The 55,821-nt window shown below is 67.2% G+C and carries 61 protein-coding genes, 4 tRNA genes and 1 pseudogene (1 of these 66 only partly in view); 37 read left to right on the top strand and 29 right to left on the bottom strand.

All coding sequences use genetic code 11. The features are described from left to right. A protein-coding gene (locus RMCN_RS26090) for a type IV toxin-antitoxin system AbiEi family antitoxin domain-containing protein (protein WP_067395446.1) crosses the window boundary here: on the bottom strand, positions 1-711 show its 5' portion. The gene continues 204 nt to the left of window position 1, outside the view; only the first 711 of its 915 coding nucleotides appear in the window; it begins with the start codon at positions 709-711; the stop codon falls past the left edge of the window. A gap of 99 nt (positions 712-810) precedes the next feature. Further along, positions 811-1,428 carry a hypothetical protein gene (locus RMCN_RS26085; RefSeq protein WP_067395443.1) on the bottom strand — a complete coding sequence of 206 codons (618 nt, stop codon included), beginning with the start codon at positions 1,426-1,428 and terminating at the stop codon, positions 811-813. 31 nt (positions 1,429-1,459) lie between these two features. Between RMCN_RS26085 and RMCN_RS26080 the strand changes: the two genes are divergently transcribed. The 6 genes from RMCN_RS26080 to RMCN_RS26055 all read left to right on the top strand — a co-directional run bounded on the left by RMCN_RS26080 (position 1,460) and on the right by RMCN_RS26055 (position 8,007). Further along, complete coding sequence (locus tag RMCN_RS26080; protein ID WP_067395440.1) at positions 1,460-2,359, top strand: phosphoribosylaminoimidazolesuccinocarboxamide synthase; 900 nt, start codon at positions 1,460-1,462, stop codon at positions 2,357-2,359. After that, entirely contained in the window at positions 2,356-4,461 is a 2,106-nt protein-coding gene (locus tag RMCN_RS26075; RefSeq protein WP_067395438.1) for a S9 family peptidase, read from the top strand. Before RMCN_RS26080 ends, RMCN_RS26075 begins: the two co-directional genes overlap by 4 nt. A 45-nt stretch (positions 4,462-4,506) precedes the next feature. After that, positions 4,507-5,064: a TetR/AcrR family transcriptional regulator gene (locus RMCN_RS26070; protein WP_067395435.1), complete on the top strand. Its 558-nt coding sequence runs from the start codon at positions 4,507-4,509 to the stop codon at positions 5,062-5,064. Between the two features lie 9 nt (positions 5,065-5,073). Beyond that, a complete protein-coding gene (locus RMCN_RS26065; RefSeq protein WP_067395432.1) occupies positions 5,074-5,571 on the top strand; it encodes a glutathione peroxidase in 498 nt (165 codons plus the stop codon). A 69-nt stretch (positions 5,572-5,640) separates the two neighbouring features. Then, positions 5,641-6,345, top strand: a complete 705-nt coding sequence (locus RMCN_RS26060; protein WP_067395429.1) for a DUF2334 domain-containing protein — start codon at positions 5,641-5,643, stop codon at positions 6,343-6,345. A 24-nt stretch (positions 6,346-6,369) separates the two neighbouring features. Beyond that, a complete protein-coding gene (locus tag RMCN_RS26055; RefSeq protein WP_067395506.1) occupies positions 6,370-8,007 on the top strand; it encodes an FAD-binding dehydrogenase in 1,638 nt (545 codons plus the stop codon). Position 8,008: 1 nt separating this feature from the next. Here the strand turns inward: RMCN_RS26055 and RMCN_RS26050 are convergent, their stop codons facing one another. Next, positions 8,009-8,662, bottom strand: coding sequence for an MBL fold metallo-hydrolase (locus RMCN_RS26050; RefSeq protein WP_064348051.1), 654 nt, complete (start codon positions 8,660-8,662; stop codon positions 8,009-8,011). A 46-nt stretch (positions 8,663-8,708) separates the two neighbouring features. Here RMCN_RS26050 and RMCN_RS26045 point away from each other — a divergent pair, with 46 nt between their 5' ends. From RMCN_RS26045 to purQ, 3 genes are read left to right on the top strand one after another with little or no spacing between them, the layout of a single operon-like run. Then, positions 8,709-9,386 carry an ATPase gene (locus RMCN_RS26045; RefSeq protein ID WP_067395427.1) on the top strand — a complete coding sequence of 226 codons (678 nt, stop codon included), beginning with the start codon at positions 8,709-8,711 and terminating at the stop codon, positions 9,384-9,386. A gap of 35 nt (positions 9,387-9,421) precedes the next feature. Then, positions 9,422-9,673, top strand: a complete 252-nt coding sequence (purS, locus tag RMCN_RS26040) for a phosphoribosylformylglycinamidine synthase subunit PurS (RefSeq protein WP_067395424.1) — start codon at positions 9,422-9,424, stop codon at positions 9,671-9,673. Continuing rightward, the gene (purQ, locus tag RMCN_RS26035; RefSeq protein WP_067395421.1) at positions 9,670-10,344 is read left to right on the top strand and encodes a phosphoribosylformylglycinamidine synthase subunit PurQ; all 675 of its coding nucleotides are present in this window, start codon (positions 9,670-9,672) and stop codon (positions 10,342-10,344) included. Before purS ends, purQ begins: the two co-directional genes overlap by 4 nt. Before the next feature lie 11 nt (positions 10,345-10,355). On the opposite strand, the gene RMCN_RS26030 is transcribed toward purQ, so the two are convergent. Both RMCN_RS26030 and RMCN_RS26025 read right to left on the bottom strand, forming a co-directional pair. Beyond that, positions 10,356-11,153: a family 1 encapsulin nanocompartment shell protein gene (locus tag RMCN_RS26030; protein ID WP_064414322.1), complete on the bottom strand. Its 798-nt coding sequence runs from the start codon at positions 11,151-11,153 to the stop codon at positions 10,356-10,358. Next, entirely contained in the window at positions 11,153-12,151 is a 999-nt protein-coding gene (locus RMCN_RS26025) for a Dyp-type peroxidase (RefSeq protein ID WP_067395418.1), read from the bottom strand. Before RMCN_RS26025 ends, RMCN_RS26030 begins: the two co-directional genes overlap by 1 nt. 49 nt (positions 12,152-12,200) lie before the next feature. Here RMCN_RS26025 and RMCN_RS26020 point away from each other — a divergent pair, with 49 nt between their 5' ends. The 7 genes from RMCN_RS26020 to RMCN_RS25990 are packed head-to-tail and all read left to right on the top strand — an operon-like array spanning position 12,201 to position 20,455. Next, a complete protein-coding gene (locus RMCN_RS26020; RefSeq protein WP_067395415.1) occupies positions 12,201-13,460 on the top strand; it encodes a M18 family aminopeptidase in 1,260 nt (419 codons plus the stop codon). 15 nt (positions 13,461-13,475) lie between these two features. Then, positions 13,476-13,832: a VOC family protein gene (locus tag RMCN_RS26015; protein ID WP_064414319.1), complete on the top strand. Its 357-nt coding sequence runs from the start codon at positions 13,476-13,478 to the stop codon at positions 13,830-13,832. A gap of 41 nt (positions 13,833-13,873) precedes the next feature. Then, positions 13,874-14,959, top strand: coding sequence for a serine hydrolase domain-containing protein (locus tag RMCN_RS26010; protein ID WP_067395412.1), 1,086 nt, complete (start codon positions 13,874-13,876; stop codon positions 14,957-14,959). A 45-nt stretch (positions 14,960-15,004) separates the two neighbouring features. After that, positions 15,005-17,323 (top strand): phosphoribosylformylglycinamidine synthase subunit PurL, encoded by a 2,319-nt coding sequence (purL, locus tag RMCN_RS26005; RefSeq protein ID WP_067395409.1) that lies wholly within the window; start codon positions 15,005-15,007, stop codon positions 17,321-17,323. Then, entirely contained in the window at positions 17,320-19,041 is a 1,722-nt protein-coding gene (locus tag RMCN_RS26000) for an alpha/beta hydrolase (protein ID WP_067395406.1), read from the top strand. The genes purL and RMCN_RS26000 overlap by 4 nt, the downstream gene beginning before the upstream one ends. Then, complete coding sequence (locus tag RMCN_RS25995; RefSeq protein WP_067395403.1) at positions 19,041-19,667, top strand: Rv0804 family intramembrane glutamic endopeptidase; 627 nt, start codon at positions 19,041-19,043, stop codon at positions 19,665-19,667. Before RMCN_RS26000 ends, RMCN_RS25995 begins: the two co-directional genes overlap by 1 nt. Then, complete coding sequence (locus RMCN_RS25990; protein ID WP_067395400.1) at positions 19,664-20,455, top strand: SDR family NAD(P)-dependent oxidoreductase; 792 nt, start codon at positions 19,664-19,666, stop codon at positions 20,453-20,455. The genes RMCN_RS25995 and RMCN_RS25990 overlap by 4 nt, the downstream gene beginning before the upstream one ends. A gap of 4 nt (positions 20,456-20,459) precedes the next feature. On the opposite strand, the gene RMCN_RS25985 is transcribed toward RMCN_RS25990, so the two are convergent. After that, positions 20,460-21,668 (bottom strand): MCE family protein, encoded by a 1,209-nt coding sequence (locus RMCN_RS25985; RefSeq protein ID WP_067395397.1) that lies wholly within the window; start codon positions 21,666-21,668, stop codon positions 20,460-20,462. A 16-nt stretch (positions 21,669-21,684) separates the two neighbouring features. On the opposite strand from RMCN_RS25985, the gene RMCN_RS25980 reads away from it, so the two are divergent. Further along, complete coding sequence (locus RMCN_RS25980) at positions 21,685-22,113, top strand: sterol carrier family protein (protein ID WP_067395394.1); 429 nt, start codon at positions 21,685-21,687, stop codon at positions 22,111-22,113. Here the strand turns inward: RMCN_RS25980 and RMCN_RS32040 are convergent. Then, complete coding sequence (locus RMCN_RS32040; protein ID WP_308206361.1) at positions 22,079-22,513, bottom strand: hypothetical protein; 435 nt, start codon at positions 22,511-22,513, stop codon at positions 22,079-22,081. The genes RMCN_RS25980 and RMCN_RS32040 overlap by 35 nt on opposite strands. Further along, positions 22,486-23,043 carry a hypothetical protein gene (locus RMCN_RS32035; RefSeq protein WP_308206360.1) on the bottom strand — a complete coding sequence of 186 codons (558 nt, stop codon included), beginning with the start codon at positions 23,041-23,043 and terminating at the stop codon, positions 22,486-22,488. Before RMCN_RS32035 ends, RMCN_RS32040 begins: the two co-directional genes overlap by 28 nt. A 430-nt stretch (positions 23,044-23,473) precedes the next feature. On the opposite strand from RMCN_RS32035, the gene purF reads away from it, so the two are divergent. Beyond that, positions 23,474-25,003 carry an amidophosphoribosyltransferase gene (gene purF / locus RMCN_RS25970; protein WP_067395392.1) on the top strand — a complete coding sequence of 510 codons (1,530 nt, stop codon included), beginning with the start codon at positions 23,474-23,476 and terminating at the stop codon, positions 25,001-25,003. Between the two features lie 9 nt (positions 25,004-25,012). On the opposite strand, the gene RMCN_RS25965 is transcribed toward purF, so the two are convergent. Next, on the bottom strand, positions 25,013-25,969 hold the full coding sequence (locus tag RMCN_RS25965) for an NAD(P)H-binding protein (protein ID WP_067395504.1): 957 nt from the start codon (positions 25,967-25,969) through the stop codon (positions 25,013-25,015). A 25-nt stretch (positions 25,970-25,994) separates the two neighbouring features. Then, entirely contained in the window at positions 25,995-26,438 is a 444-nt protein-coding gene (locus RMCN_RS25960) for a cupin domain-containing protein (RefSeq protein WP_067395389.1), read from the bottom strand. A 107-nt stretch (positions 26,439-26,545) separates the two neighbouring features. Between RMCN_RS25960 and purM the strand changes: the two genes are divergently transcribed. After that, positions 26,546-27,619 (top strand): phosphoribosylformylglycinamidine cyclo-ligase, encoded by a 1,074-nt coding sequence (gene purM / locus RMCN_RS25955; protein WP_067395386.1) that lies wholly within the window; start codon positions 26,546-26,548, stop codon positions 27,617-27,619. A 3-nt stretch (positions 27,620-27,622) separates the two neighbouring features. Here the strand turns inward: purM and RMCN_RS25950 are convergent, their stop codons facing one another. After that, a complete protein-coding gene (locus RMCN_RS25950) occupies positions 27,623-27,802 on the bottom strand; it encodes a DUF3073 domain-containing protein (RefSeq protein WP_064395225.1) in 180 nt (59 codons plus the stop codon). A gap of 122 nt (positions 27,803-27,924) precedes the next feature. Continuing rightward, the gene (ygfZ, locus tag RMCN_RS25945; RefSeq protein WP_067395383.1) at positions 27,925-28,998 is read right to left on the bottom strand and encodes a CAF17-like 4Fe-4S cluster assembly/insertion protein YgfZ; all 1,074 of its coding nucleotides are present in this window, start codon (positions 28,996-28,998) and stop codon (positions 27,925-27,927) included. Between the two features lie 51 nt (positions 28,999-29,049). Between ygfZ and RMCN_RS25940 the strand changes: the two genes are divergently transcribed. Together RMCN_RS25940 and RMCN_RS25935 are read left to right on the top strand one after the other, a co-directional pair. Continuing rightward, positions 29,050-29,937, top strand: coding sequence for an aminodeoxychorismate lyase (locus RMCN_RS25940; protein WP_067395380.1), 888 nt, complete (start codon positions 29,050-29,052; stop codon positions 29,935-29,937). A 329-nt stretch (positions 29,938-30,266) separates the two neighbouring features. Further along, positions 30,267-31,112 (top strand): ABC transporter substrate-binding protein, encoded by an 846-nt coding sequence (locus RMCN_RS25935; protein WP_110765945.1) that lies wholly within the window; start codon positions 30,267-30,269, stop codon positions 31,110-31,112. On the opposite strand, the gene RMCN_RS25930 is transcribed toward RMCN_RS25935, so the two are convergent. From RMCN_RS25930 to lmeA, 8 genes are all read right to left on the bottom strand, one after another. After that, entirely contained in the window at positions 31,109-31,423 is a 315-nt protein-coding gene (locus RMCN_RS25930; RefSeq protein ID WP_067395501.1) for a hypothetical protein, read from the bottom strand. The genes RMCN_RS25935 and RMCN_RS25930 overlap by 4 nt on opposite strands. Continuing rightward, positions 31,423-32,052, bottom strand: coding sequence for a heme-binding beta-barrel domain-containing protein (locus tag RMCN_RS25925; RefSeq protein ID WP_067395374.1), 630 nt, complete (start codon positions 32,050-32,052; stop codon positions 31,423-31,425). The genes RMCN_RS25930 and RMCN_RS25925 overlap by 1 nt, the downstream gene beginning before the upstream one ends. 239 nt (positions 32,053-32,291) lie before the next feature. Continuing rightward, entirely contained in the window at positions 32,292-32,594 is a 303-nt protein-coding gene (locus RMCN_RS25915) for a DUF1416 domain-containing protein (RefSeq protein WP_059098314.1), read from the bottom strand. Between the two features lies 1 nt (position 32,595). Beyond that, a complete protein-coding gene (locus tag RMCN_RS25910; protein WP_067395372.1) occupies positions 32,596-33,429 on the bottom strand; it encodes a sulfurtransferase in 834 nt (277 codons plus the stop codon). Positions 33,430-33,465: 36 nt separating this feature from the next. Beyond that, positions 33,466-33,942, bottom strand: a complete 477-nt coding sequence (locus tag RMCN_RS25905) for a DUF4395 domain-containing protein (protein WP_409366074.1) — start codon at positions 33,940-33,942, stop codon at positions 33,466-33,468. A gap of 112 nt (positions 33,943-34,054) precedes the next feature. Then, positions 34,055-34,171 (bottom strand): Ms5788A family Cys-rich leader peptide, encoded by a 117-nt coding sequence (locus RMCN_RS32145; protein ID WP_353612086.1) that lies wholly within the window; start codon positions 34,169-34,171, stop codon positions 34,055-34,057. A gap of 5 nt (positions 34,172-34,176) precedes the next feature. Further along, positions 34,177-34,599 (bottom strand): thioredoxin family protein, encoded by a 423-nt coding sequence (locus tag RMCN_RS25900; RefSeq protein WP_064414303.1) that lies wholly within the window; start codon positions 34,597-34,599, stop codon positions 34,177-34,179. Next, positions 34,596-35,411 carry a mannan chain length control protein LmeA gene (lmeA, locus tag RMCN_RS25895; RefSeq protein WP_234787794.1) on the bottom strand — a complete coding sequence of 272 codons (816 nt, stop codon included), beginning with the start codon at positions 35,409-35,411 and terminating at the stop codon, positions 34,596-34,598. The genes RMCN_RS25900 and lmeA overlap by 4 nt, the downstream gene beginning before the upstream one ends. Before the next feature lie 161 nt (positions 35,412-35,572). On the opposite strand from lmeA, the gene RMCN_RS25890 reads away from it, so the two are divergent. The 6 genes from RMCN_RS25890 to pstB all read left to right on the top strand — a co-directional run bounded on the left by RMCN_RS25890 (position 35,573) and on the right by pstB (position 41,289). After that, on the top strand, positions 35,573-36,352 hold the full coding sequence (locus RMCN_RS25890; RefSeq protein WP_067395496.1) for a winged helix-turn-helix transcriptional regulator: 780 nt from the start codon (positions 35,573-35,575) through the stop codon (positions 36,350-36,352). Further along, entirely contained in the window at positions 36,349-37,242 is an 894-nt protein-coding gene (gene mshD, locus RMCN_RS25885; protein ID WP_067395366.1) for a mycothiol synthase, read from the top strand. The genes RMCN_RS25890 and mshD overlap by 4 nt, the downstream gene beginning before the upstream one ends. 124 nt (positions 37,243-37,366) lie before the next feature. Beyond that, positions 37,367-38,500 (top strand): phosphate ABC transporter substrate-binding protein PstS, encoded by a 1,134-nt coding sequence (gene pstS / locus RMCN_RS25880; RefSeq protein ID WP_067395493.1) that lies wholly within the window; start codon positions 37,367-37,369, stop codon positions 38,498-38,500. 48 nt (positions 38,501-38,548) lie between these two features. Further along, positions 38,549-39,592, top strand: coding sequence for a phosphate ABC transporter permease subunit PstC (pstC, locus tag RMCN_RS25875; RefSeq protein WP_067395363.1), 1,044 nt, complete (start codon positions 38,549-38,551; stop codon positions 39,590-39,592). Further along, entirely contained in the window at positions 39,589-40,503 is a 915-nt protein-coding gene (pstA, locus tag RMCN_RS31665; protein WP_064414300.1) for a phosphate ABC transporter permease PstA, read from the top strand. The genes pstC and pstA overlap by 4 nt, the downstream gene beginning before the upstream one ends. Before the next feature lie 9 nt (positions 40,504-40,512). Then, positions 40,513-41,289 (top strand): phosphate ABC transporter ATP-binding protein PstB, encoded by a 777-nt coding sequence (gene pstB / locus RMCN_RS31660; RefSeq protein WP_067395360.1) that lies wholly within the window; start codon positions 40,513-40,515, stop codon positions 41,287-41,289. A 17-nt stretch (positions 41,290-41,306) separates the two neighbouring features. On the opposite strand, the gene phoU is transcribed toward pstB, so the two are convergent. The 4 genes from phoU to RMCN_RS25845 all read right to left on the bottom strand — a co-directional run bounded on the left by phoU (position 41,307) and on the right by RMCN_RS25845 (position 46,528). Continuing rightward, positions 41,307-41,975: a phosphate signaling complex protein PhoU gene (gene phoU / locus RMCN_RS25860; RefSeq protein ID WP_064414299.1), complete on the bottom strand. Its 669-nt coding sequence runs from the start codon at positions 41,973-41,975 to the stop codon at positions 41,307-41,309. Positions 41,976-42,069: 94 nt separating this feature from the next. Beyond that, on the bottom strand, positions 42,070-44,187 hold the full coding sequence (locus RMCN_RS25855) for an LCP family protein (protein ID WP_067395358.1): 2,118 nt from the start codon (positions 44,185-44,187) through the stop codon (positions 42,070-42,072). Between the two features lie 185 nt (positions 44,188-44,372). Beyond that, positions 44,373-45,506, bottom strand: coding sequence for a tRNA dihydrouridine synthase DusB (gene dusB / locus RMCN_RS25850; protein WP_201028955.1), 1,134 nt, complete (start codon positions 45,504-45,506; stop codon positions 44,373-44,375). Positions 45,507-45,529: 23 nt separating this feature from the next. Then, entirely contained in the window at positions 45,530-46,528 is a 999-nt protein-coding gene (locus RMCN_RS25845) for an acyl-ACP desaturase (RefSeq protein WP_064348081.1), read from the bottom strand. 205 nt (positions 46,529-46,733) lie between these two features. Here RMCN_RS25845 and RMCN_RS25840 point away from each other — a divergent pair, with 205 nt between their 5' ends. The 3 genes from RMCN_RS25840 to RMCN_RS25830 all read left to right on the top strand — a co-directional run bounded on the left by RMCN_RS25840 (position 46,734) and on the right by RMCN_RS25830 (position 48,313). Then, positions 46,734-47,192 (top strand): PASTA domain-containing protein, encoded by a 459-nt coding sequence (locus RMCN_RS25840; protein WP_067395355.1) that lies wholly within the window; start codon positions 46,734-46,736, stop codon positions 47,190-47,192. A 123-nt stretch (positions 47,193-47,315) separates the two neighbouring features. Continuing rightward, the gene (locus RMCN_RS25835) at positions 47,316-47,741 is read left to right on the top strand and encodes a hypothetical protein (protein WP_234787792.1); all 426 of its coding nucleotides are present in this window, start codon (positions 47,316-47,318) and stop codon (positions 47,739-47,741) included. A gap of 155 nt (positions 47,742-47,896) precedes the next feature. Continuing rightward, complete coding sequence (locus RMCN_RS25830) at positions 47,897-48,313, top strand: hypothetical protein (protein WP_067395350.1); 417 nt, start codon at positions 47,897-47,899, stop codon at positions 48,311-48,313. Positions 48,314-48,319: 6 nt separating this feature from the next. Here RMCN_RS25830 and RMCN_RS25825 read toward each other — a convergent pair whose 3' ends face one another. Next, positions 48,320-48,904, bottom strand: a complete 585-nt coding sequence (locus RMCN_RS25825) for a TetR/AcrR family transcriptional regulator (protein WP_064414296.1) — start codon at positions 48,902-48,904, stop codon at positions 48,320-48,322. 65 nt (positions 48,905-48,969) lie between these two features. On the opposite strand from RMCN_RS25825, the gene RMCN_RS25820 reads away from it, so the two are divergent. Beyond that, on the top strand, positions 48,970-50,004 hold the full coding sequence (locus RMCN_RS25820) for an oxygenase MpaB family protein (RefSeq protein ID WP_067395347.1): 1,035 nt from the start codon (positions 48,970-48,972) through the stop codon (positions 50,002-50,004). Between the two features lie 59 nt (positions 50,005-50,063). Here RMCN_RS25820 and RMCN_RS25815 read toward each other — a convergent pair whose 3' ends face one another. Further along, positions 50,064-50,414 (bottom strand): hypothetical protein, encoded by a 351-nt coding sequence (locus RMCN_RS25815; protein ID WP_067395344.1) that lies wholly within the window; start codon positions 50,412-50,414, stop codon positions 50,064-50,066. Between the two features lie 18 nt (positions 50,415-50,432). Then, a tRNA-Lys gene (locus tag RMCN_RS25810) sits at positions 50,433-50,505 on the bottom strand. 122 nt (positions 50,506-50,627) lie between these two features. On the opposite strand from RMCN_RS25810, the gene RMCN_RS25805 reads away from it, so the two are divergent. From RMCN_RS25805 to RMCN_RS25795, 3 genes are all read left to right on the top strand, one after another. After that, positions 50,628-50,700, top strand: a tRNA-Glu gene (locus RMCN_RS25805). A 33-nt stretch (positions 50,701-50,733) separates the two neighbouring features. Beyond that, positions 50,734-50,810, top strand: a tRNA-Asp gene (locus RMCN_RS25800). Positions 50,811-50,852: 42 nt separating this feature from the next. Continuing rightward, positions 50,853-50,929 (top strand) — tRNA-Phe (locus RMCN_RS25795). Between the two features lie 119 nt (positions 50,930-51,048). On the opposite strand, the gene RMCN_RS31655 is transcribed toward RMCN_RS25795, so the two are convergent. Together RMCN_RS31655 and RMCN_RS31650 are read right to left on the bottom strand one after the other, a co-directional pair. After that, the gene (locus RMCN_RS31655) at positions 51,049-51,732 is read right to left on the bottom strand and encodes a tyrosine-type recombinase/integrase (RefSeq protein ID WP_234787796.1); all 684 of its coding nucleotides are present in this window, start codon (positions 51,730-51,732) and stop codon (positions 51,049-51,051) included. A 66-nt stretch (positions 51,733-51,798) separates the two neighbouring features. Then, positions 51,799-52,134: pseudogene (locus RMCN_RS31650) on the bottom strand (tyrosine-type recombinase/integrase); the annotation flags it as partial. An 824-nt stretch (positions 52,135-52,958) separates the two neighbouring features. On the opposite strand from RMCN_RS31650, the gene mobF reads away from it, so the two are divergent. Genes mobF through RMCN_RS32020 form a run of 3 tightly spaced genes read left to right on the top strand, consistent with a single transcriptional unit; the run spans position 52,959 to position 55,506 of the window. Continuing rightward, positions 52,959-53,915, top strand: a complete 957-nt coding sequence (mobF, locus tag RMCN_RS32030) for a MobF family relaxase (RefSeq protein ID WP_308206359.1) — start codon at positions 52,959-52,961, stop codon at positions 53,913-53,915. After that, positions 53,819-54,991, top strand: coding sequence for an AAA family ATPase (locus RMCN_RS32025; protein ID WP_308206358.1), 1,173 nt, complete (start codon positions 53,819-53,821; stop codon positions 54,989-54,991). The genes mobF and RMCN_RS32025 overlap by 97 nt, the downstream gene beginning before the upstream one ends. Before the next feature lie 2 nt (positions 54,992-54,993). Beyond that, a complete protein-coding gene (locus RMCN_RS32020; protein ID WP_308206357.1) occupies positions 54,994-55,506 on the top strand; it encodes a helicase C-terminal domain-containing protein in 513 nt (170 codons plus the stop codon). Positions 55,507-55,821: the final 315 nt, after the last annotated feature.

Below are 55,821 nucleotides of genomic sequence, written 5' to 3'. Positions count from 1 at the left end.
GTGGAACGCCCAACCGTCGACCTCGATCGCCACTTTCTCGACCACGAACGCGACGTCGATCTTGTAGCCGCCGAGGGGATAGTTCGTCCTCCATCCGGAGAATCCGGCGTCGCGCAGAAGTTTCACGAGGAGTCGTTCGGCTTCGGAACGCGTACCGTCCTCGGCCGCGCGGAGTAGTCGCCGTGCGGCGGGTGAACCGTGTCTGCCCTTGTTGCGTAGATGCGCCCGCCACAGTTGGGCGAGCTCGACATGACGCTGCAGGGCGGCGTCCATCAGCTTCGGCCCGCCGCCGCGGCGGACCGCGGCTTCGATCACGGTCAGCGGCAGCGCGGTGAGCCGCAGACCGGCCCGCTCGACGACGTCGCGGGGCGACAGGTCGCGCCGCCGCAACCGCGAGCCGGGGCGGCGTCGGCCGTTGCTCGACTTGGGCACGGTCACGTCGACGACCTCCGGCGCATATTTCGACGCCCCGTGCCACCACGCCGCGGCGAGACCGCTGGCACACGCGCGGTCGCCGTACCCCCATACCGCGGCTCGGATTCGGGCGGCATCACTGAATGGTCGGTCGGCGGCGAAATAGACGCCGGGACCGCAGCGACGCCATCGCCCCGCCTGCGCGCGTCTGCGGACAGACTGGTCGCTCAAGCCGATTTCGCGGGCCTGCGCGAGAGTGATGACGCCATCGTGAGCGCGCAATAAATCATCGAGCACTGCAATAGGACGCCGGCGAGGGCCCGATCGGCTCCCCGCCGCGCGATCTGTGAGTGAAAACGTTCGGTGGCCGATCGCAATCACTCACAAATCGCGGGCTTAGAGGTGGCGGGCGACGCCTGACGAGCGCAATTCCAGCGCCGCGAGGCCGCGGATCGCGTCGGCGTCGTGCATGCGCCACGCCTCGACCGGGTCGGCGTGCACGGCGACCAGCTTGGCCAGCGGCCGGTTGGCCAGCGCTCGCAGCGCCAACAGCTGCTCGCCCGCAGGGGTGCGGGCCAGCGTGATCGCGGTCCACTTGCGACGGAAGAAGCGCAGCCGAAGGTACAGCCACGGCATCGCGACGAACAGGATCGGCGGCGCGGCAACCGCCAATGCCAGCACCCACGCCAGCCACGACGCCGTGGTGTCGAGGCTGTGACCGGCACCGGCGATGTCGAGTGCGGCCTCGCTGGCCGCCCGTAACGGCTTGCTGAGCGCATCGCCGACGAGCGGGAAGTCGTCGGTGCGCTCGCCCGCCGCATCGAGGTTGTCGGCGACACCGTTGGCACCGGTCTCGACCTGGCGGCCCACCGCCGCGATCGTGGAGACCGCCGAGTGCACAGCCATGCCGACCAGCACCCACACCGTGGTCCAGGCGACCACGACGAAATCGCTGACGAGCTGCGCCAGGACCCGCGAGGGTGTCGTGGCATAGGGGATAAACCGCGAAGTCATGGCTGTAGATGCTGCCCGATAGGCTGGCCCGATGCGCCCCGCTCTGTCCGACTACGAACATCTGGCCAGCGGCAAGGTTCGCGAACTGTATCGCGTGGACGGCGAGACGCTGCTCTTCGTGGCCAGCGACCGCATCTCCGCCTACGACTACATCCTCGACTCGCTGATCCCCGACAAGGGCCGCATCCTGACGGCGATGAGTGTGTTCTTCTTCGACCTGTTGAGCCGGACGGCGGGCACGCCCAATCACCTCGCCGGCCCACCCGACGACGAGCGCATCCCTGTCGATGTGCTCGGGCGCGCGCTGGTCGTGCAGGAACTCGAGATGTTGCCGGTGGAGGCGGTGGCCCGCGGATACCTCACCGGTTCGGGACTCATCGACTATCAGAAGACGGGCGCGGTATGCGGAATTCCGCTTCCCGGCGGGCTGGTCGAGGCCAGCAAGTTCGACGAGCCGCTGTTCACCCCGGCGACCAAAGCCGAACTGGGACAACACGATGAGAACATCTCATTCGACGACGTGGTCGAGCTGATCGGCGAGCAGCGGGCCGAACAACTGCGCGATCGGACGTTGGAGACCTACCGTCGCGGCGCCGAACATGCCTTGACCACGGGGATCATCGTCGCCGACACCAAGTTCGAGTTCGGTGTGGACACCGACGGCGAACTGCGGCTGGCCGACGAGGTGTTCACCCCCGACTCGAGCAGGTACTGGCGCGCCGACGACTGGAAAGAAGGCGTGGTGCAGAACAGCTTCGACAAGCAGTTCGTCCGCAACTGGCTCACCTCCGCGGAGTCCGGATGGGACCGCGGCGGTGACACGCCTCCGCCGCCGCTGCCGCCGGATGTCGTCGAATCGACCCGCGCGCGCTACATCGAGGCCTACGAACGCATTTCGGGCCGCAAGTTCGACGACTGGATCGGCGCATGAAGCCGCCGGAGGCCAAGCGCGTCGACACCCGGCGGGAACATCACGGCGACGTCTTCGTCGATCCCTACGAGTGGCTGCGCGACAAGACCAACCCGGACGTGATCGCACATCTGGAGGCGGAGAACGCCTACACCGAGCATGTCACCGAGCATCTTGCGCCCCTGCGGCAGGCCATCTTCGACGAGATCAAGGCCCGCACCAAGGAAACCGATCTCTCGGTGCCGACCAGACGCGACACCTGGTGGTACTACGGCCGCAGTTTCGAGGGCAAGCAGTACAGCGTGCACTGCCGTTGCCCCGTAGCCGATCCCGACGACTGGACGCCCCCGCTGCTCGACGAGAACACCGAGATCCCCGGTGAGCAGGTTCTGCTCGACGAGAACCTCGAGGCGCAAGGCCACGAGTTCTTCTCGCTGGGCGCCGCCTCGGTCAGCCTGGACGGCAACATCCTCGCCTACTCGGTCGACCTCAAAGGCGACGAGCGGTACACGTTGCGATTCAAGGACTTACGCACAGGTGAACTGTACGAGGACACCATCACCGGTATCGGCCCCGGCGCGACGTGGGCGGCCGACAATCGCACCCTTTACTACTCGACCCTCGATGAGGCGTGGCGTCCGGACACCATCTGGCGGCACCGCCTCGGCGCGGGGCTACCCGCGCAGAAGGTCTACCACGAACCCGACGAACGGTACTGGCTCGGCGTCGGCCGCACCCGCAGCGACAAGTACGTGATCGTCGCCGCGGGCAGCGCCGTCACCTCCGAGGTGCGCTACGCCGACGCGACCGACCCGGAGGCCGAGTTCACGATCGTGTGGCCGCGCCGCGATCTCGTCGAGTACTCCGTCGAACACGCCGTCGTGGGCGGTGAGGACCGGTTTCTCATCCTGCACAACGACGGGGCGGAGAACTTCACCCTGGTCGAGGCGCCCGTCGGCGACCCCACCGCGGTGCGCACCCTGATCGAACACCGCGACGACGTCCGCCTCGATTCCGTGGACGCGTTCGACGGCCATCTCGTCGTCAGCTATCGCAGTGAGGCGCTGCCGAAGATCCAGCTCTGGCCCCTTCACCCGAGCGGTGAGTACGGCCGTCCCGAGGACTTCACCTTCGAGTCCGAGCTGACGTCGGCGGGACTGAGCGCCAACCCCAACTGGAGCGCACCCAAACTGCGCATCGGCGCCACCTCCTACACCACCCCGGTGCGCATCTACGACGTCGACCTGGCCACTGGCGAACGGACGCTGCTGCGCGAACAGCCTGTGCTCGGCGACTACCGGCCCGAAGACTATGTCGAGCGGCGTGATTGGGCGATCGCGCAGGACGGTGCGCGGATACCGATCTCGATCGTGCACAAGATCGGCCTGCAGTATCCGGCGCCCACGCTGCTGTACGGCTACGGCGCTTACGAGGCCTGCGAAGATCCGCGGTTCTCCATCGCGCGGCTGTCACTGCTCGATCGCGGGATGGTGTTCGCGGTGGCGCATGTGCGGGGCGGTGGCGAGCTCGGCCGGCCGTGGTACGAACACGGCAAGATGCTCGAGAAGAAGAACAGCTTCACCGATTTCGTCGCCGTCGCAGAGCATCTCGTGCAAACCGATGTGACCCGGCCGGAAAATCTGGTGGCGTACGGGGGTAGTGCCGGTGGTCTGCTCGTCGGTGCCGTCGCCAACATGGCTCCGGACTTGTTCGCGGGCATCCTCGCGGTGGTGCCGTTCGTCGACCCGCTCACCACGATCCTCGACCCGTCGCTGCCGTTGACGGTCACCGAGTGGGACGAGTGGGGAAACCCGTTGGAGAGCAAGGACGTTTACGAGTACATGAAGTCGTATTCGCCCTATGAGAACGTCGCGGCGAGGAACTACCCGCGCATACTCGCCATGACGTCGCTCAACGACACCCGGGTGTACTACGTCGAGCCGGCGAAATGGGTTGCCGCACTGCGCCACGCCAAGACCGACGGTCATCCGGTGCTGCTGAAGACGGAGATGAATGCCGGCCACGGCGGTATCAGCGGTCGATACGAACGCTGGAAGGAAACCGCTTTCCAGTACGCCTGGTTACTCGACGCTGCTCGGGCCGATCACGAGCGCCGCCCGTGAAAGCAAGAATCTAGCCACTGTCAAGATTTCGGCTATGATGGCCGCATGGGCAAGGCGTCCTATCACCACGGCGATCTGAAGGCCGTCATCCTCGCGGAGGCCGCCAGGCTGGTGGCCGAGCGCGGTGCCGACGGGATCTCGCTGCGAGAACTCGCGCGGGTCGCCGGGGTGTCGCACGCCGCGCCCGCACACCACTTCACCGATCGGCGCGGTCTGTTCACCGCGCTGGCCACGCAGGGGTGGCGCAAACTTGCCGCGGCGCTCGCCGAGGCGAAGCCCGAATTCATCGATGCCGCACTGGCGTACGTGCGCTTCGCGCTCGACAATCCGGGGCACTACGCGGTGATGTTCGACCGCTCGCTCGTCGATCCCGACGACGCGGAGTTGAAGGCGGCTCGCGACGCGGCAGGCGCGGAACTGAGGCAGGGTGTCGGCACCCTCGACGATCCGCGCGCCGCGCAGGACCCTGCGGCTGCGGCGCTCGCGGCCTGGTCACTGGTGCACGGCTTTTCGTTGTTGTGGCTCAACAAGGCGATCGACGCCGACGGTGATCCGATGGCGACCGTGCACCGGGTCGCGGGCATGCTGTTCGAGACCGGGTAGCGTACGGGCATGACCGAGACTCCGCTGACCGACATCGCTGTGACCACCCTCGACGGCCGCGACACCACGCTCGGCGAACTGGCCGACGGTGCCGCTCTGGTGGTCAACGTCGCCTCCAAGTGCGGCCTGACTCCGCAGTACACCGCGCTCGAACAGTTGGCCAAAAACTACCGCGACCGCGGGTTGACCGTGATCGGCGTGCCGTGCAACCAGTTCATGGGCCAGGAGCCCGGTACGGCCGAGGAGATTGCCGAGTTCTGCTCGACGACGTACGGGGTGACGTTCCCCTTGCTGGCCAAGACCGACGTCAACGGCGCCGACCGGCACCCCCTGTACACCGAGTTGACCAAGACGCCCGACGACAGCGGTAAGGCCGGCGACATCCAGTGGAACTTCGAGAAGTTCCTGCTCGCGCCCGGCGGAACGGTCGTCAAGCGGTTCCGGCCGCGCACCGAACCCGACGCTCCCGAGGTGATCGCGGCCATCGAGGACGTGCTGCCGCGATAGCCGCCGATGGCCACCTGCCGTCAGTGTGTTGGAAACCATTGCGACACCTGACGCCGCCACACTGACGGCGTGGCTGGACAGCTGATCGTCTCCGTCTCCGGGATCACCGGGCGCACGATGCCCGACGTCGCGGACTTCTGTTCGCATCTCGACGCGCGTGGTGTGCCGGTCTCGTTTCTGGTAACGCCCAGAATCAGAGGCGGCCATCGGCTCGAGGAGGACGCCGCCACCGTCGAATGGCTCGCCGCCCGCAACCACACCGGTGACGCCATCGTGTTGCACGGCTTCGACGAGGCGGCCACCACGAAGCGACGTGGAGAATTCGCGACCCTGCCCGCACACGAGGCCGGGCTGCGGTTGCTGGCCGCCGACCGCGTGATGGAACACCTGGGTCTGCGTACCCGGCTGTTCGCCGCGCCGGGATGGGCCGTATCCAACGGCACCGCTGTGATGCTGCCGCGCAAGGGCTTTCGTCTTCTCGCCGGGCTCACCGACATCACCGACCTGGTCCGAGGGACGGCCGTACGTTCGCGCGTGCTCGGTAGCGGCGAAGGCTTCCTCAGTGAACCGTGGTGGTGCCGCGCCCTGGTGCTGTCCGCCGAGCGGACGGCACGACGAGGCGGAATCGTTCGAATCGCCGTCGCCGCCCGGCACTTGCGCAGGCCGGGCACGCGACAGGCGATGCTCGACGCCGTCGACCTCGCGCTCATGCACCGCTGCGTGCCGGACGTCTACACATGGCGCCCGAGCCCCGCAATGACCGCCGCCGCATAGCACCCGACCGCTAACGTGGCGGCCATGGCAGATGCTGACGTCATCGTCGTCGGAGCCGGGCTGGCGGGCCTGGTGGCGGCCTGCGAGCTGATCGACCGCGGGCGCCGCGTACTGATCGTCGACCAGGAGAACGCCAACAACATCGGAGGTCAGGCGTACTGGTCGTTCGGCGGGCTGTTCTTCGTCGACAGCCCCGAACAACGACGGCTGGGTATTCGCGACAGCCACGAGCTGGCGCTTCAAGACTGGCTCGGCTCGGCCGGATTCGACCGGCCCGAAGACCACTGGCCCCGCCAATGGGCGCACGCCTACGTCGATTTCGCCGCCGGCGAGAAACGCGGCTGGCTGCGCGAACGCGGCCTGCAGACGTTCCCGCTCGTCGGGTGGGCCGAGCGCGGCGGATACAACGCGCGCGGACACGGCAACTCGGTGCCGCGATTCCACATCACCTGGGGCACCGGCCCCGCGATCGTCGACATCTTCGCTCGCCGGCTGACCGGGCGCGTGCGGTATGCGCACCGGCACAGGGTCGACGAGCTCATCGTCGAGAACGGTGCCGCCGTCGGCGTTCGCGGAACCGTATTCGAGCCCTCAGACGCACCCCGCGGCGTGGCCACCTCACGAGAACCGGTCGGGCAGTTCGAATTCCGGGCCCAGGCGGTGATCGTCGCCAGTGGCGGCATCGGGGGCAACCATGACCTGGTGCGCCAGAACTGGCCCAAACGGATGGGCCGCGTCCCCGAGCAACTGCTGTCCGGTGTGCCCGCACACGTCGACGGGCGCATGATCGGCATCACCGAGGCGGCCGGGGCGCGGGTGATCAACAGCGACCGCATGTGGCACTACACCGAGGGCATCACCAACTACGACCCGATCTGGCCGCTGCACGGCATCCGCATCCTGCCCGGGCCCTCGTCACTGTGGTTGGACGCCAACGGCAACCGCCTGCCGTCGCCGCTGTACCCGGGCTTCGACACGCTCGGCACGCTCGAGCACATCGCGAAGACCGGACAGGACTACACCTGGTTCGTCCTCAACGCCCGCATCATCGCCAAGGAGTTCGCGCTCTCAGGGCAGGAACAGAACCCGGACCTCACCGGTCGCAGCATTCGCGACGTGTTGGCGCGGGTCCGAGCCGGGGCGCCGGCGCCGGTGCAGGCGTTCGTCGACCGCGGTGTCGACTTCGTCAGCGCCGACTCGCTGCGCGAACTGGTCTCGGCGATGAACGACGTCCCCGATGTGCTGCCGCTGGACTACGCCACAGTCGAGGCCGAGGTCACCGCCCGCGACCGGGAGGTGGCCAACAAGTTCACCAAGGACACCCAGATCGCCTCGATCCGGGTGGCGCGCAACTATCTCGGCGACCGCGTCAGCCGCGTCGTGGCACCGCACCGGCTGACCGATCGCAAGGCGGGGCCGCTGATCGCGGTGAAGTTGCACATCTTGACGCGAAAGTCGTTGGGCGGCCTGGAAACCGACCTCGACGCACGTGTGCTCAGGCCCGACGGCAACGCGTTCGACGGGCTGTTCGCCGCCGGTGAAGCGGCGGGCTTCGGTGGCGGCGGTGTGCACGGCTACCGGTCGCTGGAGGGCACCTTCCTCGGCGGCTGTGTGTTCTCCGGGCGTGCGGCGGGGCGCGCCGCCGCACGCGACACGGCCTGACTCAGAATTGCGTGCCGTCTTCGGGTTCGAGCACCTGGAAATCGGTGTCGGTCATCTCGGTGAGCCGGCCGTAGAAGATCCCGCGGGCGCTTGGATCGATGATGCCCTGGTGAATGGGCACCGCATGCGTCGGCGCCACCGCGCGCAGGTAATCGACCGCCTCGGAGATCTTCATCCACGGCGCGGCCGCGGGGGTGGCGAGCACGTCGACCGGCTCGCCCGGCGCGTACAGGGCGTCGCCGGGATGCATCAGGCGGGCGCGGTGGGTGCCGTCGTCGACGAGGTAGGAGATGTTGTCGATGACCGGGATCTCCGGGTGGATCACCGCGTGCTTGCCGCCGACGCCGCGCACGGTCAGGTGATCGATGGTCAGGACGTCGCCGACGTTGACCGCGCGCCACGGGTCGCCGAGTTGCGCGGCGGTCTGCGGATCGGCGTACAAGGCGGCCTGCGGATTGGCGTCGAGCAGGGCGGGCAACCGCTCGGTGTCGGCGTGGTCGGGGTGCTGATGGGTGATCAGGATTGCCGACAGGCCGGTGATCCCCTCGAATCCGTGCGAAAAGACGCCCGGATCGAACAGGATCGTCGCTTCGTCACCGGATTCGCTTGTGAAATTGGCCAGTAAGCATGAATGTCCGAAATGGGTCAATTGCATAGCTATATTGTGGCGGCGCCGGCCGTGTTCAGGGGGTAGTTGAGTCGTGCGTTTGCTGCTTGCGGTGGCCCTCGCCACGTTCGGCGTGGCGTTGACCATCGGCCCGGTGCCCGGCCCCGCAGCGCGGGCGGTCCCGGGTGTGTGCCCGCCGATCTGCGATGCGATCCCTGACGCGGCGTGGCCGTCCTCGAGCGAGCTACCGCTGTCCTCGGTGTACCGGTGGCCGGGGCTGGCCGGGCTGGCGGTCACCGCGCCCGCGCCGCGGTTTCTGTTCGAGGAACTGTGCGCCAGCCCGCCGCTGCCTGGCGACCCGCGCGACTACGTCGTGGCGGCAAAGGCGCAGGTCACCCATCCGGCCGGTCAGTGGCAGTTGCGGGCGCAGGTGCTGCATTGGCGCGGAGACGTCGCGCACAACGGACCCCTCACCCGTGCGGTGCTCGACTCGGCGCAGTTGCGGCTGCGGACCTGCCAGCTGACGGCGCCGCTGGTGTCGCCGTCGATCACCACGGCCGATCCCGAACGGCTGGCCGCGGTGATCAGTGTGGCCGGGCAGAAGGTGGTGCGCCAGTACCTGCTGGCCCACCCCACCAGCGGCAGCCTCGTCGAACTCGCGCTGTGGTCGACGCTGCCGCTGCAGGTGCCATGGCCGGCGGTGCCCGATGCGCAGGTTCTCGACGCGCTGGCCGCCCCGCTGTGCGAGGCGTATCTCGGTTCGTGCCGGTGAGTCGCGCGCAACGGAACCGCCGGTACAGTTGACGCGTGGCAAGGGTGGTGGTGCACGTGATGCCCAAGGCCGAGATCCTCGACCCGCAGGGGCAGGCGATCGTCGGCGCATTGGGCCGTCTGGGCTTCAATGGTGTCTCAGATGTCAGGCAGGGCAAGCGTTTTGAGCTCGAGGTCGATGACAGCATCGACGACGACACCCTTGCCGAGATCGCGGAATCGCTGTTGGCGAACACCGTGATCGAGGACTGGAGCGTGAGCCGGGAACCGACGGGAACCGAGTCATGACGGCACGTGTGGGCGTCATCACATTCCCGGGCACCCTAGACGACGTCGACGCCGCGCGCGCGGTGCGGTTGGCAGGCGCCGAGCCCGTTTCGCTGTGGCATGCCGACGCCGACCTGAAGAGCGTCGACGCCGTGGTGGTGCCCGGCGGGTTCTCCTACGGGGACTATCTGCGCGCCGGAGCGATTGCGAAGTTCGCACCCGTGATGGGCGAGGTCATCAGGGCCGCCGAGGGCGGTATGCCGGTTCTGGGGATTTGCAACGGTTTTCAGGTGCTGTGCGAGTCCGGCCTGCTGCCGGGCGCCTTGACCCGCAACATCGGGCTGCACTTCGTCTGCCGCGACATCTGGTTGGAGGTGGCGTCGAACTCCTCGGCCTGGACGTCGCGATACGAGACCGGCGCCGACGTGCTGATCCCGCTGAAGTCCGGCGAGGGCCGGTACGTGGCCAGCGACAAGGTGCTCGACGAGCTCGAGGGCGAAGGCCGCGTGGTGTTCCGGTACCGCGACAACCCCAACGGCTCACAGCGCAACATCGCAGGCATCAGCTCGGCCAACGGGCGCGTCGTCGGTCTGATGCCACATCCCGAACACGCCACCGAGGCGCTGACCGGACCGTCCGACGACGGGCTGGGCCTGTTCTACAGCGCACTCGACGGCGTCCTCAGCGCCTAGGACCGCGGAGGTCAAGGGGTCAGGGCCACCGAGGCTTCGGCGGTGTAACACAGGAACGTCAGCGTCTCCTCCAGATACAACTGCACGGTGGCTGCGTCGTGCGACAGGTATCCGATCGACACATCGGTGCCCAGCTGTAGGTCGAAATCGCCTCCGCGCGTTGACAACACGAACGCACCGTCGATGGCCGGCGCCCAGATGATGTCGCCGTCGACGAGCCGGTTGAGGTGCTCGCGGATCGGATAGCCGTGTTGCGTGGTTTCACTGACCTTGGTGTACACCTCCGCCGACAGCAGAACCGAATACGGGCCGTCGACACCGGAGAGCCGCAACTCGGAGAGCGCCTGGGAGATGACGTCGGGGATGTCGCGTTCGTCGTCGGGCAGCGCGAGCGCGGTGTTCGAACTGCACGCCCGGATGCCTTCGATCGAGGCCGCCGCATAACCCTCGAAGATCGCCCGGTCCTCGGCGAACGCCAACTTCATGGCGGCGTCCTTGACCGGATCCCAGTCCGAGTCCTGCGAACCGCGCTCGACATCGTCGATCGCGGTGCGCGACACCGTGAACGGCACACGAAGCCGCACCAGCGGTTTGGCCTCCCGCAGGTGCGCGACCACGCCGTCGCCCGGAGGTGTCACGTCGCGCAGGTGGCCCGTGCTGATCGCGGCGGCGACCGGTCCGCCCGGCTCGCTGACGTCCACCACGCGACGACCGGCGATGTGACGCTTGAAGGTTCGTGACGCCTCGAGCTCGATCTCCGCCCAGGCGGCTGCGGTGATCGGTGCGAGATCGCGATACAGATTGTTCATCAGCGGGTTCCTTTCAGGCTGCCGATGGCCAGCGAGCCCCCGTATTCGGCGGGGGTGACCGAACCGGGCAGAGGGGGAGGATCGTCGAGGAAGTCGAGCGTCGGGGTGAAGAACAGGCCGCCCGTCAACGCGGTCGAGAAGTCCAGGATGCGATCGGTGTTCCCGGGCGGGTCGCCGAGGAACATGTTGTCGAGCATCCGCTCGGTGACGGCCGGCGTCCGCGAATACCCGATGTAGTAGGTGCCGAACTCGCCCTTGCCGATCTCGCCGAACGGCATGTTGTGCCGCACGATCTTCAGTTCGTTGCCGTCGCCGTCGGTGATCACGTTGAGCGCGACATGGGAATCGGCCGGTTTGACGTCGTCGTCGAGTTCGATGTCGTCGAGCTTGGTGCGCCCGATCACCCGCTCCTGTTCCTCCACCGACAGGGAGTTCCACGCGGTCATGTCGTGCACGTACTTCTGCACGTGGACATAACAGCCGCCGGCGAAATCGGGGTCCTCGTCACCGATCTGGGTGGCCGACCGCGCGAGCGCACCGTCGGGGTTCTCGGTGCCGTCGACGAAGCCCATCAGGTCGCGGTTGTCGAAGAACTTGAAGCCGTGCGTCTCGTCGACGATGGTGATCGCGCCGGCCATGGCGTCGACCAGCTTGGTGGCCAACTCGAAACAGACGTCCATCGACTCTGCCCGGATATGGAACAGCACGTCACCGTCGGTGGCCGGGGCGTGGTGGCGGTCGCCGCGAATCTCGGCGAACGGGTGCAGTTCGGCCGGTCGGGGGCCGGTGAACAGCCGGTTCCAGGCGTTGGACCCGATCGACGTGATCGCCGACAGCCGCTTGGCCGGATCGCGGAAACCGATGGCCCGCACCAGCCCCGAGATATCGGGCAGCGCGTCGTGGACGGTCACCTCCCCACCGTCGACGATGGTCGCCACCAGGAAGACGGCCGCAGGCGTCAACGGTTCGAGCACCGGTTGCGGCTGGATCTCGGGCACAACTGGACCCTAGCGTCAATGATCTTGATTCACCGGTAAAGATGAAGGAATGGCAGCTAGCCCACAGAGACTGTGCGAGTTCATCGACGCGTCGCCGTCGCCGTACCACGTCTGCGAGACGGCTGCGGCGCGCCTGCGCGAGGCCGGCTTTCGCGAATTGTCCGAAGCTGACGCCTGGCCCACCCACGGGAACTTCTTCGTCCTGCGAGCCGGTTCGCTGATCGCCTGGCGCACCGACGGGGGGAGCCGTAACTCCTCGTTCCGTGTCGTCGGCGCCCATACCGACAGCCCCAACCTTCGGGTCAAACAGCACCCTGACCGGTTCGTCTCGGGTTGGCGAGTGGTTGCGCTGGCGCCTTACGGCGGTGCGTGGCTGAACTCGTGGCTCGACCGCGATCTCGGGATCAGCGGCCGGTTGTCGGTACGTACCGGCAGCGGGTTGGTGCACCGCTTGGTGCGGATCGACGAGCCGATCCTGCGGGTGCCTCAGCTGGCCATCCACCTCGCCGAGGACCGCAAGGCCGTCGAGCTGAACCCGCAGCGCCACGTCAACGCGGTGTGGGGCGTCGGGAGCGGGCCCCGGTCGTTCCTGGACCACGTGGCCGAGCAGGCCGAGGTGGCGGCCGACGATGTGCTGGGCGCCGACCTGATGACCCATGACCTGACACCGTCGCGCCTGGTCGGTGCGGACCGCGATCTGGTGAGCGCCCCGCGGCTGGACAACCAGGCGACCTGCTATGCCGGGCTGGAGGCGTTCCTGGCGGTCGAGCCGAGCGGATATTCACCGGTGCTGGTGCTGTTCGACCACGAGGAGGTCGGATCGCAGTCCGACCACGGCGCCCAGTCCGACCTGCTGCTGACCGTGCTCGAGCGCATCACGCTCAGTGCGGGCGGCGGGCGCGAGGATTTCCTGCGGCGCCTCCCCGGCTCGATGGTGGCGTCCGGCGACATGGCGCACGCCACCCACCCGAACTACCCGGAGCGCCACGAGCCGGGACACCTGATCGAAGTCAACGCGGGACCGGTGCTCAAGGTGCAGCCCAACCTGCGCTACGCCACCGACGGACGCACCGCCGCCGCGTTCGCGCTGGCATGCGCGCAGGCCGGGGTGCCGCTACAGCGCTACGAACACCGGGCCGACCTGCCGTGCGGGTCGACGGTCGGGCCGATGACCGCGGCGCGCACCGGCATCCCGACCGTCGACGTCGGCGCTGCCCAGCTGGCCATGCATTCCGCACGTGAGGTGATGGGCGCAGACGACGTCACCGCCTACGCCGCGGCGTTGACGGCATTTCTGTCACCGCGGTGATCTAAGGTCGGCGCCATGGCCCTCGCCGTGTTCAACGTCACCTTTGACAGCACCGATCCCGACCGGCTCGCCGAGTGGTGGGCCCGCGCCCTGGGCGGCCAGGTGAACCCAATGGCGCCAGGCTTTTTCGTGACGGTCTCGCCTCCCGACGGCGCGACCGGCCTCGGCTTCCAGAAGGTCGACGATCCCACACCGGGGAAGAATCGACTCCACCTCGATCTGGGCGCCGATGACGTCGAATCGGAGGTCAGGCGGCTGGTCGAACTCGGCGCCACCGAGAAAGGGCGGCACAGCATGGGCGATTTCGGCTGGGTGGTGCTGGCCGATCCGGACGGGAACGAGTTCTGCATCGGTTCGTCCGACCACCCGTAGAACGGGTGTGAAACCGAGCGCACCGTCTTACCGTCGATCCTGTGACTCGACCGGTCCGTGCGGTGACGGCGGCCCTTGCCGCCGCGCTGCTGATCAGCGCCTGCGCAGCCGAAGCCCCCGCGCCCCCGGTCGAGACAGCGGTCGAATCCGACGATCGCCCCGTCCGCAGCCAGAACTTGCTGGTCGACGTCGTCGCATCCGGCTCTCCGGGGTGCTCGGCGGCGGTGGGCGTCGACGGCGCCGTGGTCTGGGTCGGAGCCCGCGGCCTCGCTGACGTCGCCACCGGCGCCCAGATCAGCACCGACACCGCGTTCGACATCGCCTCGGTGTCCAAACAGTTCACGGCGACCGCGATCCTGCTGCTGGCCGGCCGACAGCAGCTCGCGCTCGACGACACTTTGGCAATGCACGTTGCCGGGCTTCCGCCGTGGGCCGGCACGGTCACCATCGGGCAGCTGATGCATCAGACCAGCGGGATTCCCGACTACATCGGGCTACTCGAAGACGCCGGCTTCGCGTTGACCGACCGCACCACCAACGCCGACGCCCTGAGGGTATTGGGGTCCGTGACCGAACTCGACTTCGAGCCAGGCACGGCGTTCGAGTACTCGAACTCGAACTACGTGCTGCTGGCCGAGATCGTCGAACGGGCCGCACGACAACCGCTCTCGGCGTTCCTGTCCGAGCGGATCTTCTGGCCGCTCGAGCTGGCCATGGTCCTTGACCCCGCCGGCCCGGTCCCCGGCGCCGCGGTGCCCTACACGGAGGCCGACGGTGAATACACACCGGCGCGGACCGCATGGCAGCAGGTCGGTGATGGTTCGATCCAGACCGCGCCGAGCCAACTGGTGCGCTGGGCGGACAACTACCGCACCGGCGAAGTCGGCGGCCGCGAACTGCTCGACGCCCAGCTGGCCGGGGCGGTCGAGACGGGAGAGGGTGACCGGTACGGCGCCGGCATCTACGAATACGCCGATGGCGCGCTGGGCCATGACGGGTCCTGGGGCGGCTTCCTCACCGACTTCCGGATCGATCGAGACCGCCACACGTCGGTGGCCGTGAGCTGCAACGCCGACACGCAGGACCCGAGTGCCCTGGCCGACGCGCTCGCGCGAATCTGGGGCTAGGCGCGTGTCGGGTGCCCGAGACGGCGGACAACCTAGAATGGCCTCGTGACGTCGGAGCTAACCCACGCCTTGAACACTGTAGACACCGTCGACAGAGCCGCCGCCACTCCCGATCACCCCCAGCCGTTCCGCGAACTCGGCCTCAAGGACGACGAGTATCAGCGGATCCGCGAAATTCTGGGCCGCAGGCCCACCGACGCCGAACTCGCGATGTATTCGGTCATGTGGAGCGAGCACTGTTCGTACAAGTCGTCGAAGGTGCACCTGCGCTACTTCGGCGAGACCACCACCGACGAAATGCGCAAGACGATGCTGGCCGGCATCGGCGAGAACGCCGGCGTCGTCGACATCGGTGACGGCTGGGCCGCCACCTTCAAGGTCGAGTCGCACAACCACCCGTCCTACATCGAGCCCTACCAGGGAGCGGCCACCGGTGTCGGCGGCATTGTTCGCGACATCATGGCCATGGGCGCACGTCCGGTCGCGGTGATGGACCAGTTGCGTTTCGGTGCAGCCGACGCGCCCGACACCCGCCGCGTCGTCGACGGGGTGGTGCGCGGTATCGGCGGCTACGGCAACTCGTTGGGACTGCCCAACATCGGTGGCGAGACCGTGTTCGACGCGTCGTACGGCGGTAACCCCTTGGTCAACGCGCTGTGTGTGGGGGTGTTGCGCAAGGAGGACCTGCACCTGGCGTTCGCGTCGGGCACCGGCAACAAGATCATCCTGTTCGGCGCCCGCACCGGGCTGGACGGCATCGGCGGCGTGAGCGTGCTGGCCAGTGAGACGTTCGGCGGCGACGAATCCGGGGCCTCCGGACGCAAGAAGCTGCCCAGCGTCCAGGTGGGCGATCCGTTCATGGAGAAGGTGCTCATCGAATGCTGCCTGGAGTTGTACGCCGCTGACCTCGTGGTGGGTATTCAGGACCTCGGCGGAGCCGGATTGTCCTGCGCCACATCCGAACTCGCATCGGCCGGCGACGGCGGCATGCGCATCGAGCTGGATGCGGTGCCGTTGCGGGCGGCGAATATGACGCCGGCCGAGATCCTGTCGAGCGAGTCGCAGGAGCGCATGTGCGCGGTCGTCGCACCCGAGAACGTCGACAAGTTCATGGCCGTCTGCCGTAAGTGGGAAGTGCTGGCCACGGTCATCGGCGAGGTCACCGACGGCGATCGCCTGCAGATCACCTGGCACGGTGAGACCGTCGTCGACGTGCCGCCGCGCACCGTCGCGCACGAGGGCCCGGTATACGAGCGGCCGGTGCAGCGGCCCGAGACACAGGACGCGCTCAACACCGACACCACCGCCAAACTGCCGCGACCGTCGACCGGTGGCGAACTCAAGGCGACTCTGCTTGCGCTGCTTGGCAGTCCACACCTGTGCAGCCGCGCGTTCATCACCGAGCAGTACGACCGCTACGTGCGCGGCAACACCGTGCTGGCCGAGGACGCCGACGGCGGCCTGCTGCGGGTCGACGAGGCGACGGGCCGCGGCATCGCGATCTCGACCGACGCGTCGGGCCGCTACACCGCGCTCGACCCCTACACCGGCGCGCAACTGGCACTGGCCGAGGCGTACCGCAACGTCGCGGTCACCGGCGCAACACCGGTCGCGGTGACCAACTGCCTGAACTTCGGCTCCCCGGAGGATCCCGGCGTCATGTGGCAGTTCAGCCAGGCCGTGCGAGGGCTGGCCGACGGCGCTGCGGCACTGGGGATTCCGGTCACCGGCGGCAACGTGAGCTTCTACAACCAGACCGGCACTACCGCGATCCTGCCCACCCCGGTGGTCGGTGTGCTCGGGGTGATCGACGACGTCAAACGGCGTATCCCCACCGGATTCGGCGACGAACCCGGCGAGACGCTGATGCTGCTCGGTGACACCCGCGACGAGTTCGACGGGTCCATCTGGGCGCAGGTGACCGCCGACCACCTCGGCGGGCTCCCGCCTAAGGTGGACCTCGAGCGCGAGAAGCTGCTGGCCGACGTGCTGACGGCGGCATCCCGCGACGGGCTGGTATCGGCCGCCCACGACCTGTCCGAGGGCGGACTGATCCAGGCCGTCGTCGAGGCCGCGCTTCGCGGTGAGACCGGTTGCCGCATCGTGCTTCCCGAGGGCAGCGACCCGTTCGTCATGTTGTTCTCCGAATCGGCGGGTCGGGTCCTTGTCGCGGTGCCGCGCACCGAGGAGAGCCGCTTCCGCGCGATGTGCGAGGCCCGCGGACTGCCCGCCACCCGTATCGGGGTGGTGGACGGGGCCGGCGGGGATGGAGGGGCCGCCGTCGAGGTCCAGGGTCAGTTCAGCGTCACTTTGGAGGACCTGCGCAGCACGTCGGAGAGCGTGCTGCCCAGGTTGTTCGGGTGAGCCAGACCACCCGACAACAACACCCCATATACGTCTGGGCGTGGCGCCTGCTCCGCCTCGACTTCGTCGGAATCGCCTTCGGCGCACTGCTCTTCTGCCTCTCGCTGACCCCCTCGCTGTTACCCCGGGACTGGTTGTTCGCGGGGCTGATCGGCGGCATCAACGCCGCGATCGGCTACGGCATCGGCGTCTTTGTGGCGAAGATGGTGCGCCGCTTCGTGTTACGGCGGGTCAGTTGGTGGCCGCCCGCGAAGCCGGTGCTGTGGGCGGCCGAGAGTGTCACGGTGGTGCTGGCGATCGCGGCCAGCGTGCTCATGGTGATTCCCGCCGCCGCATGGCAGCGCCAGGTGTCGGCGGTGATGGGCATGGAAGGTCCCACGACGTTCGGATACCTGCGCACGCTGGTGCTCGCGGTGCTCGTCGGGGCGGTGTGTGTGGCCACCGCCCGGGTGCTGCTCGACATCATCAAGACGATGGCCCGGTTCTTCATCCGCCGGTGGCATCTGCACGACGAGGTGGCATTGTTCATCGGCACGGCGATCGTCGTGGTGCTCGCCATCATGCTGATCAACGGTGTCCTGGTTCGCGGTTTCCTCGCCGGCGCCAACCGCGTGTTCCAGCCGCAGAACACCACCACCCGGGCGGGTGTGATCCAGCCGATCGAGCCCGAGAAGTCCGGCAGCCCAGAGTCGTTCGCGGCCTGGGACACCCTGGGCTATCAGGGCCGGAACTTCGTCGCGACCGGTCCGGACGCCCGGGAGCTCACCGAACTGAACGGCACGCCCGCCAAAGAGCCGATCCGCGTGTACGTCGGCCTGCAGACCGCCGAGACCGATGAGCAGCGGATGGCGGTGTTGCTCAGCGAACTCGAACGCACCGGCGCGTTCGAGCGCGAGCTGCTGGTGATCGTCCCCACCACCGGCACCGGTTGGATCAATCCCGTGGCCGCCCGGTCGCTGGAGATGATGTACAACGGCGACACCGCCCTGGTGGGCTCGCAGTACTCCTTCCTGCCGAGCTGGATCTCCTTCCTCGGCGACCAGCAGAAGTCGATGGAATCCGGGCGCATGATGATCGACGCCATTCATCAACGCTGGGAACAGCTTCCAGAGGATCGGCGACCCAAGCTCGTGCTCTACGGGGAGAGCCTCGGTTCGATGGCAGGCCAGGGTGCGTTCGACTGGCTCCCCGACATCTCGCGGATGGGCTTCTCCTCGGTGTTGTGGGTGGGCCCGCCGAACGCCAGCCCGCTGTGGAGGGCGATCACCGAGCGGCGTGATCCCCGAACCCCCGAAGTCGAACCGCGGTACGACAACGGCCGCACCGTGCGCTTCTCCCAGGCCACCGATCCCGCGCAGATCGCGAAGGTGGCCACCACGCCGTGGGAGGGCACGCGCGTGTTGTTCCTGCAGCACCCCTCCGATCCGATCGTGTGGTGGTCGACCGACCTGCTGACCACTCGGCCCGACTGGTTGCGCGAACCGCCCGGCATCGACCGCACCGCATCGATGCGGTGGTATCCGATCGTCACCTTCGGACAGGTCGCCGCCGATATGACGAATGCGAGTTCGGTGCCCGGCGGCCACGGCCACAACTACGGCGACCTCGTGCTCGACGGGTGGGCCGCGGTGGCGCCGCCGCCGGGGTGGACTCCCGAGGACACCGAACGCATCCGCACCGCCCTGGCCGAATCCGACTCCAAGGGCGGACCCCAATAGTGGTCCAGACCGGGAAGTTTCGTGCCGCCGCGATCGCGGTCGTGCTGGTGGTGTGGAGCTTCATCGCGCCCCGGGTGCGATTCCACCCGATCTGGAATGCCGCACTGGGCGCAGGCGTCTACGCGCTCGCGCGTCCACCGCTGGGGTTGCGCCCACCGGCGTTGTGGTCGGGCCTGCGCTACGGACTGGCCGTGGCCGTGCCGATCGGGCTGGGGGTCGCCGTCGCCACCGCGATCCCGCCGGTGCGGCGCGGAATGGCTGCCCGGGAACTGCCGGACCGTCCGGTGCGGTGGATGGCGCTGAACATCCCGATCGGCACCGTGTGGCCCGAGGAGGTCGCCTACCGCGCGACGTTGGGCAACGCCGCCGAGACCGCTTTCCAGCCCGCGCGCGGGCGGCTGCTGCAGGCGGTGGCATTCGGTCTCTGGCACATCATGGACGCCCGCATCACCGGCAACCCGATTCTGGGCACAGTCCTGTTCACCGGCGTCGCGGGCTGGTTGTTCGGGTGGTTGCACGCTCGGTCGGGCAGCGTCGTGGCGCCGATGCTCGCGCACTTGGCCGCCAACGAAGCCGCGGCATTGGCGGCGCTGGCCGTGCAGCGGCGCATAGAGTCCCGGTCATGAGCACATCGGGGCGGGCCCGGTCGCGGACCTTCGTCGTGACCGGTGCGGCGTCGGGCATCGGCCTGGCCACCGCGAGACGCCTGCTCGCCGAGGGCGGCACCGTCATCGGTACCGATGTGGCCGAGCCCTGCGAGAACCTGGGCGACGGCTTCGAGTTCGTCGGCGCCGACGTCACCGACGAGCGTGCGATCGGCGGCGTCTTCGCCGCGGTCGGGGGTCGCCTGGACGGGGTCGTGCACGCCGCGGGGGTGGCCGGTGGCGGGCCGGTACACCTGCTCGACCGCGCCGAATGGGACCGCGTCATCGCGGTCAACCTCACCGGGACGTTCCTGGTGGCCAAGGCCGCCCTGGCGAAGATGATCGAACAACCGCGGGTGGGCGGTGAGCGCGGATCGATCGTCACCTTGGCCAGCGTTGAAGGGTTGGAGGGGACGGCAGGCGGCAGCAGTTACAACGCCGCCAAGGGGGGCGTCGTGATCCTGACCAAGAACATCGCACTCGACTACGGCCCCAGCGGTATTCGCGCGAACGCCATTTGCCCCGGTTTCATCGACACCCCGATGCTGGAAAGCGTGATGGGCCTCGAGGGCATGGAGGGACCACTGCAGTCCATCACCGAAGAGCATGCGCTGCAGAGGCGGGGGCACCCCGACGAGATCGCGTCGGTCGCAGCGTTTCTCGTCTCACCCGATGCGTCGTTCGTCACCGGTCAGGCGATCGCGGTCGACGGCGGCTACACCGCCGGGCGCGACCACGGCGTGGTGAGACTGTTCGGATTCCCCGACTGATTTCTCAAGGGTTGATGGTCAATTCGCCGATCTGGCGGCCCCACACATACTCGATGAACATCGGCTGGCCGAGCTCGATGTGGTTGTACGGCGCGATGCTGGCGCCGGTGTCCATCACCAGGTACGGCGTCGGGTACAGGTCACGGGTGATGTCCTGCCAGCAGCCCGGGCGACCTTCCGGCCCGCCTGTGGCGTTGACCCGTGGAAGGTTGTCCGGATAGATGTACGGGTTGCCGGCGCCGGCGAGGACGCCACCGCCACCGGTCAATGAATACCCGTTGCCGCCCAACGTCTTCGCCACCCGAGGCTGCACTTCGGCGTACTTGCGGATCGAGCACAGGATCGCGGGGCTGTGGTAGTCGAACAACTCCGCCGTCGGCACCAGATCCGCGGCGCCTCGCACGAGATAAGGGCCGCCGCGTTCGATGGTGTCGGCGGCCACGTCGGCGAAACCGAGCGCGGCCATCAGCGCGGTATCGACGTCGGTGCGATGCTCGACGAACGTGCGCGCCGACGTCGCGGCGTCCCGCAGCCCGTCCCACAGGTCCACCGACGCGTCGGCGTAGACCTCGGCGAGATCGGCCAGCAGGCGAGTGTCCGTGCGGATGACCGGCATCCGTGCGTTGAGGTCGGCGAGGATCCGGTCGCCGTTCAGCAGCGATTCACCGAAACCGTCGCCGCCGAGGCCGCTGAGCGCCTCCGCGGTCGCCGCCAACGTCTGGTTCAGCTTGATCGGGTCCACCTTCTCGGCCAGTGCGATGACCGTCTCGAAAACCGTGTTGAACTCGGTGGTCACCGCGGATGCCTCGATCACGGCGTCGGCCGAGATATGTTGTGGAGAAGCGACGTTGGGTGACTCCAGCGAGATGTACTTGTTGCCGAACACGGTGGTGGCCCGAATCTCGGCCGTCACGTTCGCCGGAATCCGTTCCAGGTAGCGCGGATTGACCTCCAACGACAATTGCGCGGGCTTCCCGGCGGTGTCGTCGACATGGGAGATCGCGCTGACCCGGCCGATCTCGACACCGTTGTAGGTCACCTTGGCTCCCCGTTCGACCACCAGGCCCGCGCGCGGCGACACCACGGTCAGTTGCGCTTTGCGGCTCAGGTCGCCGCGAAACTGGAGGTAGAGCAGGCTTGCCGCAGCCGTGGCGACAATCAGCAGCACCGCACCGGCCACCTTGTACGGCGGCTTGTGACGGTCGACAAACACTTTGAGACAGTAGGTTATGGCCGCCCGTCATACAGCCGATCCGGCGAAGACCCGCGCCGCGGTGGCGGCGCTGGCCGAATGGCTGCGCGACGACTCGCATGCGGCACCGTCGCGCACCGAACTCGGCGAGGCGGTCCGGTTGACGGCGCGCACGCTCGCGGCGGTGGCACCGGGTTCCAGCGTGGAGGTTCGCGTGCCGCCGTTCGTCGCGGTGCAGTGCATCGAAGGCCCCGCGCACCGGCGTGGCAACCCGCCCAACGTGGTCGAGACCGATCCGCGAACCTGGCTGCTGTTGGCCACCGGCCTGATCACCGTGGCCGACGCCGCAGCGAACGGAACGCTGGTGATGTCGGGCTCACGCGCCGGTGAGATCGCCGACTGGCTGCCGGTCGTGCGACCGGCCGGCGACGTCACCGAAAGTAGCCATGGTCCTGAACCCAGTTGAAGCCGCGGCTGTGCAACGTGAAGCTGTTCAAATCCATGCGCCGCAGTGACATGGCGGCCGGCCTGCCCTCGAGGTGCCCGTCGAGACGCAGATGGTCCGGGGTGGGCCGCGCGACGGTGAAGGTCGCCGTGCCGGGCACATTGAGCGTGCCCGCCGTGTCGTCGAAAACCGCGGGCGCCGAGACTAACTCGCCGTCCATGCGCTGATACGTCACCAATCCCGGCTCGTCGAAAACGACGCGCTGCCAGCGCTGCTCGTCGGTGGTCAATGGTGGGCGTTTCGCGCCGTCGAGATGGAACTCGGTGACCGACCAGATGCCGTACGCGTCGTGCTTGTCGCGTCCGCCGCCGTACGTCTGCCAGCCCTGCCAATTCAGCACCACACAACTGACCGACACCACGATGCCCACCAGGATCTGGACCGCCGTCGCGATCCGGTTCGCCCGCGGGGTTTCGAAGGGCGGCGGATACGTGACGGGTGCGGGCGTGCGGTGCAGCACGACACATTGGCGAGTTCGCGAACCTGCGGGGCCAGCAGCACCAGGCTCATCAACACCAGATGGAAGGACAAGATCTTGACCGGAACGTCGAAGGTCATGTTGAGGACGAAGACCTGCCCCATACCCAGCAGGCTCAGCAAGGCGCCGAGCGTCGCGGTGCGCGGCACGAACAGCAGCGTCCCGGCGAGGACCTCGGCAGAGCCCAACAAGATCTCGTAGGGGTAGGAGCTACCCACCTGCAGCCACAGCACCGAGACCGGGCTGAAGTCGCCGTAGGGCCGCAACAACGCCGACAGCGGCGGCGCCGGCATCTGGATCGGAATCACCTTGGCGAACCCGTAGAGCAACATCTGGGCGCCGAGGAACATGCGCAAGAACACGAAGAACCAGGCGCTCAATCGCGGGTACGAGGCACGACGGCGGTCGAGCACCGACCCACCGCGCGAGGGGCCCGAGCGTGATCCATTGCCACAAGACCCCGTGATCCGGCAGCCACTGCCCGACGAATCCGACGAACGCCAACGTGAATTGGATGAACCACAGGCAGAACAGGCCGAAATAGACGAGGCAGAAGCGAAACGCGATTCGGGTGCGCAGCGGCCACCACGGGCGCTGGGCGTCGTCGCTCTCCTGGGCATTCACGCGTTCGGCGGCTGCCACGTCGGTCGCGGTCACGACCACCCCCCAACCCCTTGCATATGAAACTATTGACGCGAATGTTAGGGGTCGATGGGCGATGTCGCAGTGAACGCGCGACCGGGAAATCAACGTGTCCCACGACACGCCCCACAACGTCGTTGCGGTTCACAGATGCCCGTAGACTCGTGGCATCAGCCACCCTCCCCTCGGAGCAGCCCTATCGTGACCGGCGAGCAGACGGATACGGATAACGAACCCCGCGAAGAGTGCGGCGTATTCGGCGTCTGGGCGCCGGGTGAAGAGGTCGCCAAGCTCACGTACTACGGCCTGTATGCCTTGCAGCATCGCGGTCAGGAGGCCGCGGGCATCGCCGTCGCCGACGGCTCGCAGGTGCTCGTCTTCAAAGATCTGGGCCTCGTGAGTCAGGTGTTCGACGAGCAGACGCTGGCCGCGATGGAGGGCCACGTCGCGATCGGGCACTGTCGCTATTCGACCACCGGGTCGACCACGTGGGAGAACGCCCAGCCGGTGTTCCGCAACACGTCGGCCGGCACCGGCGTCGCCCTGGGACACAACGGCAACCTGGTGAACGCGGCCGAGTTGGCGGCCCGAGCCCGCGAGGCCGGATTGCTCGAGACCAGGGGCGCTCCGGTGGCGACCACCGACTCCGACATCCTCGGTGCCCTGCTGGCCCACGGCGCGGCCGATTCGACGCTCGAGCAGGCCGCGCTGGAGCTACTGCCCACCGTCCGCGGCGCGTTCTGTCTGACGTGGATGGACGAGAACACGCTGTATGCCGCACGCGACCCGTACGGGGTGCGGCCGTTGGCGTTGGGGCGGTTGGACCGTGGTTGGGTCGTCGCGTCGGAGACCGCGGCGCTCGACATCGTCGGCGCCTCCTTCGTCCGCGACATCGAACCGGGTGAGCTGCTGGCGATCGACGCGGACGGGGTGCGCTCCACCCGGTTCGCCAGCCCGGAGCCCAAGGGCTGCGTCTTCGAATACGTCTATCTCGCACGGCCGGACAGCACGTTGGCAGGCCGATCGGTGCACGCGACGCGCGTCGACATCGGGCGCAGGCTGGCCAGGGAGATGCCGGTCGAGGCAGACCTGGTGATCGGCGTGCCGGAGTCGGGCACGCCCGCGGCGGTGGGCTACGCGCAGGAGTCCGGAATCCCTTACGGCCAGGGCCTGATGAAGAACGCCTATGTCGGGCGCACGTTCATCCAGCCGTCCCAGACCATCCGGCAGCTCGGCATCCGGTTGAAGCTGAATCCGCTCAAGGAGGTGATCCGCGGGCGGCGCCTGATCGTCGTCGACGATTCGATCGTCCGCGGTAACACCCAGCGCGCCCTGATCCGGATGCTGCGGGAGGCGGGGGCGGTCGAGGTGCACGTGCGCATCGCATCCCCGCCGGTGAAGTGGCCCTGCTTCTACGGCATCGACTTCGCCACCCCGGCGGAGCTCATCGCCAATGCCGTCGACGACGAGAACGAGATGCTCGAGGCGGTGCGCCACGCCATCGGCGCCGACACGCTCGGCTACATCTCCAAGCAGGGCATGATCGCGGCTACCGAACAGCCCGCGTCGCGCTTGTGCAGCGCGTGTTTCGACGGCAAGTACCCGATCGAGTTGCCGGGGGAATCGGCGTTGGGCAAGAACGTGATCGAACACATGCTCTCGACGGCCGCCAAGAGCGGTATTCCGCTGCAGTCCGGCAACGACAACGTCTCGGCGCTTCGCCGGCCCTGACTGTTACCCCTACCGCCCGACGTGCGCCCAGTGGGGATCGGTCGGTAACGGTCCGCGTTCCAGGGCTTTGGCCACCGCCTCCCGGTAACCGGTGAGACCGCGGGCGGGCGGCGCGATGACGTCGTCGATGTCGTGGTCGGCCATCACCGCGTCACACTCCAGCGACTCCACCAGCGGCCGGGCCAGCCCACCGGGAAGCGGGGTCACCAACCCGATCCACCAGCTCGCGATTGTCGGTGTGAGCCAAGGCAATACGACCATCACGCGGCGCCGGCGTCCCGACACCTCGGCGTAAACCTGCATCGCCTCGCCGTACTCGAACACGTCCGGCCCGCCGATGTCCCACGTGCGCGACGTGGGCACCGGCGCCGTGGCCGCCTCTGCCAGGTAGTGCAACGCGTCGTCGATCGCGATGGGCTGGATCTTGTTGTGCACCCATTTCGGCGTGGTCATCACCGGTAGACGGTTGGTCAGGTGGCGGATCATCTCGAACGACGCCGAACCCGCACCGATCACGATTCCGGCCTGCAGAACCACGGTCTCGATGGCCGACTCGAGCAGGATCTCGCCGACGTCGGTCCGGGACTGTAGATGGGGGGAGAGGTCGGCTCCCGCCGGGTGCAGGCCGCCCAGGTACACCAGTCGCTTGACGCCCGCATCGCGGGCGGCCGCCACGACGTTGCGGGCCGATCGCGCCTCCTCTTCGACGAAATCGGACGAACTGCCCATCGAATGCACCAGGTAGTAGACGACGTCGGTACCGGCGAACGCTTCTCGCAGCGAGTCGGCGTCCCCGAGGTCACCCCGGGCCACCTCGACACGGTCGCGCCACGGAACGGCGTCGAGTTTGTCGGGGTTGCGAGCCAGTGCGCGCACCGCGTGGCCGCGGTCGAGCAATGAGGGCACCAGCCGGCCACCGATGTAGCCGGTCGCTCCCGTCACCAAGCAACGGATGTCGTCAGTCACCCCGCCGGGATCGCCGGTTTGGCCGTCAGGCAAACCCACAGCCGGGATCGGGCATGTCCACCGACAGCGGGGTGCCCGTGGGCTTGATGTAGAGCACCCACATCACCAACGGCGTGGGGCCCAGGTTGCGGCCGATGTGCACGTTGGCCGGGCCGCTGGCCTCGGTGATGGGCGCGCCCGGCGGGTAGACGCCGTCGAGAGTGCAGTTCGCCGCGGCATCGTGGGTGAGCGTGCCTTCGCGGATCACCCCGTACACCCGGCCCTCGTGATAGTGCCAGCCGGTGCTGCCGCCGGGCGCGATGGTGATTTCGCGGGTGACGTAGTCGATCCCGTCGACCGTCGCCTCCGAGAGCGTCCTGGCCTGGACGCCGGATGCCGGTGTCGCCGACGCGGCGGCCGAACCGAACAACGCCGACGCGACCGTCACCGACACGCACAGGGCACCCGCGTACCAGCGAACTGTTGTCATGAGCGGTCAGATTGGCACACGGCCGCGATTCGCGCGACATCTCGGCAGGGGGACACCGGCCGAAGGCGGTTACCGCGGCGCGACGAACACCGGTAGCCTTTACCGCGATGACCGAACGCGCCGAACCTGCCGGCATCTCCTACGCGTCGGCCGGGGTCGACATCGAAGCCGGTGACCGCGCCGTCGAACTCCTCAAACCGCTCGCCGAGAAGGCGACCCGACCCGAGGTGCGCGGCGGTATCGGCGGCTTCGCGGGACTGTTCGCGCTGCGCGGTGGCTACCGGGAGCCCGTGCTCGCCTCGTCGACCGACGGAGTGGGTACCAAGCTGGCGGTGGCCCAGGCCATGGACAAGCACGACACGGTCGGAATCGACCTGGTCGCGATGGTCGTGGACGATCTGGTCGTCTGCGGAGCCGAACCGCTGTTCCTGCAGGACTACATCGCGGTGGGCCGCACGGTCCCCGAGCGGATCAGCGAACTGGTGGCAGGCATCGCCAACGGTTGCCTGCAGGCCGGGTGCGCGCTGCTCGGCGGTGAGACGGCCGAACATCCGGGTCTGATGGCGCCCGACCACTACGACATCTCGGCGACCGGGGTGGGCGTGGTCGAGGCCGATGACGTGCTCGGTCCGGATCGGGTCAAACCCGGCGACGTGCTGATCGCGATGGCCTCGACCGGCTTGCACTCCAACGGATATTCGCTGGCGCGCAAGGTGTTGCTCGAGATCGACAGGATGAACCTGGCCGGCCATGTCGAGGAATTCGGCCGCACGCTGGGCGAGGAGCTTCTGGAACCGACCCGGATCTACGCCAAGGACTGCCTGGCGCTGGCCGCCGAGACCCAGGTTCGCACCTTCTGCCATGTCACCGGCGGCGGCTTGGCCGGAAACCTCGAGCGCGTGATCCCGCACGGTTTGGTCGCCGAAATCGACCGCGGCACGTGGACTCCCGCACCCGTGTTCGCGATGATCGGGCAGCGCGGCCGGGTCGAGCGCGTGGAGATGGAGCGGACCTTCAACATGGGTGTCGGGATGGTCGCGATCGTCGCGCCGGAAGACACCGACCGTGCTCTGGCGATCCTGACCGCGCGCCACCTGAACTGCTGGACGCTGGGAACGGTCAAAAAGGGCGGTAAAGAGGGCCCCCGAGCCGAACTCGTGGGTCGGCACCCGCGCTTCTAGGGGTCAGCGGCGCCAGTCGTCCTCGTCGACCCACTCGTCGGCCACCGGATCGGTGCCGTTCAGGTCGTTCTCGGAAGCGCCCGACAGCTCTTGCTGAAGCCGCTTTAAATCGGTCTGCGGTGAGCTGTATTTGAGCTCACGAGCAACCTTGGTCTGCTTTGCCTTCGCCCGGCCGCGGCCCATGGGGGGACCCCCTCGCGCAATAACGGAGCGGCCCAATTGGTAGGCGGCTCCGATCTGATCTGTCTTTTATCGTCCTGCCGACACTTTACCGTGCCTGGCCCCGCGGCGCTGGCAGGCCCTCGTCACGGCCGTGCGCCGCCCCGCAGCTGTTCGACCGCTCGCCGCCCGGCACCTGCGACATCAGGCGGCGGCAGCGAGTCCGCGTCGATGACGGCGGGCGAGCCGTCGACGGTCAATTCGGTGTCTGCGGGCAGGCCGCGTTTGAGCAGCGCCAACGCCACCGGCCCCTCGTCGACGTGGTCGACCACGGTGCCGAGCCGGCCGACAGCCCGGCCGCCGGCCAGCACCGGGTCGCCGGTGGCCGGTCGGTCGCTCGAACCGTCGAGGTGCAGCCGCACCAGCATTCGGGGCGGCTTACCCAGGTTGTGCACCCGCGCGACCGTCTCCTGTCCGCGGTAGCAGCCCTTGTCCAAATGCACGGCGGGGCCGATCCAGCCGACCTCGTGCGGGATCGTGCGCTCATCGGTGTCCACCCCCAGGCGTGGCCGCAGGGCCGCGACCCGATGCGCCTCGTAGGCCCACACTCCCGCGGGCCGGACGCCGGCATCGGTGAGCCGCCGCCACCACGCTTGCACCTGGGCACGCGGGATCACCAGGTCGAGTTCGTCGGCGGTGAGCCGACGCAGGAACCCGCCGTCGGCGAGCGCGACGGCCGTCTGTTTCGCCGGTAGCGAATCGACGCCGAGCGCGTCGAGCAATTCCCGGTCACCCCACCGCGGCCCGAGAAGGGACAACACCGCCAGATCCGCGGCTTCCACCGCGACGTCGGACCAGAACACCATCTTTCGCAGGTAGCCCAGCAGCGGCTCGCCCCGCGACGGTTCGGTGTCGATATAGGTGATGTCACCGAGTTCGGTTTGTACCCAGTGATCTTCGACACGACCCTGCCCGTCGAGGCTGAGATTCTCGGTGACGGCGCCGTCGGGCAGCTCGCTGACGTGCTGCGTGGTGAGGTTGTGCAGCCACGTCTTGCGCTCGGCACCCGTCAGCGTGAGCACGGCACGATGCGAGCGGTCCACGACGACGGCGTCCTCGGCGGCGGCCCGTTGTTCGCCCAGCGGATCGCCGTAATGCCATACGGCGCCGGCATCGGGTCCGGTGTCGGGCGCAGGAACGGCGGGTCCAGAAGTTGTCACAGGTCAACTCTACGTTCGGCGCTGAGCGCTGCGCGGCTACGCTGTGGCCTCATGGCTGGCGAACCCGGGGTCGTGGTGACCCTCGACGGGCGGTTGCACGACCCCGCGGCGCCGCTGCTGCATGCCGACGACCTCGCGGCGGTCCGCGGCGACGGTGTCTTCGAGACGCTGCTGATCCGCGATGGCCGGCCATGTCTGCTCGACGCCCACCTGTCGCGGCTCACGCAGTCGGCGCGCCTGATCGACCTTCCCGACCCTGACGTGTCGCGCTGGCGTTCCGCGGTGTCGGCTGCGGTGGCCCAGTGGACCTCGCAGACGGGCGAGGAGGGTGTGCTGCGGTTGGTCTACAGCAGGGGGCGGGAAGGCGGTTCGCCCCCGACGGCGTTCGCCACGGTCGGGGCGTTACCCGCGCGAGTGGCCGAGGTGCGGCGTAACGGCCTTGCCGCGCTGACCCTGGCGCGCGGACTCGCGTCCGAGGGCGCCGGCGAGATGCCGTGGCTGCTCGCCGGTGCCAAAACGCTGTCGTACGCGGTGAACATGGCTGCGTTACGACATGCCGAGCGCAACGGCGCGGGCGACGTGATCTTCGTCGGCACTGACGGTTTCATCCTGGAGGGGCCGCGCTCGACGGTCGTGATCGCCGCGGAGTCCGCACCCGGCGCGGGCGATGTCGCGTTCTTCACTCCACCGCCGTGGTTCCCGATCCTGCGCGGCACCACGCAGCAGGCGCTGTTCGACGTCGCCCGCGACAAGGGATATGACTGCGACTACCGCTCGCTGCGACCTGCGGATCTGCTTGCAGCGCAAGGTGTTTGGTTGGTGTCGAGCATCACGTTGGCGGCGCGGGTGCACACCCTCGACGGCACGCCGTTGCCACCGAGCCCGTTGGCGGGCGAGTTCGCCGAACTCGTCGACGCCGCGATAGTGCGCGATCGCTGAACGCTGAATCGCCCGAAATCCGGTTGTCGCCTCTTGCGTGCGCGGGTAGCGTCGCTCGTACACAGGAGAGGAGGTGGTCCGAGATTTTGAGTGACTTATGGACTTGTGAGGTGGCTGCGAGCTAGCAGCGCCAGGGGATTGAGCTGAGGCTCTTCGCGCCTGCGCGCGCTGGCGAATTCCCCGCAGTCACCCGGCCCCCGAGCCCCTCGGTTTTGTCCGCCAGGAACACACGGCTCGGGGGCCGCCCCATCTCTGATGGCCGAATCGGTAGCGAACCGTTGCGCTCCTGGACTCGCGATTCATCGGTGCGCCGGGCGATGATGCGGCGCATGCGCATCGTCAAGAAGCTCGGCGTGCTGCTGGCGGCCCTCGCGACCATGACGGCCTGTGCGCCGACAGCCGAGCCCTACAGCTCGGCGAGCCCGCAAACCTGTCACAAAGACAAGCTGGCGACCCTGTACAAGGGAATCTTCACCTTCGGTACCGATCGGCCGGTGTACCCGCCGTGGTACATGGGCGACAACCTGGCCAACGGGGAGGGCTTCGAATCGGCGCTGGCGTACACCATCGCGAACCGGCTCGGTTACGCCGCCACCGACGTGCGGTGGGTGCGGGTGCCTTTCGGCGAAGCCATCGCCGCCGGCGCCAAATCGTTCGACGCCAACCTGAACCAGTTCTCCATCACCGAACAGCGCAGGGCCGCCGTCGACTTCTCGACGCCGTACTTCGACGTGGATCAGGCCGTCGTCACCGTCAAGGGCTCGCCTGCGGCCGGTGTGAGAAACCTCGACGACCTCAAGAGGCTGCGGCTCGGGGCACAGGTCGCCACCACCAGCCACACCGCCGCGTTGGCGGTCGGAGGAAGGAACGCGGTCGAGGTGTACGAGACCAACGGCGATGCGAAGCTCGCGCTCTCGGGCCGCGAAATCGACGCTCTGATCGCCGATCTGCCGACCGCGTTCGCGATCGTCGGCGAGTTGCGCGACGGAATGATGGTCGGTCAGCTACCGGCCGGCGACCAGGCCCCGGAGCAGTTCGGCCTGGTGCTCGCCAAACACAGCGGCTTGACCGCCTGCGTCTCCTTGGTCGTCGACTCGCTACGCGACGACGGCACGCTGGCGCAGTTGCGCAGCCAGTGGCTGGCCGAGGCGGGTGAGGCCCCGCAACTGGCTTAGCCGGCGGGTCCGGGCGCGAAGGTTGCGCACGCCTGCATGGCCCTGTTCCAGGTCTCGGCGTCGACGCCGGGAGGCGGGCCGGCGGCCGGTCCGGGCGCCGCGGGTACGCCGTGCTCGTCAAGACACTGCGCCAGCGAACCGTGACCGGAGGGGGTCTCGGACGTGGTGGTGGTCTCAGCCGGCGCCTGAGACGTGGTGGTCTGGGCCGGGGCTTGGGACGTGGTGGGCTGCTGCTCGGCTGGTTGCTCGGATGCGCAACCTGCGAGCGCTGCGGCCGCGGCGAGGCCGGCGACGACCATGACGGCGCGCATCATCCGGCGAACCTCGACAGCCGGGCCGACAGGTGGGGGACCAGGCCGCCGTCGGCGTCGACACGCTCCTCGACGTAGGCCAGATCGCCGCCCTCGACGATGCCGTACAGCCGTTTGGCGCCGCCGACCAGCATCCCGGACTTGCTGCGCGCCAACGCATCGGTGACCAGCTCCCACGACGACTGGGAAAGGGGGCGGCCGTAGAACAGCTCGATATAGCCCGCGGAATGAGCCAACAGCAGCTCGATGGCCTGGGACTCGGACGGGTCGGCCGGGTCGTTGACGAAGCGCCAGAACCCGGACTCGCGCAGCGTGTGCGCCTCGAACTCGCCGGACTCGCTGAGCCGCCAGGAGCGCGCTTCCCAGATCAGGTAGTCGCTGCCGTCATGCGAGACCACGATCTGCTGGCCGAACCGGTAGTCACCGTTGGCGCCGCGACCCTCGCCCTCACCGCGCCAGACACCGACGAGCGGCAACAGCGCCAGAAGCGCATCGTTGAGGTTGGCGCCCTCGCGGAGATTGGCGGTGTCAGACGGCGCGGGAAGGTCGCCGAACACCGGGATGTTGCGCGCGGCCGTCGTTTTCGCTCGTTCTGCCGCGGCCGCTACTGCGTCGTCCCCGGACGTCACGACTCGTCGGTGATCAGCCGGTACACCGCGTACAACGCGAACCAGGTGATCACCAGGGTCGCGGCTACGAGCAGGAGTTCGAAGAACAGCACCACGGGAACGAGTCTAGTCGGCCGCGGAAGGCCGAATGCGTCGGCCCGCGACACCGCTGAGCCGCCGACCCCTGTGCGCCGAAACTGAACTTGTGTGCGGGATCTCGCGGATCGTCGCACACAAGTTCAGTTTCGAGCCCTGAAGCGTCAGGCGACCTTGACGTCGACCTCGTGGATACCCGCGCCCGACGGTGCGACGACGGCGTCGCCGTTGCCGACCTTCGACAGCGCGCGCAGCGTCCACGTGCCCGGCGCGGCGAAGAACCGGAAGTCGCCGGTGGCCGACGCGACCACCTCGGCGGTGAACTCGTCAGAGCTGTCCAGCAGGCGCACGAACGCGCCGCCGACGGCCTGTCCCGACCCGTCCACGACGCGGCCGGTGATCACCGTCTCCTTCTCCAAGTCGACGCTGGCAGGCAACGTCAGGCCTTGTTTCGGGGCAGAGCACATATCAACTTCCCAACTCGATCGGGGCCCCCACCAGGGAGCCGTATTCGGTCCAACTGCCGTCGTAGTTCTTCACGTTCTTGTGCCCGAGCAGCTCCTGCAGCACGAACCAGGTGTGCGACGAGCGCTCACCGATGCGGCAGTAAGCGATGGTCTCCTTCTCACCATCCAGGCCCGCCTCGGCGTACAGCTTCTCCAGCGCCTCATCGGACTTGAAGGTGCCGTCGTCGTTGGCCGCCTTGCTCCACGGAACGTTGATGGCGCCGGGGATATGCCCGGGTCGCTGGCTCTGCTCCTGGGGCAGGTGCGCCGGAGCCAGGATCTTGCCGGAGAACTCGTCCGGGGAGCGCACGTCAACGAGGTTCTTGTTGTTGATCGCCGCGATCACCTCGTCACGGAAGGCGCGGATGCTGTTGTCGGGCGCCTTGGCCGTATAGGTCGTCGCGGGCCGGTTCGGCACGTCGGTGACGAGCGGCCGGCCGTCGAGCTCCCACTTCTTGCGGCCGCCGTCGAGCAGCTTGACGTCCTGGTGCCCGTACAGCTTGAAGTACCAGTAGGCGTAGGCGGCGAACCAGTTGTTGTTGCCGCCGTACAGGACCACGGTGTCGTCGTTGGAGATGCCGCGCTCGCTCAGCAGCTTCGAAAACTGCTGCTGGTCAACGAAATCGCGACGTACCGGATCTTGGAGGTCGGTCTTCCAGTCGATCTTGACGGCGCCCTCGATGTGGCCGTCGTCGTAGGCGCTGGTGTCTTCGTCGACCTCGACGAACACGATGTTCGGTGCGTTGAGATTGCTCTCGGCCCAGTCAGCCGTGACCAGGACGTCGGAGCGTGCCATAGAGGAAATCCTTTCGGTTGCTTCAGGTTTGAAGTTCTATGCGGGTGATGGTGCGCTTGTGTTCCTTCGAACGCGCGCGACGAGCGGGTAGAGCTGGCAGCCCAGGCAGATGCCGAAGGCCGCATTGAGAAACGCCGCCACCAGCGCCAAGGCGGTTGCGACCAGACCGAGCAGCCCGAGGCCGGTCGCGAATCCGACGACGCCGGCCACCGCGAAGACGAGCCCGACGAACTGGGCGAACTTCAGCGGCGCCACCGGCTCCTTCTCGCTGACGGGCCCCAACCGCGGCGCGACGAAACGCGCGAAGACCAGGCCGTAGGGATGCGACCGGGGCCCGCGCCGTGCCCCGATCGCGAACACCGCGGCTTGGGCGCCCAGCACAGCCGCCGAAGCCGCCGGGCTCACCGGCCACAACAGCAGGGTCGCCAGCAGCACGACGGTGGTGAGCCATGCGCTGAACCGCGGTCCGCGCACGTCCACCAGGTCGGGCGTGCGGGCTGGTGTTCTCGACATATCCGTCGTTGGCATTCATGTGCTCCTGTTGCGGTCATCGGGTCGGGCTGGGCTGAACGGGAAAGACCACATGGGTCGCTCCCGAGTGCGGCGCGAAGAAGGGCGCGGCTACTCAGCAGCTGCAACAACAACAGCAAGAACCCGCGACGCGGCACAGATCGACTGCGCGGCGCTTGGTGAGCATCGGCTCGAGGCGGGCGGACACGCCGGACAGCTTACCAATCGACATGGTGATCAAGCCAACAGCGGTTCCAGAGCCGAGCGCAGGTCAGCGGCCTTGGGGACGCCGTGAGTCCGGTAGCGGGGCCGGCCGTGCCTGTCGAACAGGATGGTGGTGGGCAGCGAGAGCACCGAAAGACGCCGCGCGGCCTCCGGGTTGGCGTCGATGTCGATCTCGAGGTGCGCCACCGCGGGTAGGTCCGCGCAGACCTCGTCGACGACCCTGCGCACCGCGGCGCACGGTCCGCACCACTCGGCGGAGAAGTGCACGATCGTCGGCCCGGTCGAGGACAGGCCGAGGTCGCTGGTGTCGACGTTTGCCGCCTTCTCGCTCGCCGTGCGCAGGCCCGATCGAAGCGCGAGCAGCCGCCCGATCACATAGGCGACGCCGAGCGCCGCGATGAGGACGGTGATCGCCAACACCCAGGACGAGCTCATGACAGATGGAACTCCGTGAGTGCGACGGATACTCCCTCGGCGATGCCCTCGATGATGATGTCGGAGCCTCGCGCCCCCTGCGCCGTCGGTGCCAGCCCGAACGGCAGCCTCTGACCGGGCAGGCTCGCGGTGAACGCGGCCAGCACGGCGCCCTTCTTGTCCTCGGGCACCTCCTGGTCGGCCGTGCCGGGGCCGGTCAGCACGCCGGTGGCCGTCATCACCAGCGTCGTCTGGTCGGGTCCGGCGACCTCGAGGTCCACTGCGATGCTCACCCTGTCGTGGAAGTCGGCTTTGGCGGGTGTTCCGGTGAACACCACGCCCTTGCTACTGGAGATACCCGATTCGGTGGTGCCGCCCGTGGCGTCGTTGCTCTCCCCGGTCGGCGCCTCGACCAGCAGATCCGGGATGTCCATGAACCGGCCCAGATGTGTCGAGTCGATGATGATGCGGCTTTCGGCCTTGCCGACCTGCAGCGTGGCGTCGGGGCCGACGAGCCACGAATCGCCGGGCAGATCGATCTCGTGCAGCGTCGCCTCCAACGACGCCTTGCCCACCACACGATTGTCGACGCCGTTGGCCCTGATCTCGACCTCGTCGTAGTGGCGGTCCATCGCCTGAGTGGTGAACGGGAACCCGAGGATCGCCACCGACGGGTCATGTTGCAGGTCAGCGGCGGTGCGCACGCTTCTGGCCAGCCGATATTCGGCGTAGATCGCCGCCCCGAAATCGGCCCCGACGGCGCACAGGGCAGCCGCCAGCACCGTCGCCAACACCCCGAGCAGCAGCTTGCGCACCCGCACATTCTGGCCCACGGCGGGTTCAACGTTCCGTTCGACGCAGCTGATGAGCGGGTTGCGCGCTATCGTTAGAAAATCATCGCCCCGGTAACGGGCGGATGTCGAGCATGAATCTGGGAAGTCACCGACCGACAAAGATGTCCAGGCGAGGTCCCTATGGCTTGTTGGAGGGCCAGTTGGATCTACTGCTATTGACAGTCGACCCACAGCCTGAGTCGGTGCTGCCGTCGCTGTCGCTGTTGGCTCACACCGTGCGGACCGCACCGACCGAGGTCTCGTCGCTTTTGGAGGCGGGCAGCGCCGACGTCGCGATCGTCGACGCACGTACCGACCTCGCCGCGGCTCGCGGGCTGTGCAGGCTGCTGGGCACGACCGGCACCTCGGTGCCCGTGGTGGCCGTCGTCAACGAAGGCGGCCTGGTGGCCGTCAACGTCGAGTGGGGTCTCGACGAGATCCTGCTGCCCAGCACCGGGCCCGCCGAGATCGACGCGCGGCTGCGGCTGCTCGTCGGGCGCCGCGGCGGGGTGGCCAACCAGGAGAACGTCGGCAAGATCAGCCTCGGCGAACTGGTGATCGACGAGGGGACCTACACCGCCCGACTCCGCGGTCGCCCCCTTGACCTGACCTACAAGGAATTCGAGCTGCTCAAGTACCTGGCCCAGCACGCCGGTCGGGTGTTCACCCGCGCGCAGCTGTTGCAGGAGGTCTGGGGTTACGACTTCTTCGGCGGCACCCGCACGGTGGATGTGCACGTGCGACGGTTGCGCGCCAAGCTCGGTCCCGAGTACGAATCGCTGATCGGCACCGTGCGCAACGTCGGCTACAAAGCGGTGCGTCCGGCCCGCGGTCGCGCGCCCGCCCCGGACGCCGTGGTGCCCGACGACATCGACAGCGTGGAGCTCGAGACGCCGGACGGCATCGCCGAGGCGTTGGCCGACCCGCTGCGAAGCCCGTGACGGAACTTCTCTGGCGCACCGAACTCTCCGGCGACGAGCAGCGTCGCATCCATGACCTGATCGAGGCCGCCACCGCTGCGGACGGCGTCGCCCCGGTCGGCGAGCAGGTGTTGCGGGAACTGCCGCACGACCGCACCCGTCACCTGGTGGCCCGCGACGACGCGGACATCGTCGGTTATCTGAACCTCGCCGGGCAGGACGAGTCCGCGATGGCCGAGGCGGTCGTGCATCCGCGCTCGCGGCGTCGCGGGGTCGGCGCGGCCCTGGTGCGCATGGGCCTCGCCGAGGGCGGAGGCGACGCGCGCGTGTGGGCGCACGGCAACCTGGAGGCGGCACGCGCCACCGCGTCCTCGCTCGGGCTGACCGTGGTGCGCGAACTCCTGCAGATGCGGCGTCCGCTGACCGACCTGCCGCCGACACCCGTGCCCGACGGTGTCCGCATCACCACGTACTCCGGTCCGCAAGACGACGCCGCGCTGCTGCGCGTCAACAACGCCGCCTTCGTCTGGCATCCCGAGCAGGGTGGATGGACGGAGGCCGACATCGCCGAGCGCCGCGGCGAGCCGTGGTTCGACCCTCACGGGTTGTTCCTGGCCGTCGATGTGGACACCGACGAGGTGCTCGGATTTCACTGGACGAAAATCCACGACGCCGACCTCGGCGAGGTCTATGTCGTCGGCGTCGACCCGTCGGCCCAGGGGCGCGGGTTGGGTGCGGCGCTGACGTTGACGGGTCTGCATCATCTCGCCGAGCGACTTTCGGCGAGTGCGGATCCCACCGTGATGCTTTACGTGGAGGCAGATAACTCCGCGGCGGTGAACACCTACCGAAAGCTCGGCTTCACGGTCTTCTCGGTCGACGCCGCGTATGCGCAGCGGTCCCAGCGCTAGCTGGGAAAGCACGGCGAACCAACTGAACGTGTTCACCACCCGTTCACCTGTCATCCGCGAACCGTGCACCGGCGCCGCCTACGTTGCCAGGAGGTCAAGCCCGTCCAATTCGAAAGTGGGATTCGTGAAGCTCAACCCTGGCAAGGCGCCCTCCAGTTCGCTGCTGGCCACGTTCTCGGTGGCCGCGGTCGCGGCGTTGGCCCTGTCCGCGTGTGGCAGCGACAACAACGCCGGTACCACCGCGACCACGGGCGGCAACGGTGCGGCGGCGTTCGCCGAGTGCGGCGGCAAGAACTCCGTCACCGCCGAGGGTTCGACGGCACAACAGAACGCCATCGCCGAGTTCAACAAGGTCTGGGGTCAGCACTGCCCGGGTAAGAACCTGTCATACAACCCCACCGGATCGGGCGCGGGACGCGAGCAGTTCATCGCCGGTCAGGTCGACTTCGCCGGATCGGATTCGGCTCTGTCCGGCAATCAGATCCAGCAGGCCGCGGAGCGCTGCGACGGCAACCCGGCATGGAACCTTCCGCTGGTCTTCGGCCCAGTCGCGTTGGCCTACAACATCGAAGGGGTCGACAAGCTGGTTCTCAACGCCGATCTGCTCGCGAAGATCTTCCAGGGACAGATCACCAAGTGGAACGATCCCGCGATCGCGGCACTCAACGGCGGAACCAACCTGCCGGACAGCGACATCACGCCGATCTACCGGTCGGACTCCTCGGGCACCACCGACAACTTCCAGAAGTACCTCGCCGCGGCGGCCCCCCAGAGTTGGACCAAGGGTGATGGCAGCGAGTTCCAGGGCGGTGCCGGCGAAGGCGCCCAGAAGTCGGCAGGTGTCGTGCAGGCCGTGCAGGCGACCGGCGGATCGATCGGCTACGTGGAGAAGGGTTTCGCCGAGCAGGGTGGTGTGCCGTTCGCTCAAATCGACAGTGGTGCAGGCCCCGTCGAGCTGACCGACGAGTCGGCCAGGAAGGCGATCGATGTTGCGACGTTCGCCGCGGAAGGCAACGACCTGACGTTGGATCTGGACTCGTTGTACGGCACGAAGGAGCCCGGCGCCTACCCGTTGGTGCTCGCCACGTACGAGATCGTCTGCTCGAAGGGCTACGACCCCGAAACCGCCGCGGCGGTCAAGTCGTTCCTCACGATCTCGGCGAACGACGGTCAGCAGAACCTCTCGCCCGCGGGCTATGTGCCGCTGCCGGACCGCTTCAAGGAGCGGCTGCTGACGTCCATCGAAGCGATTGCCTAGTTTCGTGGCGCGTCGCCGGGGATACGGTGAGGATGGGTCCTTGGACCGATGACCGATAGGCTCGAGGTGACAATCCCCAATCCGTCCGATGCGGGATCGGGTGAAGCACTCGCTTCCCCCTTTCCCGAGCCGACTCCGATAAGCAGCGATCCGTCGAGGAACGCCAAAGAGCATCTCGGCGACCGCATCTTCCGCGTGCTGGCGGAGGGCTCGGGCGCCTTCATCGTCGCGCTGATCGTGGCCATCGGAGCGTTCCTGCTGTGGCGGGCGATTCCGGCGCTGGCGCGCAACGAGGAGAACTTCTTCCTCTACGGCGGCACCTGGAAGACCACCGACACGTCGGCGATGCACTTCGGCATCCTCGACCTGCTGCAGGTGACGGTGTTCGTGTCGGTGTTCGCGCTCGTTCTGGCGATGCCTGTGGCCCTTGGCATCGCGATCTTTTTGACCCAGTACGCGCCGCGGCGGGTCGCAGGTCCGTTGGCATACATGGTCGACCTCTTGGCGGCGGTGCCGTCGATCATCTACGGCGTGTGGGGGCTCTACGTCCTGGCCCCGGTGTTGAAACCGGTTGCGTTGTGGCTGAACGAGAACCTCGGCTGGCTGTTCCTCTTCAAAACCGGGACGGCGTCGGTGGCAGGCGGCGGGACGATCTTCACGGCGGGCATCGTTTTGGCGGTGATGATCCTTCCGATCATCACCGCGGTCACGCGCGAGGTGTTCATTCAGACCCCCCGGGGACAGATCGAGGCGGCACTGGCCCTGGGTGCCACGCGCTGGGAGGTGGTGCGCACGACCGTACTGCCGTTCGGTATGTCCGGTTACATCAGCGGTGCCATGCTCGGCCTCGGTCGTGCGCTGGGCGAGACCATCGCGCTGCTGATCATCCTGCGCGGAACGCAGCAGGCGTTCGGGTGGTCGCTGTTCGACGGCGGCTACACCTTCGCGAGCCTGATCGCCGCCACGGCAAGCGAATTCAACGATCAGTACAAGGCAGGCGCCTATATCGCCGCCGGCCTGGTGCTGTTCGTGCTGACGTTCGTGGTGAACTCGCTGGCGCGTGCGGCGGTCGCGGGGAAGGCTCAGAAATGACGTCGACGCTGGACCGCCCGGTCAAGGCGACCACCTTCCAGGGGGTGAGCCTTCGGCGCAAGATGACCAACAACCTCGCCACGATCCTGGTCACACTGAGCGTCCTGATCGCCCTGGTTCCCTTGCTGTGGGTGCTCTACTCGGTGATCGTCAAAGGTTTCAACGCGCTGACCTCGCCGCAGTGGTTCTGGCACTCACAAGCGGGTATGACGGCCTTTGCGGCCGGCGGCGGCGCGTACCACGCGATCGTGGGCACACTGCTGCAGGGTTTGGTGTGCGCGGCGATCTCGATTCCGATCGGGGTGTTCGTGGGGATCTATCTCGTCGAGTACGGTGGCGGAACGCGTTTCGGCAAGGTCACGACGTTCATGGTCGACATCCTCACCGGCGTACCGTCGATCGTCGCAGCGCTGTTCATCTACGCGCTGTGGGTGGCGACGTTCGGCTTCCCGCGGTCCGGCTTCGCGGTGTCACTGTCCCTGGTGCTGCTGATGATTCCGGTCATCGTGCGCGCGACCGAGGAGATGCTGCGCATCGTGCCGATGGACCTGCGCGAAGCCAGTTACGCCCTCGGCGTGCCGAAGTGGAAAACCATTGTCCGCATTGTGATTCCGACCGCACTGTCGGGCATCGTCACCGGCATCATGTTGGCGCTCGCTCGCGTCATGGGTGAGACCGCGCCTCTGCTGGTCCTCGTCGGTTACTCGCAGGCGATGAACTTCGACATGTTCGACGGCTTCATGGGCTCACTGCCCGGCATGATGTACGACCAGACCTCGGCGGGTGCGGGCGCGAATCCCGTTCCCACGGATCGGTTGTGGGGAGCCGCCCTGACCTTGATCCTGCTGATCGCCTTACTCAACGTGGGGGCGCGGTTCCTCGCGAAGATCTTCGCCCCCAAGAAGGTTTAGGAGATTTCGATGGCCAAGCGCTTGGATCTCAAGGACGTCAACATCTTCTACGGCGCCTTTCACGCCGTCGCTGATGTCTCGCTGGCGGTCCCGCCCCGCAACGTGACCGCTTTCATCGGCCCGTCGGGCTGCGGAAAATCAACGGTGCTGCGAACGCTCAATCGCATGCACGAGGTCATCCCCGGTGCGCGCGTCGACGGCTCGGTGCTGCTCGACGGCGAGGACATCTACGGCGCGGGAGTCGACCCGGTCGGTGTGCGCAAGACGATCGGCATGGTGTTCCAACGTCCGAATCCCTTCCCCACCATGTCGATTCGCGACAACGTGGTCGCCGGCCTCAAATTGCAGGGTGTGCGCAACAAGAAGACACTCGACGAGGTGGCCGAACGGTCTCTGCGCGGGGCCAACCTGTGGACAGAGGTCAAGGACCGGCTGGACAAGCCCGGCGGCGGCCTCTCCGGTGGTCAGCAGCAGCGGCTGTGCATCGCCCGCGCGATCGCCGTACAACCCGACGTGCTGTTGATGGACGAGCCATGCTCGGCACTCGATCCCATCTCCACGCTGGCGATCGAGGACCTGATCGCCACGCTCAAGCAGGACTTCACGATCGTCATTGTCACGCACAACATGCAACAGGCGGCACGGGTGAGCGATCAGACCGCGTTCTTCAACCTCGAGGCGACAGGTAAGCCCGGCCGGCTCATCGAGATCGACGACACCGAGAAGATCTTCTCCAACCCGACGCAGAAGGCGACCGAGGACTACATCTCCGGGCGCTTCGGCTGACTCCCCGGACGCCCGCGTCAGCGCGACGCGGGGACATCCACTTCGGCGGGGTGCTTGCCGGTGACCTGGAAGATCACCCGCCGCGCGACCTCGACGGCGTGGTCGGCGAAGCGCTCGTAGAAGCGGCCGAGAAGGGTCACGTCCACCGCGGCCGCCACGCCGTGTTTCCACTCCCGATCCATCAACACCGTGAACAAGTGGCGGTGCAGGTCGTCCATCGCATCGTCTTCTTCTCCGATGCGGGCGGCCTTCTCCGGGTCGCGGGTCACCAGGACCTCCTGGGCGCTGTTGCCCAATTCCACCGCGAGGCGGCCCATCTCGGCGAAGTAGCCGTTCACCTCCTCGGGCAGCGCATGCTGGGGGTGGCGGCGACGGGCGATCTTGGCGACGTGCAGTGCCAGCGCACCCATCCGGTCCACGTCGGCGACGATCTGGATCGAGCCGACGATGGCCCGAAGATCGCCCGCGACCGGCGCCTGCAGCGCGAGCAGTACGAACGCCGACTCCTCGGCCCGTGCGCTCATCGCGGCGATCTGTTCGTGGTCGGTGATGACCTGTTCGGCCAGCACGAGATCGGCTTGCAGCAGGGCCTGGGTGGCGCGTTCCATCGCCGCGCCCGCCAGCCCGCACATCTCCCCGAGCTGGGTGGTCAGAGCCTCCAACTGCTCGTGATACGCAGTACGCATGCATCCACCCTACGGGCATCGTCACCGAAACGGCATGAAGCGAGCGGTGAACGAAAGGTGAACCCCACCTGCTGAAACGTTGTGACCGTTGCGGTCACTCGCAGCTGGTGTCGGCTGCGTTGGTGACCGCGAGGTCCTCAGGGAGCTGTGTCGGGGTGCTCCTGGTTCCGCGCACGACGTGCACCTGGACCGGGGACCCGCTCGGTGAGGGCGGGGTGACGGTGTGGAAGTCGCTGCCCAGCACCACGCGCACGGTGTCACCCATCCCCGTCGTTCGCTCCACCTTGGCGTTGGCGAAGGAAGACGCCACCGTCGCCGCCGCCTCCTCGTTGCCCGGCGAGAAGAACACCGTGGTCGAATCCAGCGGACCCGGGTAGTCGTCGGGGGAGGTGACGTTGAAACCGTGGGTCTGCAGTTCGCTGGCCGCGGTCGCGGCGAGACCGTTCTCCCCGGTGGAGTTGGACACCTGGACCGTGATGTCGGCCGGGTTAGTGGTGATCGCGTCGACCAGCTCACCCGAGGGTGCGGCGTCATGGGTCGGCGCGGCCGAATCGGGCTGGGGGCTGGTCGACGACTCGGGCGTCCCGGGCACCGGGGTGTTGTCGGCGTTCTTCTCCTCGGGGAGCGGAGCGTCGTTGATGATCGCGTCGAAGATCGCCCGGGTGTCTTCTTCGCGCAGGTGCTCGTTGCCGTACTCGTCCATGTAGCCCGTGGTCGGTACGGTCAGGAACGTGATTCGGCCCGCGGCGATGCCCTGGATCGACTGGCCGAGCGTGACGAGGTCCTTGGTGTCCATGTTGTCGACGTAGCTGTCGTTGATGAACATGTTGACCACGTTGTTGAGCTTCGACAGCGAGAAGAAGACCTCTTTGGAGATCATCGAGCGCATCAGCGACGACAGAAACAGCTGCTGGCGTTTGATCCGCCCGTAGTCGCCGTTGGTCTCGGTGGTCACCTGCCGGGCGCGCACGTACTGAAGAGCCGTGTGCCCGTCGACGAGCTGCCGGCCCGCGTTGGGGAGCACCGTTCCCAGTTCGTAGTCCTCGATCGGCGTGGTGCTACACACCTCGACTCCGCCGAGCGCGTCCACCATCTTGGAGAACCCAGCGAAATCCACTGCCATGAAACGGTTTATCGAAAGGCCGGACATCTTCTGGATGACCTTGACCAGGCACTTGGGCCCGCCGACGGCGTACGCCGAGTTCAGCTTGTACTCGGTGTAGACCTCCTCGGCCCCGTACATCGGCGAGTCCGGATCGGTGATCGGACCGTAGTTGCCGGTCTTAGGATCCCACGGCTCGCACTTCATCGGTTCGATCGCGAGGTCGCGCGGGAACGACACCGCCACAACCCGTTCCCGGTTCGCCGGGATGTTCACCAGCATCACGGTGTCCGAGCGCGCCCCCGCAGCGTCCTCGGTGGTGCCGGCGCCCATGTCGCTGTTCTCGCCCAGCCGGCTGTCCACACCGACGATCAGGAAGTTCTCGTCACCGAATTGCGCGTTGGGGTCGAGGATGTCGCGGGAGTCGGGGTCCAGCGCGGAGATCCGGTTCATCATGTTGTTCTTCGCCGACTGCCACTGCCAGGCCCCGCCGGTCAGCGCGAGTGCGAACACCGCGATCAGCGCGGCAAGCGCGCGTCCGGCGATCAGCGTGCGGCGCCGACGTTTGCGGGGCTTCGATGGCCTGCGCGCGGTGACCGCGTGCGCCGCGGGCACCCTGCTGGGCCTGCGAACGAGCGCCAGGTCGGGCAGTTCGGCATCGGCGTGGACGACGGGCAGGATCTCGGTGTCGCAGTCGTTGTCTCCGCTGTCGGCGGGCGGCTCCGGCTCATACAGCGGCTCAGGCTGGTACAGCTCCGCCGGTTCGTCCGGGACGGCCGGCTCGTCGGGCACCGCCGCGATGATCTCGGTGGGTGGTGCCGGTGGTGGGGGAGGTTCGGGTTCGCGGCGGCGTCGACGGCGCAGTTCCGGCGGCACCGCATCGTCGCCGGACAGTTTGGCGATGAGGTCGGCGACGGTCACGCCGTCGGTGTGGTTACCCGTGGACTCGGCCTCGATGGCGTCGGCCTCCGACGGGTCCGGCCGGTGAGGAATGTCCGCACGCTCCCATGGCGCGGCGCCCGGAGCGCGCCGTTGGCTGCGGGTCAGCCAGCGGTTGTCCCCGTCGGTGGGGTCGGGAGGGCCAGGAGTGGCGTTATCGCCGTCACTCATGTCCTACCGGCCTCCGACTCTCAACACGTGCAGCTCAGGGGCGAACACGGTGCCGCGCGCCATTGCTACAGCACCTGGGTGACTCCGCGACGGGAGCGCATTACGAACGAGACCCATATCGTACTGAGACATCCTGAGAGATGTGATGTCAGAGTCGTCTCAGGACGGAGACGACTGGGAGACGGCTATCCACCGGAGTGCATGACCTCGGCACCGGCGGGCACCGTGCAGTCGTCGGGATCGGCCAGCCAACCCTCGGGCAGTGCGACCGCCGCAGCCGAACCCTGGCGCCCGCGGGGACCGGTCGCGGCGTCGGGGAAGGGCACGTCGGCATCGAGCCTGCCGAGCAGTTCTTCGAGCTCGGCAAGCGACTTGACCAGCGCCAACGCCCGTCGCAGATCGGCGCCGGCCGGGAATCCGTGCAGATACCAGGCGACATGCTTGCGGATGTCGCGCATGCCCTTGTCCTCGCCGAAATGGGCCGCCAGCAGTTCGCCGTGGCGCACGATGATCGACGCCACCTCGCCGAGGGTGGGCGGTGTGGGCGCAGGACGTCCGGTGAACGCGGCCGACAGTTCGGCGAACAACCAGGGCCTGCCCAGACAACCGCGCCCGATCACCACGCCGTCGCATCCGGTGGCCGACATCATCGCCAACGCGTCGGAGGCCTCGAAGATGTCGCCGTTGCCCAACACGGGTACGTCGGTGACGTGGTCTTTGAGCGCCGCGATCTGGTCCCAGTCCGCCTTGCCGGAGTAGCGCTGAGCTGCGGTCCTGGCGTGCAGGGCGACCGCCGCGGCGCCCTCGTCGGCGGCGATCCTGCCAGCGTCCAGATGGGTGCGGTGCGCATCGTCGATCCCGATGCGGAACTTCACCGTCACAGGAATGTCGGTGCCTTCGGTCGCGCGGACCGCCGCGGCGACGATCTGCCCGAACAGCCTGCGCTTGTAGGGCAGGGCGGCACCCCCGCCGCGCCGCGTGACCTTGGGCACCGGGCAGCCGAAGTTCATGTCGATGTGGTCGGCCAGTCCTTCGTCGACGATCATCTTGGCCGCGGCGTAGGTGTTCTGAGGATCCACCGAGTACAGCTGCAGCGAACGCGGGGTCTCGTCGGGCGCGAACGTCACCATGTGCATGGTCCCCGGATGCCGCTCGACGAGGGCGCGCGCGGTCACCATCTCGCACACGTACAAGCCGCTGACCGTGCCCGCTTTCGCCAGCTCGAGTTCGCGGCACAGGGTGCGGAACGCGACATTGGTCACACCGGCCATCGGCGCCAGTACGACCGGGCTGGGGAGCCGTATCGGGCCGATCAGCAGTTCGCGCTCGTCGGCCAGAACCGTCATGAGGGCGAGGAGGCCAGGACCTTCTTCGCGGAGAGCTTCTCGGCCTTGCGGGCCTCGCGCTCGAGGCGACGCTGCTTGGATTCCTCGAACTTCTGCGAGGCCTCCTCCAGCTCCTCGACGAGCACACCCAGATCGTCGCGCATGCGCGCGGCCTCGCCGGTGAAGTCTTCGCGTTCGAAGATCCGCCACTTCTTGAGCACCGGCATCACCACGTCATCGAGATGGATGCGCGGATCGTAGACGCCGCCGACGGCGATGATGACCGCCTTGCGGCGGAACTCCGGAACCGTGTAACCGGGCATCTTGAAGTTGCGCAGCACGCGGTGCAGGCAGTGCATCGCCTGGTCGGGTGCGATGTCGAAGCCGGCCTCACTGACGTCCCGGTAGAAGATCATGTGCAGGTTCTCATCGGCCGAGACGCGCGCGAGCAGCTGGTCGGCGACGGTCTCGTTGCACGCCTTGCCGGTGTTGCGGTGCGAGACGCGGGTCGCCAACTCCTGGAAGGTCACGTAGATGACCGAGTCGAAGAGGCTCTCCGCGAAGAGGTCGCCCTGCTGGTTCTGGCCGGGGGAGAAGCCGCGGGTGACCTGCTCGACGCGCAGCTGCTCCAGTTGCACGGGGTCGACCGAACGGGTGACGACGAGGTAGTCGCGCAGCGCGATGCCGTGCCGGTTCTCCTCGGCCGTCCACCGGTTGACCCACTGGCCCCAGGCGCCGTCCATGCCCATGTTCATCGCGATCTCGCGGTGATACGACGGCAGGTTGTCCTCGGTCAGCAGGTTCTGGATCATCGCCACCTGCGCGACTTCCGACAGCTGCGACTGCTCGGGGTCCCAATCCTGGCCGCCCAGCGCGTAATAGTTCTTGCCGTCCGACCACGGGATGTAGTCGTGCGGATTCCAGTCCTTGCGCATCGACAAATGCCGATTGAGGTACTTCTCGACGACAGGCTCGAGCTCATGCAGCAGATGTAGGTCAGTCAAGTTCTCGTGCATTGATCCTTACTCCTTCTCGCGTGCGAGAGCCCACCCGGTTAGTTATCTGTACCCGTTGGTTGCACTCAATATATCTGTGTCCCCCGGTGACATCAAGTTCCGGGCAACAGTGTCACAACCGCCACACGAGGCGCATCTGTCGTTGTAGTATCCCCGTCGGGCAAACATCTAAGCCCGGAATTTCTGGAGACTCGGAGGACGGGCGTTGCTCAAGTTGCGGCATCTGTGGGCGGGCGCGGCGGTTGCTGCGGTAGCGGCGGGTACCGCGCTCGCGGGAGCGGGCCAGGCCGCCGCGGTCCCCGACGTCGTCGACCGCCCCTATAAGGACGCCAAGAAGATCATCCAGCAGTACGGCGGCAACGCCGTGGTCGCGACGCGGGTCGGGAGCAGCGCCGACGAAGGCAACTGCCTGGTGACGAACGCGTGGGATGCCGCGGTCCGCCGACCGAACTCGCGGGGCCGCCCGGTCTCCAACAGCGATGTCATGGTGGCGTTGAACTGCAATGCCGCGGTTGCCGCGCCCGGGGCGCCGGGCAACTCCGCGATGAGCCCGGTCGGCCGCGATGCCAAGGCCGCGCAGCAACGTCAGCAAGCGAAGGCGGCGCGCGAGGCGGCGATGCTCGAAGAGCAGGAATTGGCCGCCCCCGTGACCCCGAACAACTGAGTCCTCGCAGGTCCGGGCCTTAAAAACCGGCACTTCCCTCCGGTGGCGATGTATACCGAACCGCAATAGACTGCCACCAGCGTTAACGCGGCGGTCATCGCCCGGACACGGAGGTTGGGGCACGTGCAGAAGATCATCTCCATCGGTTTCATCTCGGCGATGAGTATTGGCGCCGCATCGGCGGTTCTCTTCGGCTCGGGCACCGCCTCGGCCGCTCCTAGCGTCGTGGGCATGAAGTACTCCGACGCTCAGGAACAGATCGAGAACGCCGGCGGCAGAGCGGTGGTCGCCGCTCGGGTCGGTGACAAACTCGACCTCGGCGACTGCATCGTCACCAACATCTGGGACTCGTCGTTCCTGCGGATCAGCCAGGCCGACGAGAGCGAGATGTTTGTGGCGTTGAACTGCGCAGGCGAGTACGCAACCGCCACCAATCCCGGTGCCTCCGTGGCCAATCCGCTTGGACGCGCGGCCAAGTCAAAGGCCGAAGAGGAAGCCGAGAAGCAGGAACTGTCAGAGCTGGAATCGCCCGTCACGCCCGACAATTAACGCAGTCTTCATAGTCCTCAACGGTTTTCACCCGGCGTCAACGTCGGCGCATCCCTCCGTTCACACAGCCCCGTGAAGGTGGCGTGGAATCCACGCCCGGGGTGGACGGCAGCATGTCGCCCGCCTCGGAGCACACTCACGGAGGCGGGCAGAGGATGCGAATGCGAATGTTGGGGATCGGCGCGGTCGGTGCAGCGGTGCCGGTGATGGCGCTGTTCGGCACGGCGACGGCGGCGGCCGCCCCGGACGTCGTGGGGCAGACCTACTCCGACGCGGTCTCGGCCATCGAGGAGGGCGGTGACACGGCCGTGGTCGCCGCCCGGGTGGGCGACAAACTCGACCTCGGCGATTGCATCGTCACCAATGCATGGGACGCGTCGTTCTTGCGCATCGCCGAGTCCGGCAGTCAGGTCCACCTCGCGCTGAACTGTGCGGGTGGATACGCGACGGCGACGAATCCCGGTGCGTCGGTGGCCAATCCGCTCGGGCGGGCGGCCAAGTCGAAGGCCGAGGAGGAAGCTGCCAACGAGGAGCAGGAGGAGCTGGAAGCGCCGGTCACGCCCGACGAGTAGGCCGGTCTAGTAGCTCGACACCCGGCCGAGCAGCATTTCGACGCAGTAGTCGATGAAGCGTTCTCGCGTGGCGGCCAGCCTGCCGTTGAGGTAGGCGGTGAACAGCGCGGTCAGGGCCCCGATCAGCCCGGTGGCCACCATCGCCGCCCGGTCGGGATCGGTGATGCGGGTGAGCTTGCGCTGCAGCAGCTCGATGAAGCTGGGCATCCACTCGGCGCCTGAGCGCGTCAGCACGGGTTCGCTGGCCGGCGCGAGCAGCAGGACGCGGCCTCGGGTCGGGTCGTCGACCATCAGGGCGACGAACCGCTCGACGGCGTCGCGCGGGGTTTCGGCCGACGTCAAGGTGGACATGGCTTTTGCGCAGACGTCGTCGTACACGGCACGGACGAATTCGTCGCGGTCGGCGAAGCTCTCGTAGAAGTAGCGCTCGGTCAACCCGGCCGCCCGGCACACGGCGCGGACGGTCAGGGACGGGCCCTCGGCGGCGCCGAGCAGTTCCACTCCCGCGGCGATGAGTTCGTCGCGGCGAAGCATCTGACGGTCCTGCAACGGCACGCCCGACCATCGGCCCCGTCTTTGACCCGAAGGCACATCCCTCCTAAGCTCGGTATGACAACGCCCGTAGTCAGAATCTACCTCCGGACGGAAGTACACCAGTGACTCAAGATACGTCTGAAACGTGCCCCGTGTCCCGGGAGCGGCGCCCGTCCGAAGGGCAGCAGGACGCGTCCTCGCTGGCGGCGGGCTGCCCGGTGACCTCAGGCGGTTACGACGCGCCACCGTTGCCGCTGGGCCCCGACTCGCTGACGTGGCGGTACTTCGGTCAGTGGACCGGCCTGTTCCAGGGCACCTGGGCGGGCTCGATGCAGAACATGCACCCGCAGTTGGGCGCCGCCGTGCAGGAGCACTCGATCTTCTTCATGGAGCGGATCCCGCGGCTGCTGCGTTCGATCTACCCCATCGGCGGCGTGGTCTTCGACGGTGATCGCGCGCCGAAGACGGGCGCGGAGGTCCGCGATTACCACATCGGCATCAAGGGCACCGACGAGCGCGGCCGACGCTACAGCGCGCTGAACCCCGACGTCTTCTACTGGGCACACGCGACGTTCTTCAAGTCCACCCTGCTGGCCGCCGAGAAGTTCGGTGGCGGACTGACCGAGGACCAGAAGCGGCAGCTGTTCGACGAACACATCACCTGGTACCGGATGTACGGGATGAGTATGCGGCCGGTGCCCAAGACGTGGGAAGAATTCCAGGAGTACTGGGATCACATGTGCAACAACGTCTTAGAGAACAACTGGGCAGCCCGGGAGGTGATGGATCTCTCGACGATGCCCAAGCACCCGTCGCTGGAGTGGATTCCTGATCCGTTGTGGCGGCTGAACCTCCAAGTGATGCAGCGCTTTCTGACGTTCATGACCGTCGCCCTCTACGATCCGTCGGTTCGGGAGTTGATGGGTTATGACTGGTCACCCCGCCAGGAGTGGCTGCACCGCCGCTTCTGCGATGTCGTGACGCTGGCCACCAAGGTGTTGCCCAAGCGGTGGCTGATGCACCCGCGCAAGCGTTCTGCGATCGACCGCGCGACAGGTCGGCTGCCGGTGGACGCCCCGCTGGTCGAGACGCCGGCGCGCAACCTCCCACCGGTCGAGTACCGGGGCCAGCCACAGTTCTACTGTCCGCAGGTCTGATTCGGCGGTAACGCCCTGAATGTAATTGTGGCGCTTGCCAGCTGCTGCGAGGCAGCCGGTCAACGACACCAGGTGCGATAGTCGGTGCCCTCGAATCCGGCGCACGCCGTCGCCTCTGCTTTGGGCATGACGAGGTAGGGCGGTTCTCCCTGCCCCGTGAAGTAGTAGTAGTTGCGGTCGTCTTGTCCGTAGACCCACCAGTCGCCGGAGCCCTCATTCATCTGAGTCGGTGTGAAGCGCCACATCGACGACTCCGCCGGAATCACATACGCCGGCTCTGTCGCGGTGGACCAGGCATTCGACACGATCGGCATGTTTGCGACCACGACGACGCCCGCCACTATGCCCACCACAATGGCGAGTGCCACCAGGGTGCGCGTGGCGAGCCTGCGGACACGGAGACGTGTCATGGCCGGAATTTACCTCAGTGCCCCCACCAGGGCTCGAACCTGGGACCTGCGGATTAAAAGTCCGTAGCTCTACCAACTGAGCTATAGGGGCGCGATGGACAGGATACTGGGTGACCCGCGTCGCCCTCGTTTGAGGATTCCGGTGCCGATAACCTAAGCTATCGAAGCTCCCAACGTCATCGCGTTGCGAGTACCCCGGAGAGATTCGGCTGGGCCCCCTTCGTCTAGCGGCCTAGGACGCCGCCCTTTCAAGGCGGTAGCGCGGGTTCGAATCCCGTAGGGGGTACACGCAGCGACCCGTACGATGGGACGCAAGCAAGGCCCTGTGGCGCAGTTGGTTAGCGCGCCGCCCTGTCACGGCGGAGGTCGCGGGTTCGAGTCCCGTCAGGGTCGCCATTGCGGCGAGGCATCTGGGTTACGCCCGAGCGGTGCCTTCCGGGCCAGGTAGCTCAGTTGGTACGAGCGTCCGCCTGAAAAGCGGAAGGTCGCCGGTTCGATCCCGGCCCTGGCCACCAAGAATTGCCCAGCTCGATGGGTGTCTACGTCCCGCCGCTGAGCCTCCCCCTTGGTGATTTGAGCCGACGATGGGGCCAATATGGGGCCAAATCGAGGAGCCGCCAGCGGCAGAGATACCTCAGTGGTCCTGCCCAACGTCATCGAGCGAGTCGAGCGCGGCCGCGATGTTGTCGAGTTCATCATCGAAAAGGTCGGCGTAGATGTGGGCGGTGACGGTGATGGAGGCGTGCCCCATGGCTTTCTGCAACAAGCGAAGGTCGGCGCCGGCGCGCCGTGAAAGCGATGCGTAAGTGTGCCGAAGATCGTGCACGCGCATTTTGTCTCGGCCGATCTTGGCAATCGCCACTTTCCAGTTGACCGAGCGTTTCCAATTCTCAAGCCCAAGCCGTGACCCGCGGGGGGAAGCGACGGCCGGAGCGCCGGGTGGCCGGCTTTCGAGTCGCGCCTTCAGCGCAGGCACCAGACGTTCCGGGATGGGCACCGACCGTCTGCCAGCCTCGGATTTTGGATTGCCTTCAACCAGTCGGCCGCCAACCTGGGTGATCGAGCGACAAATTCGAATGCGCCTGGCGGCGATGTCGATGTCTTCGACGTTCAACCCGGTGAGCTCGCCGAACCGCAGTCCGGTGTAGGCCAGGATCAGCACGACGTCACCCTGAGCGCCGCATGCATCCGACAGCTGAGCCACTTCGCTTGCGGTGAGGTAGACGTGGGTTGTTCGCCGCATTGGCGGGAATTTGGTCCGCGTGGCGGGATTCTTGGCGATGAGCCGGCCGTCATCGACTGCATAGTCGAGCGACATCCTGAGAACCGTGTGCGTCCATCGGACAGTCCGGGGACTAAGTCCGGAGGCCGACATCTCGTTCACCCACCGCTGAATGGACTCGTGGTCGATCTTGGCGATGGGCCAATTGCCGAACCGCGGCTGGATCCGCAGTCGCCAATTGTCTTCGTATCCACGACGGACTTTGGCGCTCAGGTCAGGGCGCGACGCGATCCAGGATCGATACACCGTCTCTAGTTCGGTTCCGCCGCCGCGAGGGTCTAGAGATTCACCACTTGCGCTACTCGTAACCAGTCTGGCTTCGAACTGCTTTGCGGCGCGTTCGGTGCTGAAGGTCTTATTCCGCTTTGTACGGTCTGGTAGTCGCCACTGAACGTCGTAGCGGACGCCCTCCTTGGTTTCTCGTCGCTGAATCGACATGGGCGCCCCTTAAAGACCGCTAATTATCAGTGCGCAGTCATACCTGTTCTGCTGCAGAGCATTTGGCTCTGATTAGAGGCTATGCGCAGGGTCCGACAAGCGTGGTCTAGATCCGAGCCGACTCAATCCACTCATCGACATCTCTGCGAGTCCGTCGCCGATGTCTATTGCTTAGCCGGATGTGGTGGGGGCACGGCGCCGGCAGGCCGCGCTCTCGTTTGGCGGCCCAGTCATGCAGCGTGGAGACCGGCACACTGGTCATGTGATGAACTTCTTCGGCCGTAAGTATCTCGCGACCGTCGGAAAGGGATTTCGTCATTGGAAACTCACTGAGGTTGAAGGGAGTCTGGGTCGAAGCATCCGCTCTTCGTTGAGCGGTATTACACAACTGATTCTCAACAGCTTCCATTGCTTCTCTTGACTCAACGCTCACATACAGCAGTCCGCACCCCCAAGCGTTCCGCCCATAATGCCCACAAATTTCCGTATGGCACAATTGCACAAGGGTGCGAGAATGATTGTGGCACAGCAAGTGCCACAACCGCGGTAGCCGGATCCGATGCGCCGCAATCACTATGGGTAGGCGCACCGTTGTTGACGATCTCCAAGTTTAAGCGGTGGTCGATCAACTACTACATCGACACCGCCCAAACCGCTCAGGCCGCCACCCGCGACCTCGTGCAGGCAGGTGGCGGGTTGGGCGAGTGCTACTCCGAACACGAAACCCGCACCCCGACATGGCTGCTCGTCGGCGACACCCGCAGCACCGCGAAACTGGTCGGTCTGAGCGATATTCAACGGGCCGGGGAAAGGCCGATGCCGCGGTGGTGGCCCTGTGGCTCGATGACGGTGTGGCACCCAACGGGGCACAAGGCCGGATGTTCGGACAACGCGGTGTCCAGGGCTTCGATCTCATGTTCGCCGCCCCCAAAAGCGTCTCGCTGGTGCGGGCGCTGCGCGCCGATGACGTTGTGGCCAAGGCGATCACCGACGCCCACACCACCGCACTGGCCGAAGCGATGGAGTATCTGGCGACCCATGCCGGCTACACCCGGGTGCACAACCCGCACAGCGGGGAAAAGGATCTGGTGCGCCTGCCCGGGTTGGCGGCGATCGCCTACCAGCACGAGACGTCGCGGTGTGGGGACCCGCACCTGCACACCCAGGTCATCGTGCCCAACCGGCAGGCCCGCGCCGACGGCGCCATGGTGTCGATCGATGGCACCTCGCTGTATCACGAAGCCAAAGCCGCCGGTGTCATTTATCAGGCCACCCTGCGCCGCGAACTGCACCGATCCCTCGGGTTAGAGTGGGCGCCGGTAGATCCGTCGACCGGGATGGCCGAGCTCGCCGGCGTGGGTAGAGACTCCATTACCGCGTGGTCGCAGCGCTCCACCCAGCTGCGCGAGTGGGCCGCCCATAACCTCAACGTGCTCGAGGGCCCGTTGAGCGCGGCGCAGCTCGCTGCCGCGCAAAAGGCGACGCGCCTGGCGAAACCCGAGGAGCTCGCTTGGGGGCAGTTGTTGGAGCAGTGGCGCGTCGATGTGCCCGGTCTGGCGTTGCACCGCGCCGGCTTCGACCGCGCCCGCGCGGCGCAGCGCGCGGCGGCGCGCACTCCGTTTGATCGGGCGCGCATCCTGGCCGCGGCCGAACAGATAGATAAGGCGGCGTTCACTCGGGCCGATTGGTCGAGATCGTTGGTGCGCAGGTCCCCGTCGACAGTGAGCGCACGCCCCGCGAGCTGGTCGAAGCCGCCGTCGACCAGATCAGTGTGCGCCTGACCGCGCCCCGGGCCGCGCATCAGCGCGAGGGCCATGAGCGCTTCACCCTCGACGCCATCCTGCACGAGGAAGCCGCGGTGCTGGATCTAGTCGACGCGCGTGATGTGCGCGCCCAGCTGTGGGACACCCAAGAGCACACCGCGCACTTGTCGGCGGATCAGGCGCGCGCCGTGCAGAGAATTGGGCGCGCACCGTGGCTAGTGCAGCCGCTGACCGCGCCTGCGGGCGCGGGCAAGACCACCTCGATGCGGGCGCTGCGCGCCGCGCGGCGACGCTGCTACGGCCGCACCCTGGTGCTGGCCCCAACCGGTAAAGCCGTCGACGTCGCGCTCCGTGAAGGTGCCGGCGATGACGGCTACACCATCGCCAAAGCCCTACAACTCCTGCAGGACAACAAGCTAAAGCTCAAACCGCGCACGCTGGTGGTGGTTGATGAGGCCGCCATGGTCGGCACCACCGATCTGCGCGAATTGCTGAGCGCCACCACCGCCGCCGGGGCCAAGACCGTCCTGGTCGGCGATCAGCATCACCTCGCCCCGGTCAAAGCCCGCGGTGGCATGTTCGCCCAACTCTGTTCGGATCTGCCCTGGACCCGACACCTCTCGGAAGTCTGGTGGATGCGCGACCGCGAAGAACGCGCCGCCTCCCTGGCGCTGCGCAACGGCGGCCCGGCCGCCGTGCGGCGCGCGATTGGCTGGTATCGCACCCATGACCGGCTGCACTGCGGCGATCAAATCACCATGGCCGCCGATGCACTGGCCGGTTATCAAGCAGACCGCGCCGCCGGCAAGGACGCCCTGCTGCTGTGCGACACCACCGAAATGGCCGACGCCCTCAACCAACGCGTCCACCAGGACACCATCGATAAGAATGCGCCCACTCTCGCCGGGGCGCGCGGACACCGCATTGCCGTCGGCGACCTCATCCTCACTCGCCACAACGACGCGTCCATCCCGCTGCGCAACTTCGACGATCCCGCAGCCGAACAGAGCTCGGTGCGCAACGGTCAACGTTGGCAGGTCATCCAGCTCAACACCGACACCCACCGATTGGCGGCCTCGACGACAACACCCTAGGCGTGTTCTCCACCGACTACATCCGGCAGCACATCACCCACGGCTATGCGGTTACCGTGCACTCCGCTCAAGGCGCCACCGCCGACACCACCCACGCCGTCCTTGGCGAAACCTCCACCCGCACACTGGCCTACGTCGCCATGAGCCGCGGCCGCGATACCAACACCGGCTACCTCTACCGACGCGCCGCCGAGCACGAATACCAAGACGAGTCCGCCGAGTTAGGTCGTGAAACGATCCGCGGAAGCAGTCGCTACGCGGCGAGTCTGTTTCGTGCGGTCCTCGCCCATGACGAGGGCCCCATGACTGCCCATGACCTCGTTGACAGGACCGCAGAGGCGGCATTGCCAATACGTGTCCGCAATGCCATCAACGACCGCACCACCGCAGTTCGCCACCGCACTTTCGCGCACTCTCGCTGGCTCACCCGCGTCATGCACCAAAACACATTTAAGGATGCCCGTACGCGCAACATCGGTCTCGGCATATCGATCGACGACGGCCTTGCACTGTAGATTCTCGAAAGCAGGACCTGTCTCGTAAATTGCCCAATCGCCAGCTGGCCCGCCGCTAGCGCACGCGCCGATCATTTCGCGGACCAGGCTTCAGCCGAGGCAGCCAGCCGAGCTCTCTGAGTCGGCGTTCCCTTTCGGGATCTAACCCGGATTTTGCGTGGTAATTGGTGTGGGTTCGGTGTGATGCCGAGTTGTGTTGTTGGGTAGTGGTTTTCGTGTGGTGGCGTAGAGGTGCTGTCCCGTGTCGCCGGGTGGGGCGGGCTTTCCTGGGGCCTGTGGGTCCTTCATCGTTGATGGGTCCGATGGGGTGGGGTG

The organism is Mycolicibacterium novocastrense, assembly GCF_001570485.1.
GTDB lineage: Bacteria > Actinomycetota > Actinomycetes > Mycobacteriales > Mycobacteriaceae > Mycobacterium > Mycobacterium novocastrense.
The sequence above is the reverse complement of the archived record's forward strand: the minus strand, read 5'-3'. Positions and strand labels throughout refer to the sequence as shown.

Coding starts and splice junctions, on each gene's coding strand:
- RMCN_RS25915 (WP_059098314.1), bottom strand. CDS start 32,594: ATGTGCTCTGCCCCGAAACAAGGCCTGACGTTGCCTGCCAGCGTCGAC.
- pstB (WP_067395360.1), top strand. CDS start 40,513: ATGGCCAAGCGCTTGGATCTCAAGGACGTCAACATCTTCTACGGCGCC.
- phoU (WP_064414299.1), bottom strand. CDS start 41,975: ATGCGTACTGCGTATCACGAGCAGTTGGAGGCTCTGACCACCCAGCTC.
- RMCN_RS26015 (WP_064414319.1), top strand. CDS start 13,476: ATGGCCCTCGCCGTGTTCAACGTCACCTTTGACAGCACCGATCCCGAC.
- RMCN_RS26080 (WP_067395440.1), top strand. CDS start 1,460: ATGCGCCCCGCTCTGTCCGACTACGAACATCTGGCCAGCGGCAAGGTT.
- RMCN_RS25815 (WP_067395344.1), bottom strand. CDS start 50,414: ATGACACGTCTCCGTGTCCGCAGGCTCGCCACGCGCACCCTGGTGGCA.
- RMCN_RS25830 (WP_067395350.1), top strand. CDS start 47,897: ATGCGAATGCGAATGTTGGGGATCGGCGCGGTCGGTGCAGCGGTGCCG.
- RMCN_RS26070 (WP_067395435.1), top strand. CDS start 4,507: ATGGGCAAGGCGTCCTATCACCACGGCGATCTGAAGGCCGTCATCCTC.
- RMCN_RS32145 (WP_353612086.1), bottom strand. CDS start 34,171: ATGTCGATTGGTAAGCTGTCCGGCGTGTCCGCCCGCCTCGAGCCGATG.
- RMCN_RS25960 (WP_067395389.1), bottom strand. CDS start 26,438: ATGACAACAGTTCGCTGGTACGCGGGTGCCCTGTGCGTGTCGGTGACG.
- pstA (WP_064414300.1), top strand. CDS start 39,589: ATGACGTCGACGCTGGACCGCCCGGTCAAGGCGACCACCTTCCAGGGG.
- RMCN_RS26075 (WP_067395438.1), top strand. CDS start 2,356: ATGAAGCCGCCGGAGGCCAAGCGCGTCGACACCCGGCGGGAACATCAC.
- RMCN_RS25940 (WP_067395380.1), top strand. CDS start 29,050: ATGGCTGGCGAACCCGGGGTCGTGGTGACCCTCGACGGGCGGTTGCAC.
- RMCN_RS26065 (WP_067395432.1), top strand. CDS start 5,074: ATGACCGAGACTCCGCTGACCGACATCGCTGTGACCACCCTCGACGGC.
- RMCN_RS26050 (WP_064348051.1), bottom strand. CDS start 8,662: ATGCAATTGACCCATTTCGGACATTCATGCTTACTGGCCAATTTCACA.
- RMCN_RS25905 (WP_409366074.1), bottom strand. CDS start 33,942: ATGTCGAGAACACCAGCCCGCACGCCCGACCTGGTGGACGTGCGCGGA.
- RMCN_RS31655 (WP_234787796.1), bottom strand. CDS start 51,732: ATGTCGCTCGACTATGCAGTCGATGACGGCCGGCTCATCGCCAAGAAT.
- RMCN_RS25900 (WP_064414303.1), bottom strand. CDS start 34,599: ATGAGCTCGTCCTGGGTGTTGGCGATCACCGTCCTCATCGCGGCGCTC.
- purM (WP_067395386.1), top strand. CDS start 26,546: ATGACCGAACGCGCCGAACCTGCCGGCATCTCCTACGCGTCGGCCGGG.
- RMCN_RS25950 (WP_064395225.1), bottom strand. CDS start 27,802: ATGGGCCGCGGCCGGGCGAAGGCAAAGCAGACCAAGGTTGCTCGTGAG.
- RMCN_RS25990 (WP_067395400.1), top strand. CDS start 19,664: ATGAGCACATCGGGGCGGGCCCGGTCGCGGACCTTCGTCGTGACCGGT.
- RMCN_RS26055 (WP_067395506.1), top strand. CDS start 6,370: ATGGCAGATGCTGACGTCATCGTCGTCGGAGCCGGGCTGGCGGGCCTG.
- RMCN_RS25845 (WP_064348081.1), bottom strand. CDS start 46,528: ATGCACGAGAACTTGACTGACCTACATCTGCTGCATGAGCTCGAGCCT.
- RMCN_RS26030 (WP_064414322.1), bottom strand. CDS start 11,153: ATGAACAATCTGTATCGCGATCTCGCACCGATCACCGCAGCCGCCTGG.
- purQ (WP_067395421.1), top strand. CDS start 9,670: ATGACGGCACGTGTGGGCGTCATCACATTCCCGGGCACCCTAGACGAC.
- pstC (WP_067395363.1), top strand. CDS start 38,549: ATGACCGATAGGCTCGAGGTGACAATCCCCAATCCGTCCGATGCGGGA.
- RMCN_RS25910 (WP_067395372.1), bottom strand. CDS start 33,429: ATGGCACGCTCCGACGTCCTGGTCACGGCTGACTGGGCCGAGAGCAAT.
- RMCN_RS25855 (WP_067395358.1), bottom strand. CDS start 44,187: ATGAGTGACGGCGATAACGCCACTCCTGGCCCTCCCGACCCCACCGAC.
- RMCN_RS25930 (WP_067395501.1), bottom strand. CDS start 31,423: ATGCGCGCCGTCATGGTCGTCGCCGGCCTCGCCGCGGCCGCAGCGCTC.
- RMCN_RS26020 (WP_067395415.1), top strand. CDS start 12,201: ATGGCAGCTAGCCCACAGAGACTGTGCGAGTTCATCGACGCGTCGCCG.
- RMCN_RS25980 (WP_067395394.1), top strand. CDS start 21,685: ATGGCCGCCCGTCATACAGCCGATCCGGCGAAGACCCGCGCCGCGGTG.
- RMCN_RS26085 (WP_067395443.1), bottom strand. CDS start 1,428: ATGACTTCGCGGTTTATCCCCTATGCCACGACACCCTCGCGGGTCCTG.
- RMCN_RS25935 (WP_110765945.1), top strand. CDS start 30,267: ATGCGCATCGTCAAGAAGCTCGGCGTGCTGCTGGCGGCCCTCGCGACC.